At 50.0% G+C, this 57,671-nt stretch carries 48 protein-coding genes (2 of these 48 cut by a window edge); 23 read left to right on the forward strand and 25 right to left on the reverse strand.

The window, feature by feature from the left end:
* Both aroH and aroF read left to right on the forward strand, forming a co-directional pair.
* Nucleotides 1-177, forward strand: partial view of a chorismate mutase gene (gene aroH, locus C5S61_RS01440; protein WP_110513347.1) — the 3' end only. The gene continues 228 nt to the left of window position 1, outside the view; 177 of the gene's 405 nt are visible here — the last part of the coding sequence; the start codon falls outside the window, past its left edge; its stop codon occupies nt 175-177.
* Nucleotides 178-249: 72 nt separating this feature from the next.
* Nucleotides 250-1,275: a 3-deoxy-7-phosphoheptulonate synthase gene (gene aroF, locus C5S61_RS01445; protein ID WP_110513348.1), complete on the forward strand. Its 1,026-nt coding sequence runs from the start codon at nt 250-252 to the stop codon at nt 1,273-1,275.
* Nucleotides 1,276-1,473: 198 nt separating this feature from the next.
* Here aroF and C5S61_RS01450 read toward each other — a convergent pair whose 3' ends face one another.
* Entirely contained in the window at nt 1,474-3,489 is a 2,016-nt protein-coding gene (locus tag C5S61_RS01450) for an RICIN domain-containing protein (RefSeq protein WP_110513349.1), read from the reverse strand.
* Between the two features lie 717 nt (nt 3,490-4,206).
* Here C5S61_RS01450 and C5S61_RS01455 point away from each other — a divergent pair.
* Nucleotides 4,207-4,827: an RNA polymerase sigma factor gene (locus tag C5S61_RS01455; protein ID WP_205701341.1), complete on the forward strand. Its 621-nt coding sequence runs from the start codon at nt 4,207-4,209 to the stop codon at nt 4,825-4,827.
* The gene (locus C5S61_RS01460; protein ID WP_110513351.1) at nt 4,820-5,599 is read left to right on the forward strand and encodes an anti-sigma factor; all 780 of its coding nucleotides are present in this window, start codon (nt 4,820-4,822) and stop codon (nt 5,597-5,599) included. Before C5S61_RS01455 ends, C5S61_RS01460 begins: the two co-directional genes overlap by 8 nt.
* A gap of 50 nt (nt 5,600-5,649) precedes the next feature.
* Here the strand turns inward: C5S61_RS01460 and purF are convergent, their stop codons facing one another.
* The gene (gene purF / locus C5S61_RS01465) at nt 5,650-7,056 is read right to left on the reverse strand and encodes an amidophosphoribosyltransferase (RefSeq protein WP_110513352.1); all 1,407 of its coding nucleotides are present in this window, start codon (nt 7,054-7,056) and stop codon (nt 5,650-5,652) included.
* 136 nt (nt 7,057-7,192) lie between these two features.
* On the opposite strand from purF, the gene C5S61_RS01470 reads away from it, so the two are divergent.
* From C5S61_RS01470 to rnhA, 4 genes are all read left to right on the forward strand, one after another.
* Complete coding sequence (locus tag C5S61_RS01470) at nt 7,193-7,822, forward strand: YqiA/YcfP family alpha/beta fold hydrolase (protein ID WP_110513353.1); 630 nt, start codon at nt 7,193-7,195, stop codon at nt 7,820-7,822.
* Between the two features lie 475 nt (nt 7,823-8,297).
* Nucleotides 8,298-8,762: a thioredoxin-dependent thiol peroxidase gene (gene bcp, locus C5S61_RS01475; protein ID WP_110513354.1), complete on the forward strand. Its 465-nt coding sequence runs from the start codon at nt 8,298-8,300 to the stop codon at nt 8,760-8,762.
* Nucleotides 8,763-8,801: 39 nt separating this feature from the next.
* Entirely contained in the window at nt 8,802-9,614 is an 813-nt protein-coding gene (locus C5S61_RS01480; protein WP_110513355.1) for an ATP-grasp domain-containing protein, read from the forward strand.
* A gap of 7 nt (nt 9,615-9,621) precedes the next feature.
* On the forward strand, nt 9,622-10,332 hold the full coding sequence (rnhA, locus tag C5S61_RS01485) for a ribonuclease HI (protein ID WP_164689155.1): 711 nt from the start codon (nt 9,622-9,624) through the stop codon (nt 10,330-10,332).
* On the opposite strand, the gene C5S61_RS01490 is transcribed toward rnhA, so the two are convergent.
* From C5S61_RS01490 to C5S61_RS01500, 3 genes are all read right to left on the reverse strand, one after another.
* Complete coding sequence (locus C5S61_RS01490; RefSeq protein ID WP_110513409.1) at nt 10,329-11,900, reverse strand: ATP-binding cassette domain-containing protein; 1,572 nt, start codon at nt 11,898-11,900, stop codon at nt 10,329-10,331. The genes rnhA and C5S61_RS01490 overlap by 4 nt on opposite strands.
* 72 nt (nt 11,901-11,972) lie before the next feature.
* A complete protein-coding gene (gene mqnC / locus C5S61_RS01495) occupies nt 11,973-13,172 on the reverse strand; it encodes a cyclic dehypoxanthinyl futalosine synthase (RefSeq protein WP_110513357.1) in 1,200 nt (399 codons plus the stop codon).
* A 168-nt stretch (nt 13,173-13,340) separates the two neighbouring features.
* A complete protein-coding gene (locus tag C5S61_RS01500) occupies nt 13,341-14,045 on the reverse strand; it encodes a class I SAM-dependent methyltransferase (RefSeq protein ID WP_110513358.1) in 705 nt (234 codons plus the stop codon).
* Nucleotides 14,046-14,194: 149 nt separating this feature from the next.
* Between C5S61_RS01500 and C5S61_RS01505 the strand changes: the two genes are divergently transcribed.
* Together C5S61_RS01505 and C5S61_RS01510 are read left to right on the forward strand one after the other, a co-directional pair.
* Entirely contained in the window at nt 14,195-15,109 is a 915-nt protein-coding gene (locus C5S61_RS01505) for an ABC transporter ATP-binding protein (protein WP_110513359.1), read from the forward strand.
* Nucleotides 15,110-15,128: 19 nt separating this feature from the next.
* Nucleotides 15,129-16,256: an ABC transporter permease gene (locus tag C5S61_RS01510; protein WP_110513360.1), complete on the forward strand. Its 1,128-nt coding sequence runs from the start codon at nt 15,129-15,131 to the stop codon at nt 16,254-16,256.
* A 273-nt stretch (nt 16,257-16,529) separates the two neighbouring features.
* Here C5S61_RS01510 and C5S61_RS01515 read toward each other — a convergent pair whose 3' ends face one another.
* From C5S61_RS01515 to C5S61_RS01535, 5 genes are all read right to left on the reverse strand, one after another.
* Nucleotides 16,530-17,783 (reverse strand): phospholipase D-like domain-containing protein, encoded by a 1,254-nt coding sequence (locus C5S61_RS01515; protein ID WP_110513361.1) that lies wholly within the window; start codon nt 17,781-17,783, stop codon nt 16,530-16,532.
* Nucleotides 17,784-17,971: 188 nt separating this feature from the next.
* The gene (locus tag C5S61_RS01520; protein WP_110513362.1) at nt 17,972-19,474 is read right to left on the reverse strand and encodes a sugar transferase; all 1,503 of its coding nucleotides are present in this window, start codon (nt 19,472-19,474) and stop codon (nt 17,972-17,974) included.
* Nucleotides 19,450-20,763 (reverse strand): GTPase ObgE, encoded by a 1,314-nt coding sequence (obgE, locus tag C5S61_RS01525; protein WP_110513363.1) that lies wholly within the window; start codon nt 20,761-20,763, stop codon nt 19,450-19,452. Before obgE ends, C5S61_RS01520 begins: the two co-directional genes overlap by 25 nt.
* 146 nt (nt 20,764-20,909) lie before the next feature.
* On the reverse strand, nt 20,910-21,095 hold the full coding sequence (locus C5S61_RS01530) for a hypothetical protein (RefSeq protein ID WP_110513364.1): 186 nt from the start codon (nt 21,093-21,095) through the stop codon (nt 20,910-20,912).
* A 572-nt stretch (nt 21,096-21,667) separates the two neighbouring features.
* A complete protein-coding gene (locus tag C5S61_RS01535) occupies nt 21,668-23,179 on the reverse strand; it encodes an integrin alpha (RefSeq protein WP_110513365.1) in 1,512 nt (503 codons plus the stop codon).
* Nucleotides 23,180-23,343: 164 nt separating this feature from the next.
* On the opposite strand from C5S61_RS01535, the gene C5S61_RS01540 reads away from it, so the two are divergent.
* A complete protein-coding gene (locus C5S61_RS01540; protein ID WP_110513366.1) occupies nt 23,344-23,808 on the forward strand; it encodes a low molecular weight protein-tyrosine-phosphatase in 465 nt (154 codons plus the stop codon).
* A gap of 64 nt (nt 23,809-23,872) precedes the next feature.
* Here the strand turns inward: C5S61_RS01540 and uvrA are convergent, their stop codons facing one another.
* Nucleotides 23,873-26,908 carry an excinuclease ABC subunit UvrA gene (uvrA, locus tag C5S61_RS01545; RefSeq protein ID WP_110513367.1) on the reverse strand — a complete coding sequence of 1,012 codons (3,036 nt, stop codon included), beginning with the start codon at nt 26,906-26,908 and terminating at the stop codon, nt 23,873-23,875.
* Between the two features lie 427 nt (nt 26,909-27,335).
* Between uvrA and C5S61_RS01550 the strand changes: the two genes are divergently transcribed.
* Nucleotides 27,336-29,822 carry a VWA domain-containing protein gene (locus tag C5S61_RS01550; RefSeq protein WP_110513368.1) on the forward strand — a complete coding sequence of 829 codons (2,487 nt, stop codon included), beginning with the start codon at nt 27,336-27,338 and terminating at the stop codon, nt 29,820-29,822.
* Between the two features lie 62 nt (nt 29,823-29,884).
* Nucleotides 29,885-30,892 (forward strand): hypothetical protein, encoded by a 1,008-nt coding sequence (locus C5S61_RS01555; RefSeq protein ID WP_110513369.1) that lies wholly within the window; start codon nt 29,885-29,887, stop codon nt 30,890-30,892.
* On the opposite strand, the gene C5S61_RS01560 is transcribed toward C5S61_RS01555, so the two are convergent.
* Nucleotides 30,889-31,155, reverse strand: coding sequence for a hypothetical protein (locus C5S61_RS01560; protein ID WP_054535472.1), 267 nt, complete (start codon nt 31,153-31,155; stop codon nt 30,889-30,891). The two genes, C5S61_RS01555 and C5S61_RS01560, sit on opposite strands and share 4 nt — an antisense overlap.
* Nucleotides 31,156-31,197: 42 nt before the next feature.
* Nucleotides 31,198-32,034 carry a ComEC/Rec2 family competence protein gene (locus tag C5S61_RS01565; RefSeq protein WP_110513370.1) on the reverse strand — a complete coding sequence of 279 codons (837 nt, stop codon included), beginning with the start codon at nt 32,032-32,034 and terminating at the stop codon, nt 31,198-31,200.
* Between the two features lie 119 nt (nt 32,035-32,153).
* Between C5S61_RS01565 and C5S61_RS01570 the strand changes: the two genes are divergently transcribed.
* The 4 genes from C5S61_RS01570 (at nt 32,154) to C5S61_RS01585 (ending at nt 39,089) form a co-directional block, all read left to right on the forward strand.
* Nucleotides 32,154-35,891, forward strand: a complete 3,738-nt coding sequence (locus tag C5S61_RS01570) for a CHAT domain-containing protein (protein WP_164689156.1) — start codon at nt 32,154-32,156, stop codon at nt 35,889-35,891.
* Nucleotides 35,892-35,902: 11 nt separating this feature from the next.
* Complete coding sequence (locus tag C5S61_RS01575) at nt 35,903-36,700, forward strand: caspase family protein (protein WP_110513372.1); 798 nt, start codon at nt 35,903-35,905, stop codon at nt 36,698-36,700.
* A 108-nt stretch (nt 36,701-36,808) separates the two neighbouring features.
* Nucleotides 36,809-37,927: an STAS domain-containing protein gene (locus tag C5S61_RS01580; protein ID WP_110513373.1), complete on the forward strand. Its 1,119-nt coding sequence runs from the start codon at nt 36,809-36,811 to the stop codon at nt 37,925-37,927.
* 19 nt (nt 37,928-37,946) lie between these two features.
* Entirely contained in the window at nt 37,947-39,089 is a 1,143-nt protein-coding gene (locus C5S61_RS01585; RefSeq protein ID WP_110513374.1) for an STAS domain-containing protein, read from the forward strand.
* Here C5S61_RS01585 and C5S61_RS01590 read toward each other — a convergent pair.
* Both C5S61_RS01590 and recA read right to left on the reverse strand, forming a co-directional pair.
* Complete coding sequence (locus C5S61_RS01590; protein ID WP_110513375.1) at nt 39,086-39,757, reverse strand: RecX family transcriptional regulator; 672 nt, start codon at nt 39,755-39,757, stop codon at nt 39,086-39,088. The two genes, C5S61_RS01585 and C5S61_RS01590, sit on opposite strands and share 4 nt — an antisense overlap.
* 70 nt (nt 39,758-39,827) lie before the next feature.
* Nucleotides 39,828-40,907: a recombinase RecA gene (gene recA / locus C5S61_RS01595; RefSeq protein WP_110513376.1), complete on the reverse strand. Its 1,080-nt coding sequence runs from the start codon at nt 40,905-40,907 to the stop codon at nt 39,828-39,830.
* Between the two features lie 324 nt (nt 40,908-41,231).
* Here recA and C5S61_RS01600 point away from each other — a divergent pair, with 324 nt between their 5' ends.
* Together C5S61_RS01600 and C5S61_RS01605 are read left to right on the forward strand one after the other, a co-directional pair.
* Nucleotides 41,232-42,014, forward strand: a complete 783-nt coding sequence (locus C5S61_RS01600; protein WP_110513377.1) for a tyrosine-protein phosphatase — start codon at nt 41,232-41,234, stop codon at nt 42,012-42,014.
* Between the two features lie 245 nt (nt 42,015-42,259).
* A complete protein-coding gene (locus C5S61_RS01605) occupies nt 42,260-42,460 on the forward strand; it encodes a hypothetical protein (protein WP_110513378.1) in 201 nt (66 codons plus the stop codon).
* Between the two features lie 49 nt (nt 42,461-42,509).
* Here C5S61_RS01605 and asd read toward each other — a convergent pair whose 3' ends face one another.
* Nucleotides 42,510-43,565, reverse strand: a complete 1,056-nt coding sequence (gene asd / locus C5S61_RS01610) for an aspartate-semialdehyde dehydrogenase (RefSeq protein ID WP_110513379.1) — start codon at nt 43,563-43,565, stop codon at nt 42,510-42,512.
* A gap of 133 nt (nt 43,566-43,698) precedes the next feature.
* Between asd and C5S61_RS01615 the strand changes: the two genes are divergently transcribed.
* The gene (locus C5S61_RS01615) at nt 43,699-44,136 is read left to right on the forward strand and encodes a hypothetical protein (protein ID WP_110513380.1); all 438 of its coding nucleotides are present in this window, start codon (nt 43,699-43,701) and stop codon (nt 44,134-44,136) included.
* On the opposite strand, the gene C5S61_RS01620 is transcribed toward C5S61_RS01615, so the two are convergent.
* The 5 genes from C5S61_RS01620 to C5S61_RS01640 form a co-directional block, all read right to left on the reverse strand.
* Nucleotides 44,133-44,708, reverse strand: coding sequence for a TetR/AcrR family transcriptional regulator (locus C5S61_RS01620; RefSeq protein ID WP_110513381.1), 576 nt, complete (start codon nt 44,706-44,708; stop codon nt 44,133-44,135). The genes C5S61_RS01615 and C5S61_RS01620 overlap by 4 nt on opposite strands.
* 9 nt (nt 44,709-44,717) lie before the next feature.
* Nucleotides 44,718-45,080 (reverse strand): DUF4260 domain-containing protein, encoded by a 363-nt coding sequence (locus tag C5S61_RS01625; RefSeq protein WP_110513382.1) that lies wholly within the window; start codon nt 45,078-45,080, stop codon nt 44,718-44,720.
* 89 nt (nt 45,081-45,169) lie between these two features.
* Complete coding sequence (locus C5S61_RS01630) at nt 45,170-46,180, reverse strand: CobW family GTP-binding protein (protein ID WP_110513383.1); 1,011 nt, start codon at nt 46,178-46,180, stop codon at nt 45,170-45,172.
* 147 nt (nt 46,181-46,327) lie between these two features.
* Nucleotides 46,328-46,774 carry a peptidylprolyl isomerase gene (locus tag C5S61_RS01635; RefSeq protein WP_369128084.1) on the reverse strand — a complete coding sequence of 149 codons (447 nt, stop codon included), beginning with the start codon at nt 46,772-46,774 and terminating at the stop codon, nt 46,328-46,330.
* Nucleotides 46,775-46,923: 149 nt separating this feature from the next.
* Entirely contained in the window at nt 46,924-47,211 is a 288-nt protein-coding gene (locus tag C5S61_RS01640; protein ID WP_054535488.1) for an HU family DNA-binding protein, read from the reverse strand.
* Between the two features lie 198 nt (nt 47,212-47,409).
* Here C5S61_RS01640 and C5S61_RS01645 point away from each other — a divergent pair, with 198 nt between their 5' ends.
* The 3 genes from C5S61_RS01645 (at nt 47,410) to C5S61_RS01655 (ending at nt 49,686) form a co-directional block, all read left to right on the forward strand.
* The gene (locus C5S61_RS01645; protein WP_012191727.1) at nt 47,410-47,997 is read left to right on the forward strand and encodes an ANTAR domain-containing response regulator; all 588 of its coding nucleotides are present in this window, start codon (nt 47,410-47,412) and stop codon (nt 47,995-47,997) included.
* 3 nt (nt 47,998-48,000) lie between these two features.
* Nucleotides 48,001-48,579 carry a hypothetical protein gene (locus tag C5S61_RS01650; protein ID WP_110513385.1) on the forward strand — a complete coding sequence of 193 codons (579 nt, stop codon included), beginning with the start codon at nt 48,001-48,003 and terminating at the stop codon, nt 48,577-48,579.
* Between the two features lie 561 nt (nt 48,580-49,140).
* Nucleotides 49,141-49,686, forward strand: a complete 546-nt coding sequence (locus C5S61_RS01655; RefSeq protein ID WP_110513386.1) for a PadR family transcriptional regulator — start codon at nt 49,141-49,143, stop codon at nt 49,684-49,686.
* A gap of 124 nt (nt 49,687-49,810) precedes the next feature.
* On the opposite strand, the gene C5S61_RS01660 is transcribed toward C5S61_RS01655, so the two are convergent.
* The 4 genes from C5S61_RS01660 to C5S61_RS01675 form a co-directional block, all read right to left on the reverse strand.
* Nucleotides 49,811-51,949 carry a hypothetical protein gene (locus tag C5S61_RS01660; RefSeq protein WP_110513387.1) on the reverse strand — a complete coding sequence of 713 codons (2,139 nt, stop codon included), beginning with the start codon at nt 51,947-51,949 and terminating at the stop codon, nt 49,811-49,813.
* Between the two features lie 157 nt (nt 51,950-52,106).
* On the reverse strand, nt 52,107-54,224 hold the full coding sequence (locus C5S61_RS01665; protein ID WP_110513388.1) for a hypothetical protein: 2,118 nt from the start codon (nt 54,222-54,224) through the stop codon (nt 52,107-52,109).
* 55 nt (nt 54,225-54,279) lie between these two features.
* Nucleotides 54,280-56,412 carry a hypothetical protein gene (locus C5S61_RS01670; RefSeq protein WP_110513389.1) on the reverse strand — a complete coding sequence of 711 codons (2,133 nt, stop codon included), beginning with the start codon at nt 56,410-56,412 and terminating at the stop codon, nt 54,280-54,282.
* A gap of 177 nt (nt 56,413-56,589) precedes the next feature.
* Nucleotides 56,590-57,671, reverse strand: partial view of a DUF8689 domain-containing protein gene (locus tag C5S61_RS01675; RefSeq protein WP_110513390.1) — the 3' portion only. Its footprint extends 529 nt past the window's final position; only the last 1,082 of its 1,611 coding nucleotides appear in the window; the start codon falls outside the window, past its right edge; it ends in the stop codon at nt 56,590-56,592.

The following is a 57,671-nucleotide window of genomic DNA, read 5'->3' on the forward strand; positions in this document are numbered from 1 at the left end:
CACGAAATGGATGTACCTGGCAGTTTATCGATGTGTATTCGGGTGCTGATGTTGTGGAATACCAGCCGCAAACCCAGCGAAATCATACATTGCTATCTTGGCGATGCCGCCAAATTGCGACCTGAGCGCGCTCAATCAACAGCGTTGTTGAACATGCCCACCTGGCAACCAGCCTAAATTTGGCTGCCAGCCGTCCACCTTGGTATTTGGTATTGGTATTTGGGTTTGTCAATTTGGAGGCATTTGACCATGATTGTTGTAATGAAATCGCACGCTGACCTGACCGACCGTGACGCTGTTTTGGCCCGCTTAGCTGAAAATAATCTCAAGGGCCATTTATCCGAAGGCGAAGAGCGGATTGTGATTGGGGTAGTTGGCGCAAAAATTCCAGCTGGCTTAGAAGAACAATTGCAATCAATGAGCGGAGTGCAAACCACGCTGCGCATCACCCGCCCCTACAAATTGGCTGGCCGCGAGTTCCAACAACACAACACGGTGATTCGGGTTGGCGATTTGGAAATTGGCGGCGGCACGCCAATCGTGATGGCTGGGCCTTGTTCGGTTGAAAGTGCTGAGCAATTGTTGAGCACAGCCCACGCCGTCAAAGCAGCCGGAGCCAACATCCTACGCGGTGGCGCATTCAAACCACGCACCTCGCCATACGCCTTCCGTGGTTTGGGCGAAGAAGGCTTGAAGATTTTGGCTCAAGCCCGCGCAGAAACCGGCCTGCCGATTATCACCGAAGCCCTCAATACCCGCGATGTCGAATTGGTTGCCCGCTACACCGATATTATTCAGCTTGGCGCTCGCAACATGCAAAATTTCGCCCTCTTGGAAGAAGCTGGCCAAACTGGCAAGCCAATCATGGTCAAGCGCGGGCCTTCAGCCACCGTCGAAGAATGGTTGCTGGCTGCTGAATACATTCTCGCCACGGGCAATCGTAACGTAATTCTCTGCGAACGTGGCATCCGCACCTATGAAACCGCCACCCGTAATACCCTCGATTTGAACGCTGTGGCCGTCGCCAAGCGCCGCACCCACCTGCCAGTGATTGCCGACCCCAGCCACGGCACGGGCAAATGGTACTTGGTTGCGCCAATGGCCTTGGCAGGCTTGGCCGCTGGTGCAGATGGCTTGATGATCGAAGTCCACCACGACCCCGACCGCGCCTCATCTGACGGCCCTCAATCACTCAACCACGCCAATTTCGCTCAATTGATGCAGCAAGTTCGCCGTTTGATCACCGCCTTGGAGCCAGAATTAGCAATCGCCTAATGAAGGGATGAAGGATGAAGGATGAAGGATGAAGGATGAAGGATGAAGGATGAAGGATGAAGGATGAAGGATGAAGGATGAAATTTAACCACGAAGGACACGAATGTTGGGTTAGTTGAACATTAGGGTTTTGTAAAAAGAACAATAATCCAAGTACTCAATCTTCGTGCTCTTCGTGTTCTTCGTGGTTAACAACTCCTAATTGGTCAGTTTGAAGCGTTGGGCGGCGCTGCTATTCCACGTCCATTGCTGAATATTGGCATTATCGGCGCTGCTGCCATCAGCTACATCAACCACTTTGCCAGTTGCCCGATTAACAAAGCGCAGAAAACCATCGTCGAGCAAATCGATGCGCCATTGTTGGCTTTGGTTGCTGACCGCCGCCCACAGATGAATATTGGCTCCATCAGCATTCGAATCGCCAGCAACCGAGAGCATTTTGCCGCTGCTCGGATGGCGCAATTTGTAGTAGCCATTATCGGTGTGCTGAAATTGCCATTGTTGCGCAGCCCCAGCGTAACAAGGCCATTGCAAAATATTCGTGCCATCGGCGCTCTGGTTATTGGCAACATCAACGCATTTATTGCTATTTTTGTTGGCAATATGCAGCGTGCCAACTGGCTGAAGTCGCCATTGTTGGTCGGGGTTGCCCAGCCAAGGCCATTGATGGGTCGCAGCACCAGCTTCGACCGAGCCATAGACGATTGAGAGATATTTGGCACTATTGCGATTGGCAATTCGTACCCAGCCATCGCTGACGGTTTGCAGATTCCATAGTTGATTAGCTTGGTTGTTGCCACAGGCCCATTGATGAGCGATACCACCATCGGCGGTGCTCCACGCCGCTAGATCTAAACATTTGCCAGTTGCCCGCGAAACCAGTTGATAATAGCCGCTCTCGCCAAGCCGCAGTTGCCATTGTTGGGCATTCGAGTTGTTGCACGTCCATTGCTGCACTTTGCTGCCATCGGCGCTATTCGCATTGTCAACATCCAAACATAGCCCGCTGCTACGATTGATCAGGTTGAAATAGGCGGCGTTGCTTGGTGGCGGTGGTGGCGGCGTTGGCGTTGGCGGATTATCGCCACCAGGCAAGGCGCGATATACCAGCAAGATGCGTTCGTTGCGGTTGCGATAGGCGGTTGCCACCAAGCCAAAGGTGCCATTGCCCCAATTGGTCACGTGGCTGCCATCACCAAACGCGCGCCATTTGCCATCAGCGCCTTGCTGATAACTCAAGCCGCCCCAATATTCCATGCCAGTTGGCCGTTGAATCCATAGCTCAACTTTGTAGAGTTGTTGGGCCGTGACGCTGGGCTGCAAATTAAGATCGACAAATTCGTTGCCATGCGAAATTCCAGCCCAAACTTGGCCATTATCACTTTCGTCGATTTTAAAGCCGCCAGTGTAGATTTTGCGCTTGCTGCCGCCAGGCGCATCTGCTTCCCAATCTTCCACGTCGCGCACATGCTGGCCCTTCAAGCCCCAATAAATGTGGGTATTGCGGTTGTCATAATGTTTGTATTTGGCAGTGAGCACGCCAGCAGAGCGGGGCAGATAGGTGTTGCCAGCGTAATAATCTTCATCGCCTGGAAACATCACATCGGTGACAGCAATGCTTTCGTTGGTGGTATTGATGGCGGTTAGGCTTTGGTTGGCATCCCAGGTTTGTTGGGAGGCGGCTGGAGTTTTGGGCACGCGCACCTTGCCATCTGCTTGGATATAAAAGCCCGTTGTATTGCGCTGCAACGTCCATCCACAACAGGGCGTGCTGGCATTCCAAGGCCCCAACTGATAGCCGGGCATGGTCTGATATGGCGCATACAACCCGCCATTGGCTTGTACCAAAGCCCGAATATCATACTCGCTATTGATTGCCCAACCACGGTTTTTATTGCCAGTCGACCACAATACGCCAGTGGTGATGTTGGGCACGTTGGGCAAGCTGTAATCGCTATTGACCAAATAATAGCTGCCCAGATCGCTGTACGAATGGGTGGTGCTGGGTATATATTCGTTGGCGACATTGCTTTGAACCGGATAACTAATGCCTTCAAAACTAACGCTGCCATAGCTGCTGGTGGTGTAGCCCTCGGCGTTGAGCGCAAGTGGCTCGGCGGCGTAAGATGCTTGGCTCAGCAAGCCCGCCAACAGCATGCTGCCAAGGCAACTGATCAGCAGACCCGAGCGCCAATGACGATACTTCAGATCCATCAGCACAACTCCTGACTAATTAAAATAATTTAATTAATCATAGCTGGGCCACGGAGCTTATTTCAATGACTAAAAGAAGCTAGATTGGAGCAGGTTGGGCAAAGAAGTACAATAATGCTGAAATAGAGGGCAGCGTAGGCGCAAAGTGGCACTTGCAGAATTGGCGCGGAATAGCTAGAATTGCGGCGGATAGATTGGAAATTCATCAAGCCTTAGTGGGCAATCACGCCTGATCACTCCTTGCAACGCCCACCAATTATATCCTTCCTGGTAGCAACATCCAAGTTCAACCAGATTAACGTAGATCCTTGCATATTTGTGGATTTGGTGGCGTAGCTTTTGCTTAACGAACCACTAATCTACAAGCCTATTAATCTGCTCGCTCATTAAGCATTATTACTCATTACTTGCGCTGATTAATCAATGGTTGCTGTGATTAAGCTATTGCTGATTAATCGTTGCATGTGAGCGTTCTCATTTGTAAAAAGATTCATTTAATTACAAATGTTAACATTAAATAATTAAATTAGTGTAATGATTAATAAAATCAGAACTTATTTAATTATTGAAGACAGCTAAAAGGGTTGTGCAAGCACAAACGGTTTGGATGATCGCTATACGTCAAAATCAATTAGTCTGGATGCATACTGATTATCTTTATGACCCATCGCATCCATTTTTTGTTGGATGACGAACATAAGATAAGAAAGGATTTCAGTGGCAAATCAACCAGCTTCTCAGGCGGCACGGGCCGCGGCATCGGGTGATCAGGCTGATTTAGCGTTGGCTGCGCAGTTAGCCGCAGGCAACACCCAAGCCTTAGAAACATTGTATGAGCGCTATGCACGACCAATTTTTTCGTTGGCACTCCGGATTTTAGGCAACGAAGCCGATGCCGAAGAAGTGATGCAAGATGTTCTCGAACGAGTTTGGCGCTATTCAGGTAGCTTCGACGCACAACGAGGTCGTTTTGGCTCATGGGTTTTAGGCATGACCCATCACGTCGCGATTGATGCAGTTCGCAAACGCAGCCGGCGGCCTCAAGCTGTTGATGCTGAAGCCAGCGAACTCATGCTTGGCCTCATTTCCGACCCAAACCAACCTGATATGACCGATCAAGCCATCCAGCATGAACAAGCTGGGCAGGTTCGTGATGCCTTGCGTAGTTTGCCCGAATCCCAGCAACAAGCTATTGAATTGGCATTTTTCCGTGGCTTGAGCCACTTGGAGATTGCCGCAACAACAGGTGAACCTTTAGGGACGGTCAAAACCCGCATTCGTCGGGGCATGGAGCGGCTGCGTGCCGTTCTCTCCAAAACAGGGGTATTCAATGACTGACCATCGTGATGAACTTATCGAATTGTATGCACTTGGTGCTTTGCCTGCTGATGAAGCAGCGGAGGTTGAGGATTATTTGGCCTCAAATAGCCAAGCGCAACAACGTTATTCTCAATATCAACAGGTTGCCCAAGCTTTGCGCTGGAGCGTCGAGCAGCGTGAGCCGCCTGAAGGGGCCTATGAGCGTTTTCGCGATCGTTTAGCCAAGCCCTCAAATGTGGTGGCAAGCAAGCCAACGCCCAAGCCTGCCAAGCGTCAATCGTGGTTGGCTAGCCTATTTGGCCGCCGCTACTATCTGATTGCAACCGCTCTCACTATTTTTCTAGTACTCTTAGCAGGGTTGGGTGGGCGTATTTGGCAATTGCAAAACGAAGTTGCAACCTTGCAGCCATTGATTGCCCAAAATCAACAATTAACTGAGCTGCTCGCTAAATCGGGCACGCAATTAGTGCCTTTGGCCGATACTGGTACGGGCATGGCTGGCGGCTCAATCAATATTATTGTCAATCCGCAAACTGGCCAAAGCTATCTTAGTGCTAGCCATCTGCCGCCCTTGGCTGCCAACCAAAGTTACCAACTCTGGCTGATTGCCGATGGCACGCCGCAAAGTATGGAAGTGTTTGGTGTTAATACCAGTGGCGATGCCTTGATTTGGATTGATCGTTTGCCATCGACTGGCGCTGAAAATTTGCTGGGGATTACGGTCGAGCCTGCTGGCGGTAGTCAACAGCCAACCTCAAATCCGCTTGCGGTCGGCACAATCGATGCCTAAAATAGCCAGTAGCCAGCCATGAACCATGGCTGGCTGCTTTTTTGTTTAAGCTAAACGCTGGTCAGTTCGAAAATTTCTTTGCCTGATTCGAGAATTGGGAAGGGATACTTACCTGTAAAGCAGGCCCCGCAAAAGCCATTGGCATCGCGGCGCGTGGCGCGGAGCAAGCCTTCCATTGAAAGGTAGGCCAACGAATCAGCGCCGATGCTCTCGCAAATTTCGGCCTCGGTTTTGTTGAAGGCAATCAATTCTGGCTGAGTCGCCATATCAACACCCATAAAACATGGGTGGCGAATCGGCGGCGCCGAGACTCGCATATGCACTTCGGTAGCCCCAGCTTTGCGCAACAGCTTGATAATTGGCCCGCTGGTTGTGCCGCGCACAATCGTATCGTCAATTAAAATCACCCGTTTGCCTGCAAGTACGTTCGGCAATGGATTGAGCTTGAGCGCAACCCCTTGCTGGCGCAGCCGTTGATCGGGCTGAATAAAGGTACGGCCAATATAGCGATTTTTGATCAAGCCATCGCCGTAGGGAATGCCGCTTGCTTGCGAAAAGCCCAGCGCGGCGGGCAATGCCGAGTCGGGCACACCAATCACCACATCTGCATCGGCGGGAGCTTCACGAGCCAATTCGTGGCCCAAGCGCATGCGCACTTCGTGAATCAATTGGCCTTGCAAATTGCTATCGGGGCGCGAGAAATAGATATATTCAAATAAACAGAACGCTTGCTGCGGCGCAGGATGTTTGGCAATCGTGCGTGGGCCGTCGCGATCGATCTGCACGACTTCACCTGGATCAATCTCGCGGATAAATTCAGCGCCAATCGTATCGAAGGCGCACGACTCAGAGGCGACAACCCAGCCTGCATCGCCAAAACGACCAAGGCACAAAGGCCGCAAGCCCCATGGGTCGCGCACAGCGTAGAGCGCATCGCGGGTCAAGACAGTCAGACAATACGCACCTTCAACGCAATTGGTAAAGGCATCGATGCGTTGCGACCAGGTATTGCCTTCAAGGCCAGCAAGCAGCATCGTTGCAACTTCACTATCGGAAGATGTCATAAGCCCGACACCACGTTCCATCAGTTGACGGCGCAGCGAACCGGCATTGGTCAGGTTGCCATTGTGGCCAACTGCCAGTGGGCCAAGCAACGTATGCATCGTAAATGGTTGGGCATTAATTACTTGTGATGAACCAGTGGTTGAGTAACGGGTATGGCCAATCGCAATATGACCTTTGAGGTGGCGCAGCGAACGCTCATCGAAAATCTGCGATACCAAGCCCATTTCTTTGTGGGTATTGATGGTCTTGCCATCGGAAACCGCAATCCCTGCGCTTTCCTGACCACGGTGCTGCAAAGCGTATAGACTGAAAAATGTGATACGTGCTACATCTTCGTCGGGAGCGTAAATCCCAAAAACGCCGCATTCCTCGTGGGGCGAATCACTGAACATGGTTAGCCCTTCCTTGATTCCAAGCTACGGTTGTCGCCGCGTCGTGCGACGGATCGTGTAATCATTATACAACTGTTCGGGGCTATTCCCCACATGATTTACAATGCCAATGAGCTGAAGCTTCAAAGGATTGAGCATGCGCTATTTGTATTGTCATGGCTTTGCGTCGGGGCCAAATTCGCAAAAAGCCCGTTGGTTTACCCAACAATTTGCCGCCCAAGGCCATGAATTAGTGATTCCTGATTTGAACCAACCTTCGTTTGAACGCTTAACCATCAGTGCCCAAATTGATTATCTGCATCCAATAATTGGCACTTCTGCTGAGCCATGGTGCTTGCTTGGATCAAGTTTAGGTGGCTTGGTGGCCTTGCAGGCCGCTGCGCGAATGCAGCAAATCGAACGTTTGATTTTGCTGGCTCCAGCGCTCTATTTTGCCCAAAATCGCCGTGCAATGCTGGGCGAAGCAACGATCCAACAATGGCAAACGAGTGGCTGGCTTGAATATTACAATTATCGTGATCAGGGGATGCGCTCTGTTCATTATGGCTTGCTGGAAGATGCAGCAGCCTACGACAGCGATGATTTTCAGCGCAGCATGCCAATTTTGATTGTGCATGGCACGCAGGATGAGAGCGTAAGCCACGAACAAAGCCAGCGCTTTGCCCAAGCGCGCAGCTATGTAACCCTGCACACGCCAGCCTGGGACCACGGCATGGTCGAGCATGTGGCTGCATTGTGGGCTTTGATAGAGCAGTATAGAACATAGAGCATAGAACATAGAACATAGAGCTTTTTAACCACGAAGCGCACGAAGGAACACAAAGAGAAGGCTATTGGCTGATGGCTATAGGCTATTGGCTGGCAGAACATAATCAAATCAATCTGTGGAATCTGTAGCAAAAAACAATCATCATTCGTGTAATTCGTGCAATTCGTGGCTAAAAACTAAGCCTATCGCCATTTATCCTTCTGTGCCTCTGCGTTAAAGGACGGTAACCACGAAGCGCACGAAGGGACACGAAGAGGAGGCTATTGGCTGATGGCTATGCCAAGCTATGTCCGATAGCCAATAGCCTATAGCCACAACGTCTCTGCGCCTCTGCGTTAAATTTCAATCCCGATTTTGCCTTTGACTTTTGACTTCTGATTTTCGGTATTCATCCCTCATAATTCATAATTCATCCTTGCTTAAAACGGGCTACAATACAAGCATGAACTCTTTTTGTGTGAGGCTTTAGCTGATGACAACCTTGAACGTTGGCGATCTTGCGCCAGAATTTGAACTACCCGCCGATAACGGCGAAACTATTCGTTTGAGCGATTTTCGCGGCAAGCGGGTGGTGCTTTATTTTTATCCCAAAGATGATACGCCTGGCTGCACAACCCAAGCCTGTGGTTTTCGCGATGCTTATCCGCAAATCGAAGAGAAAAACGCGGTGGTAATTGGGGTCAGCCCTGATTCAGTGGCCTCGCACCAAAAATTCAAAACCAAATTTGATCTGCCATTTTTGTTGGTTGCCGACGAACAGCATAGTTTGGCCGAAGCCTATGGCGTTTGGGGCGAAAAATCGATGTATGGCAAAAAATATATGGGCGTAACGCGCTCGCACTTCATCATCGACGAAAACGGCTATTTGCTCGATGTGCAAGGCAAAATCAGCCCCGCCGATAGTGTCAGCGGCGCGTTGAAGTTGCTCAACAAATAGCTTGCGCATGTTGAAGAGAAGAGAGTAGGAGCATATTTTATGGCAATTGTGGTGATTCACGGCGAAAGCGATTGGTCAGATTATTTGGCTGGCTACGATGTTGTTCAGTGTCGCTTAAACCAAACTAAATGGCTGGTTCAGGATAATCAGGTTTGGGCATTCAGCGAAAATCGGCGGATTCAGGTTGAGGCTGTATTGTGGCGGTTAGGCGCAGTTCGCCCAGAACCACAGCAGCAAAGGCTGTTAGCGCTGCTCGATTTTGCTGCGATTCCATGTGTCAACCCAACCAATGTTCTGCTAGCGTGTTATGATCGTTTGGCGATGCTCGCCATGCTCAAACGCTTGGGCTTGCCAGTGTTGCCCCAAACCATTAGCTTAGGCGATGGCATGATTGAGCGAATTCAGCCAGATTTGCCTGTCGTCGCCAAAATTGGCAGTTATCATGCTGGCTATGGCAAAATGCGGATTCAAACTGCTGAGCAATGGGCCGAATTTTGCGATTTAAGTTTTGTTAGCGCCGATTATTGCAGTAGCGAACCCTACATTGAGTATGTGCATGATATTCGCTGCTTGTTGGTTGGCGACCAGTATTGGGCTATGCAACGGCGGAGCAATGGTTGGCGGGCCAATGTTGCCACCAATACCTATCAACTGATCGAGCCACCAGCCGAAATTTTGGCATATAGCCAACGTGTGATGCAGCAACTCAAGGCCGACATCCTTGGCATTGATTTCATTGAAGATCAACAGGGCAGGTTTTGGGTGTTAGAATGCAATGAAATCCCCGGCTTGGCTGGGTTTCCCGAGGCTGCTCGTGCATTGTTGGCAGCTCGTTTGCTCAATAAACTATGAGGATTGTGTGGCAAAACGTAAATTTTATGCAGTCGTAAAGGGTCGCCAACCAGGCATTTATACCGAGTGGTTTGGCAATGATGGGGCCGAAGCCCAAGTCAAAGGTATCGATCAGGCAGTGTTTAAGGGTTTTGCCAGCTTTGCTGATGCAGAAGCGTGGTATCGCGAGCGGGCTGGGCGCGCGCCGCAACACATTCCCCAAAACGTTGATCTCACGCCTGTGAGCTTGGCGATTGATCCGCAAAAGGCCTTGGCCGAGGGCAAAGTGGTGCTATTCAGCGATGGCGGCAGTAATGGTAATCCTGGGCCTGGTGGCTATGGCGTGGTGCTGCGTTCTGGCGCAACAGTCCGCGAATTAACTGGCGGTTTTGCGCGCACAACTAACAATCGCATGGAATTGATGGGCGTGATTACTGGCTTGCAAGACCTGAAACAGCCTAGCAAGGTCGTGGTTTTTAGCGATTCGTCGTATGTGATAAATGGCATGCAAAAGGGTTGGGCCGAGCGCTGGAGCAAAAATGGCTGGCGCACAACCACTGGCGCAGTCAAAAACCCTGATCTTTGGCAAACATTGCTTGAGCTAGCCCAAGGCCATACGATTGAATGGGTGCAAGTGCCCGGCCACGCAGGCATCAAGGATAACGAGCGCTGCGATCGCTTGGCGGTACAGGCTTCGCGTCAGCCCAATTTGCCGATCGATCACGGCTACCAGGATTAAAGTGGCTGATAGGGAATTTCGATTTCGAGGATGAGGCCACCGCTCGCCCGATTATGCACCCGAAACCGCCCACCAACCAGCGCCACCCGTTCGCTCATTCCTAACAAGCCATAGTGGCCTGCATTGGCAAGCGCCGCCAAATTGATTTCTGCTTGCAAGCCGCGCCCATTGTCGGCAATCGTCAGCAAGAGGGTGCGGCGGGCGGTTGAGCGCAGGCTGATGCCAACTTTGCTGGCTTGGGCATGTTTGCGCACATTGCTCAAGCCCTCTTGAATCATGCGAAAAGCCGAAATTTCGAGCATTTCAGGCAAGCGCTCCAAATCATCATCAAGATCAAGTTGCACGTCGATGCCGCTGCGACTGCTCCAATCGCGCACAAACGATTGAATCGCTGCGTTTACTCCAAGGCTATCGATGGTTGGCGGGCGCAAGTTGCCACAAATTGCCCGCACGGTACTGACTAGTTGGCGAATGTTATCGCGCAAATCATCAAGCCCAAGGCTGGCTTGCTCAGGGTCGTCAATTTGGCTGCGCAAATTATCAATATCGTAATTAAGGCTCACCAAATCTTGAATCACTTGGTCGTGCAGCTCGCGGGCTAACACTTTGCGCTCGCCTTCGCGCTCGGAAAGCAAACGCCGTTGGGCCTCTTGCAAGGCTGCGTTGGCGCGGTCGAGATTGCTCACTTGTTGATCAAGTTGGCCAATCAATTGGCGATTAAGCTGATTCTGGCTGGCTAAATCGTGCTCTAGGCTGGATTGGCTTTGGCGCAAGGCCTCTGCTTGTTGGCTGGCACGATGATAATTTTCTAAAGCCCAAATAATTGGCGTAAGATGCTGCTGATCGCGAGCGCCGATTTGGGCGCGCACAACTTCTTCGCGGCTGGTTTTTTCAGTTGCCGCCTCAAAGACAAAGCGTCCACGGCGCAACACCAAAATACGATTGCTGACCGCAAACAGGTGGTCGAGGTTTTGGCTACTAAACAGCACCGCCACGCCTTGCGCCTGCCATTCGCGAATCAATTCGAGCAATTTTTGTTGATATTCGTAGCGCAGCAGCGCGGTTGGTTCATCGATAATCACCACTTGCGGCTTGCGAATCAGCACTTGGGCGATTGCCACCATTTGGCGTTGCTCGCTGGATAAATTGCCAACATGGGTGCGCAACGACGGCAATTCCATGCCAAGTTGGGCGAGAATTTGGCGTGCCATGTGGGTGTGTTGGCGTTGATTGGGTAATGATAACCAGCCGAGCCAACTGCGCCCAACCTCGTGGCCCAAAAAAATCGCACTCGCCACATCCAAATGATCAACCAACACTGGCTGTTGATGAATCACTGCAAGGCCAGCCCGAAACGCCGTTTGGGTTGAGTTGATCAAGTGGCCACGGGTGGAAATCACGCCAGTATCGGGTTTTTCCAAGCCCGCCAACAAGCGTACCAGCACCGATTTACCAGCGCCGCTTTGGCCAGTCAGGCCCACCACCTCGCCGGGCGCAAGATCAAAGCTCACCTCATCGATGACGGGCAGCGTACCAAATTGCTTGGAAACATGGCGACAGGTAAGCATACGATTCAGCCAATCATTGCTTAAATACAAACGCCATGAATGCCCAAACATCCATGGCGTTGAAGTTAAACGTTATTTCACCGCTAAGGGAATTTCGACCTGTTTGGCTTGACGTGGCTGTTTGATGCCCATTGATGGTACGCTTTCGCTATCTTTGGGGTCTTCATAGGCTTTAATCAAGTTGTAGTGGGTATCGCGTTTGGCCGGAATAAAGCCAGCATCGCGAATAAAGCCATGGATTTCGCGCTCGCCCATACATTGGTAGGTATCGTGAGCGGCGTTTGAAACCACATTTTCTTCGAGCATGGTCGAGCCAAAATCGTCGATGCCAAATTTCAGCGACACTTGGCCAATTTTCGGCCCTTGGGTGACCCACGAAGCCTGAATGTGGTTGAAGTTGTCGAGCATAATCCGCGCCATAGCGGTATGGCGCAAATATTCGGCAGCGGTTGCCCCGTAGTTATCCGAGAATTTTGAGCGCCCAAGCGAGGTCAACTCCGATTTCTGGACAGTCCACGAGATAAAGGCAATAAAGCCATTGTTGTATTCGCGCAGCGAAACATCCTGCAAATCGCGCAATTTCATAAAGTGATTCATGCGTTGTTCGAGGGTTTCGCCAAAGCCAATCACCATCGTGGCGGTTGTGGCCATGCCCAGTGATTGCGCCGTGCCTTCGACTTCGAGCCAGCCAGCAGCGCTTTGCTTGAGCGGGCTAACCCTTTGGCGCACTTCATCGTCGAGAATTTCTGCGCCACCGCCAGGGACTCCGGCCAAACCGGCTTCCTTGAGCGTAATCAGCACATCGCGAATGCTCATATTTTCAACTTGGGCCAGATTATCGATCTCTGAAGGCGAGAAACAATCAAGCTCGATGCTGGGATAGTGTTCGCGCAAATAGCGCAGCAGGCCGGTATACCACGAAAGCCGTAACTCAGGATGGTGGCCACCCTGCATCAAAACCCGCGTACCGCCGTATTCGACAAGCTCGGCTAAGCGAGCACCAATTTGTTCGTAGGTTTGCACATACGCTTCTGGGTGGCCCAATGGGCGATAAAAACCACAGAATTGGCAATTGGTCGTACAAACATTACTATAATTTACGTTGCGATCAACGAGATACGTAACTACGTTGCCGGGCACAAGCCGTTGGCGAATCGCATCAGCAGCCATGCCTAAATCCAGCAGGTCAGCTTCACGATACAAAAACAGCCCTTCCTCAGCCGAAAGACGCTCACCATTGACTGCTTTTTCAAGAAGCACTTGTACATTCATAATTAAAAAAGCCCCCCGTTGGTTTTGCTGGCGGGCTGACTCATGCAGTCCGTCACGTCAATTGTATCATATTTCACACGGCGATTTCAGGGCTGTTCGCGATTGCGCTTTGTGGACTATCCTAGGCCCCGTTGCGCTTCATCCTTCATCCCTCATCCTTCATCCTTATCAACGGCGTACCCCAGCAATTGTGCCAGCCCAAAACCACTGCTGCACATCATCGAGGCTGAAGCCATGCTGGCGTAGCGCCGTATTGAGGATCGTTTGGCGCTCAGCGGAGAGCGTGTCAAGCCACATTTCTTCCTTATCGATGCGCAGGCGGCTCAAGCCACATTCGCGTAGCAACTCGGTTAGATTGCGTTCGCTATAAAAGCGAATTGAATAGTCGATCCATTGGCGGACAACCTGCTCGACAAACGAGCGGCCAGGCTCTTCCTCGGGCAACAAAACGCTGCGTAATAGCAATTGGCCATCGAGGGCTAGCGCATCGGCCAAATATTCCACGAAGGCATGTTCATCGGGCATAAATTGAATAACTTGGGTTGCCAAAATAATATCGATGCCGCTGCGTGGCAACTCGAAATCGCGCCAATTGGCCACGCCAAATTGAATCGAGGTGATGCCTGCTTGGGCTGCGGCCTGGCGCGCTTTGGCAATTTGCTCAGGCGAAAGATCAATCGCAATAATTTCTGCATCGGGCCAAGCTTGGGCTAAGGCGATGACCAATTGGCCTTGGCCGCAGCCAACATCAAAAATACGCGGCTTGGCAGCAATTGGCTGGCTTTGAAGCACGTGTAATACATCAACGGGGCGCACAAAACTAGTTCCAACCGGAATAGTGGCATAATGGCGAACGAGATCCTGTTCATGCATTGCTGCTGCTCCTTCTAATGCTTAAGGGCGATGTGCAACGAACTGTTATCATATATCGTATTAGCACCTAGAATTATCACATGAAGATGCTGAATGCAATGCCAACTTGCAAAGAGTTGGTTCGCTAGGTGTGTGTGGAGCAACTGTTTATGACCGCAATTCAGGTTGAGAACCTCGTTAAAATCTATGGCCCGTTGCGAGCCGTCGATGGAATTAGCTTCGAAGTAGCTAAGGGCGAGGTCTTTGGGATGCTTGGGCCAAACGGCGCTGGCAAAAGTACAACGACCGAGATGATCGAAGGCCTACGCAAGCCCGATGGTGGTAACATCCATGTTTTGGGCCACGATGTTTTAAAAAATGTTGAGCCAATCAAGCAACGGATTGGGATTCAACTGCAAACAACCTCGTTATTTCAAAAACTCACCACCCGCGAATTAGTTAAATTGTTTGCCTCGTTTTATAAAAATACCCTGCCGGTTGACGAAGTGATTGGCTTGGTGAACTTAGAAGAAAAAGTTAATACTGCCTCGAAAGACCTCTCTGGTGGCCAACGCCAGCGCTTGGCAGTGGCAATTGCCTTGATCAACGACCCCGATATTATCTTTCTTGATGAGCCAACAACCGGGCTTGACCCACAGGCGCGGCGCTCGATGTGGGATGTTGTGTCCAACTTGCAAAAACGCGGCAAAACCGTCTTTTTGACCACCCACTATATGGAAGAAGCTGAGCGGTTGTGCGATCGGGTGGCGGTGGTTGACCATGGCAAGATTATCGCTTTGGGCAAACCGCAAGCGCTCATCCACGATAACTTCGACGAAACCGCCTTGGAATTCTCCAACGACGAGCAATTGCCTGAGAATTTGCTGGCGAGTTTACCGGGCGTGGAGCGGGTGCAAAACGAAAATGGTATCACCACGATCTACTCAAAAAGTGTTGCCCGCACGACGAATGCCTTGATGGCCTTGGTTGAGCAACAACAAACCGAGCTTCGCGGCTTTACGATTCGCGCCGCAACCTTGGAAGATGTGTTTTTGAAATTGACTGGTCGACGGATTCGCGACTAAGTGTGGGAGCAATTACCTCATGTTTGTGCAATTATATCTATCACAATGGCGCGAATTTGCCCGCGACCGCATGGCGCTGTTCTTCACCATCTTGTTTCCGCTCATTTTTATTAGCATTTTCGGCTTGCTCTATGGTGGCGGCAGCAAATTTGACGAAAAAGTCGGGATTGTTTTGGAAGATCAAGGCCCAATCGGCCCGCAACTTGCAAGCGCAATCGAAGGCTTGACCCAAACGCCAGCAGGCCAAGACGCTGATAAAAATGTCTTTTCGGACATGAAATTTAGCCGTGGTAACGCCAGTGATTTGGAAAGCCAATTGCAAAAAGGCGATCTCCAAGCCTTGGTGATTATTCCAGCTGGCCTGAGCGATAGCATCATCAGCGGGAAACCTATGAGTGTCACGGTTAAGGTCGATCAATCGAGCCAAGTGTTTGCGCCCTTCTTCCAAGGCGTGGTTGGTAATATCGTGCAATCGGTTGACCAAGGCATTACCCAATCCAAGCCAATGTTGACCATGCAAGTGCAATCGGTACTTTCAAGCCAAATTCGTGGGATCGATCTCTTGATTCCTGGGATTTTGGCCATGTCGATTATGCAACTTGGCTTGTTTGCCACCGCGCAACCAATGATCGCCATGCGTACCCAAGGCGTGTTGAAGCGCTTCAATGCAACGCCATTGCCACGCTGGATGTTGTTGGTAAGTTATGTGGCGATGCGGTTGACGATTGGTTTGCTGCAGACGATCATCATCATTGCGGTTGGCAAGCTGATGTTTGACGTAGCAATTTTGGGTAGTATCGTGGCCTTGCTGGGCTGGCTGTTGCTGAGCATTTTGATGTTTATTGCAATTGGCTTCTTCGTAGCGGCGATTGCCAAAACCGAAGAAAGCGGCAACGCTATCACCCAATTGATCAACTTCCCAATGTTGTTTCTCTCAGGGGTGTTCTTCCCCGTGACGGGTTTGCCCGATTGGTTGCAAGTGGTGGTTAAGGCCTTCCCATTGACCTATACCGTCGATTCGCTGAAGCAAGTGATGATCAACGCGCCGCCAATCAATACACCGTTGGTCAATCTCGTGGTGCAACTTGGTTGGCTGGTGGTGATGACGGTGCTCTCAATCCGCTTCTTCAAGTGGGAAGCCAGATAGGGATGAGGGATGAGGGATGAGGGATGAGGGATGAGGGATGAGGGATGAGGGATGAGGGATGAGGGATGAGGGATGAGGGATGAGGGATGAAATCCCATCCTTCGTGCCCTTTGCGATATTTGTATACTTCGTGGATCAGATATTCAACGCAGAGGCGCAGAGAACCAATATTTTGGCTCTTGGCTCGATAAATTCAGCCAAGAGCCTTTGTTTAGCTACAGCCATGAATTTTCTGCGTTAACGTTCATCCCTCATAATTCATCCTTCATACTTTTAAAACAGGCCCCGCGCTGGTTGCAGCACTTGCTCGCCGATGTGGACGAAGATTGAGCGGCTGCGCCACGTTTGATAATTGACCTCGGTTGATTGAGCGCGATCGTTCAAAAACATGGCTTCCATTTGGCGCGCAAAGGCTGGATGTTTGATCGTGGCGTTGATTTCGTAATTGGCTGCCAAGCTGCGGGTATCTAAGTTGGCGCTGCCGACGGTAGACCAAACACCATCAACGGTCATGGTTTTGGCGTGAATCATGGTACCGCGATAGAGCAACACGCGTGCGCCATGCTCCATCAATTCCCCCAACAAGCCACGACAAATCCAATCAACCACGATATTATCGGAGATTTCGGGCACCATAATTTGAATATCGACCCCCCGTTTGGCCGCATCAATCAAGGTTGCGCGAATGAGAGGGTCGGGCAAGAAGTAGGCGTTCGAAATATAAATGTAGTGCTTGGCATCATTAATTGCATCAAGATAGGTTTGGCGAATTGGCAATTGATATTCGATTGGATCATTAGCACAAATGCCAACGTGCTCATTGCTGGTGGTTGGATAGCTTAATTTAATCTTGTGCTTTTTATTATATTTATTCCAAAGCGCGATAAATTCTTCGGCGATATTGGCGGCCATTGGACCTTCGATTTTTAAATGGGTGTCGCGCCAAGTGCGGGCATAGTTGCGGCCAATATTCATGCCGCCCAAATAGCCAATTTTGCCATCGATGACCAAAATTTTGCGATGGGTGCGAATCCACATATTGGTATCAAAGAATGAGCGAATCGATTTGAGCCGCCCAAATTCAAAAACGCGAATGTTGCGGCGTTTGCCAAACAACTTAAAGCGCTCGGGAACGTGCAACGTGCCAATGCCATCGAAGGTAACATACACTTTAACCCCTTCGCGGGCTTTGCGAATCAAGGCCCGTTTGAAGGCAAAACCAACCTCATCGCGCTCGAAAATATAGCTTTCGAGAAAGATTGATTCTTTGGCAAGAGCAATATCAAACAGCATTTGGCGAAACACCGAGCCACCATCATCAAACAGTTGCACGGTATGCTCGCCCAAATCGATTGGTGGCAAATCAAGCTGCGGAAAGGTATTTTCTACACTTCGATTGCGCAACTTGGCATAGGCCATCAGCGCTCCCATCAAGCCCAATTGAGCCACAATGCTGGCAAGCAGCAAGCGTGGCAACGAAACTACCCACTCGGTCAAAAACCACAACCCAACCTTGAGCCAACGCATAGCGATCCTTTCGCAGCTTCGACCTCGGATCAATGAGGCCAAGCTTGCTTGTCGCAATTCCAATGCCACCACTATAGCACGGCCACGCTTAACCAAAACAGGCCATCAATTACTGATAGCCTGTGAATTACTGATAGCCTGTGATTGCTGTTTTCCAGCCCCCGATCCCCAACAACCAATCCCCAGCTTTAGTATGCGCCGCGACCGAACAGCACCGCCGGAATCGTCATAATCATAATTCGCAGATCAAGCCAGAGCGACCAATGCTCGGTGTAGTAAATATCCAAGCGCACCATATCGTCGAAGGTCGTGTTGGAGCGGCCTGAGGCTTGCCACAAGCCAGTCAAGCCGGGCGTAACTTCCAAGCGGCGGTAGTGCCACTCTTGATATTGCGCCACTTCATCGGGCACTTGCGGGCGTGGGCCAACGAGGCTCATCTCGCCACGCAGCACATTGTAGAGTTGCGGCAATTCGTCGATGCTCAGTTTGCGCAACACGCGGCCAATTTTGGTGACCCGTGGATCATCTTTGATTTTGAAGAGTGCGCCTTCGGCCTCATTTTGCGCCATCAAGGTCTTTTTGAGGGCTTCTGCATTGGGAACCATCGTGCGCAATTTGTAGACCATAAACGGCTTGCCATGCTTGCCGATGCGTGGTTGGCGAAACACAACTGGCGCTTGGGGCGCAGAAAGCTTGATCATCAAGGCGGCAATGCCCCAAATCGTGGCCCAAATTGGCGCGGTTAGGCCGATGAGCAGCAGATCGGTGGTGCGTTTGAAAACATAATTCCAGCCGCGAATGACATTTTTCTTCAAGCGCAACAATGGAATTGTGCTCAAGCGCTGAATGCTGACCCGATCAAAACTCAGCTCATACAAATCGGGCGCAACCCGAAATTCAACATTGAACTTGCGACAAATGCGCACAACTTCGGGCAAGCTGGTATGTGCCCAAAATGGCAGGGCAATAATCACCTGATCGACGTGGCGCTGACGCATAATTTGTTCAAATTGGCCGAGTGCACCCAGCCAACGGAATTGCTCGCCTGGCGCGGCTACATCGTCGCGATCATCGGGTGGGCCTTCGACATAGCCCAACAAATGATGGCCATGGTCGAGGGTATATTGCAGCTCTTCCATCACTTGTTTGGCGAGGCCGCGATTGCCGACGACGACAACTTGCTCTAAGCCAACGCCGCGTCGCCAAGCCCAACGCCGCAGCATGCGCAAACCAACGCGGCCCAAGGTTAAGGCCACAATCACACAAAACCAGACGAAGACCATAATCAAGCGCGACCATAAATCGGCGCGGTTGATAAATAGCCACATGACGGTGAGGGCGAGCGCAATCGTGGTGCTGGTAACGATAATGCTGAACGAATCGAAGGCCGAGGCAGAACGGGGTAAGCGATAAAATCCCCGCCAATGCAGGGTTGTGCTGAGGGTCAGCATAAACACCAGCATCATCGGGTAGAAGGCCGATAACTGGCGATACGAAGCTGGGTCGTAAATATCGCGGCCTAAGCGCACATCATAACGCAGCCAATGCGCAAGGGCAAAGGCTGCGAGAATCAAACATCCATCGAGCATGGTCAGAGCCAGCCGCGATGTGGTTTGACGCACATCGCGACGCGAAAAGATCGGTTGGCTGGTCGACCAATCGCTCATCATCCAATCGACTCGTCTTGCCATAACAACTCAGCTTTTTCAATCCGCACAGGATCGCCATGGCGTACACCAGCGGCAAACAAGGCTGCTGAAACTCCCATCGCTTCCAACACCCGTTGGAGCCGATCAAGAGATTCGCTTTGGGCAAAGTTCGTCATTGAAACAAGCCGTTCAATTTTCTCGCCGTGGACACGCAACACGCCATCTTCTTCAGTTTCGAGCCAGAAGTCATTCGGGTCGATATTGCTGAAGCGGAAGGTCAGAATTTCCTCGCTGTACGGGAGGCGGGTGATCCGTTCGGGCATTTCGAGCAGAATATCAACAATGCGGCGTTGCAACGGCTGAAGGCCTTGGTTGGTTGCTGCCGAAATTGGGAAGATATTTTCTGGCTCGATGCCCCAAGCGATAATTTGTGGACGCATCAATTCGTCAAAGGCTTGAGCATCGGGTAAGTCGGTTTTGTTCAAGGCCACGAGTTGTGGGCGCTGGGCCAACTCGCTCGAATAGGCTTTGAGTTCGGCGTTGATCGTTTGGAAATCTTCAAATGGATCGCGGCCTTCGGTGCCAGCTGCATCGACTACGTGCACCAAAATGCGCGTGCGCTCGATGTGGCGCAAGAAATCGTGACCCAAGCCAACGCCACGGCTTGCACCTTCGATCAGCCCAGGAATATCGGCCACGACGAAGGTAAAATCGTTGTATTCGGCTACGCCCAAATTGGGCGAAAGGGTTGTAAACGGATAGTTAGCAATTTTTGGGCGCGCAGCGCTAACCATTGAAAGTAAGGTCGATTTGCCAGCATTTGGAAAACCAACCAAGCCAACATCAGCAATAACTTTTAATTCAAGCTGAAGTTCGCGCTCTTCGCCTGGCTGGCCAAGCTCGGCAAGCCGTGGCACTTGGTTTGAGGCGGTGGCAAAGTGGGTATTGCCCAAGCCACCCTTGCCGCCACGAGCCACCAACAACTTTTGGCCAGGAAACAACAAGTCGACCGTTTGCACTTCGCCTTCAATTTCGGCGCTGACGGTGGTTCCTGGTGGAACCCGAATAAACATATCTTCGCCAGTGCGGCCACGTTTGCGCTGTCGGCCAGCGTTCAAGCCCTTATCGGCTTCGTAATTGGTTTCAAAGCGAAATGGCAATAACGTATTTAAATGGGGGCTTACTTCAAGATAAATACTACCGCCACGGCCACCATCGCCACCATCGGGGCCGCCACGCGGAACATACTTTTCACGGCGAAAGGTAGCCATCCCATCGCCACCATCACCAGCTTTTACTGTAATTAGCGCACGATCTATAAAATCTGACATATACATTCACCCATTTCGTGTGGTTAATTATTCAATTGCTATCGTCACGCAGGATACATGAAGAATCGCATGCTGTCCAATGCGTTTAGACACAAAAACGACGCTCTCGCGAGCGCCGAATAGCTATAACTATACCATAATTTGGCCTAGCCTGGGGTGATTTCATCGGCTGGTTCGATGCCGAGATCATCAGTCCCATCGCTTGAGTTCGGGTCCGACATTGGGCCATCGACTGGCACATATTTATCTTCGGTTGCGCCATGCGTGCTATCAACATCGTTTTCATCAGGGCGAATCGTATTATCTTCACCAGTGATTTGTGGGTCTGTCATTGCAGTAACTCCAGCTATCCAAAAGAATTTCTACCCCAGCCTAATGCAACCTTTATGCCACGAAATCGAGGGATGAAGGATGAGGAATGAAGAACATAGAACATAGACCATAGAACATAGGGAAAGTCAAAAGTTAGAAGTCAAAAATCAGAAGGCAGAAAGCAAAAGTCAATAGCCCATAGCCCATAGCCTATATGTGCTGGTACATCACGTTAACCACCGCCTGATCCCCTCGCCCGTGGCGCGGGCGAGGGGCTTAAATCCCGTGGTTCTCCCCCAATTCCTTGGTACAAAAGAGGCTGCTCCCCCTCGCCCGCGTTCAGTGGGAGAGGGGGTTGGGGGGTGAGGGACCATGATTGCCAATCCAATGAACCATTACACCCATAACCTATAACCCAATCTGTGGCTAAAAAATCAACTTCGCGTTCTTTGCGCTCTTCGCGGTTTCCAGCCTTCGTGTTCAAAAAAGCCCGATCCCCAACCCCAGCAGCCAGTCCCCAGCTTCTAAAACACCAACAGCAGCGACACCGGAGAACCAGTGATGTCGCTGCTGTTGATGAAACAACCGCCGATTACTTGGTGATCATCGGCAGATAAACTGTTGTTGGCAGGCGACCAACGATATAAGCTTGGCCTTCGGTCTGGCTGCCAGCAAGGTCGGCCCCCAGAAGCAAATCGCCATGCCCATCGCCAGTAGCATCGCCTAAGCCCGCTACCGCCCGCCCAAGGCGGCCACCGCCAACAACGCCATCAAGGCTATAGCCCTGTTCAGCTGTCAATTGAGCCAAGTTAATCGTGTTGCTGACTGGTGGCGTATTGATCACATACACTCGACCAGTATCGGTGCCATGCGTGCTATCAACCCCATACGCCCCGATAATCAGCTGTTGATCGCTGTAGCCCACCGAAAAACCTGCCTCATCACCTGGTTGCTCTCCCACAAAGCGCACCGTGTTGCTCAATGGCTGAGCCAAATCGAGCGTGCCGCTCAAGGCAGCACCATAGACCAAATCGACGCGGCCAGCGCCACCAGCAGGAAATTGATCGCTGCCAACTGCTAAATCGCCACGTTGGTCGCCATTGACATCGCCAGTGCCAACAACGCTAATTCCAGCGCGATTGCTTGCGCCAGCGCCTGCAATGACAAAGCCATTATGGGCCAATGCGCCAATGTGGAATGATGTATTGGTGTTTGCACCCCAAACCACGGCGACGCTGCCAGCAGCGCTACGGCCCAATGGATCGGCAACATACGAGCCAACCAAAATCTCAGGCTTGCCATCGCCGTTCATATCGCTGGTGCTGCCCACGGCGCTGCCAGCCCGATCGGCAGCGGCTGCCCCGTCGATGCGATAGCCATAGTTGCTGGCGGTTGCCAAATCGATGGTGCTGGTGGTGGCTTTGCCCCAAACCACATAGGCTGCGCCAGCGTTATCAGCGCTTGCATCAACGCCAATCGCGCCAATTACAACTTCGTTCAAACCATCGCCGTTGAGATCGTCGACCCCAGCCAGCGAGTAGCCTACGCGATCGCCGCCAACTGCGCCATCGATGCGATAGCCATGATTGCCAAGCGCCGCCAAATCGAGAGTTGTGGTCAGCGATCCGCCCCAAACCACAAATACGCTGCCAGCGGTCGAGCGATCATTGGGCGATTCGCCCCACGCGCCAATTGCAAAGTCGTCAATTTGGTCGCCGTTGACATCGCCAAGGCCAGTCACGCTCCAGCCAGATGAAGCACCCTGACTGGCCCCATAAATTGCCACGCCCCGCTCTGCCAGATCAGGGGCTTGCAAGGTTGCAGTCATTGCTTGGCCCCAAATTAAGTAGGTGGTGCCAGCACTTGCTCGGCCTAAAGGTGCGGCGACCCACGCGCCGACCAAGCTATCGCTCAGGCCATCATTATTAATATCGCCAGCGTCGGCAACCGCATAGCCAGCATGCTCGCTCGCGCCGCCAGTAAACGCCACAATCGTCTCGTTAGTAAGATTTGCAGTGGTGTGCTGGGATTCAGCATATGCCCAGCCACCGAAACCCAGGGCAATGCCACAGCCGCATAACCCCACCATTTGGCGTAATTTCAAAACCAGACCCTCCAAGAATGTGTGCTACGATGTTTAATTTAGACAGTTATTTCCGACTAAATTGTTTTTACATCGCGAGACTATACTCGATCTTCAAATTCACGTCAAACTGGTATACTAGAGACTGTTTTTGGCTTGCTTAGCGGTATTCTGAAGGAGCGCGCATGGTTCGGGTATTATTCGTCTGTTTAGGCAATATTTGTCGTTCGCCGATGGCCGAGGGGATTATGCGTCACTTGGTCGAGCAACGAAAGCTAAGTCATGCGATTGAAGTCGATTCTGCTGGCACGAGCCATTATCATATTGGCGATGAACCGCATCATGGCACGATGCGCATTCTACGCCACAATGGCATTAGCCTTAGCCACCGTGGCCGTCAATTTAGCAAAATCGATCAACAAAACTTTGAATATTTGATTGCCATGGATACTCAAAATCGCCGCGATATGCAAACAGTTTTGGGTGCAAACGAAGCAGAGGTGCGCCTGATTCTCGATTATATTCCCAACGGAGTTAAAGGCCGCGACGTGCCCGACCCTTGGTACACTGGCAATTTCGAAGAGGTGTATTCAATGCTGTACGCTGCCTGCAATGCCTTGCTCGATGAAATTGTGGCTACCAAACTCTAACCTTAAATTCAAATGCCCGCTAGCTGTTCAAATCGAGCAGCTAGCGGGCACTTTTTAGTTAATTTCAGCCAACGTTCAGCAAATCGCGCAAGAAGACCGCAGTATGCGAGGTTGGGTGCTGCGCAACTTCTTCGGGCGTACCTTGAGCAATAATATACCCGCCGCCAGTGCCACCCTCAGGCCCAAGATCGATAATCCAATCGGCAGTTTTAATCACATCAAGGCTGTGTTCAATCACCAAAACGGTGTTGCCAGCTTTGACCAAGCGCTGAATCACGCGCAAGAGATTTTGCACGTCGGCGAAGTGCAAGCCGGTGGTTGGCTCATCGAGAATGTAGATCGTGCGGCCTGTGGCCACCCGCGCTAATTCTTTGGCCAACTTGACCCGTTGGGCTTCGCCACCAGAGAGCGTCGTCGCCGATTGACCAAGTTTGATGTAATCCAAGCCGACATCGTGCAAGGTCTGTAGCACCCGTTTGAGCTTGGGATGGTTCTCGAAGAACTCAAGCGCTGCATGCACATCCATATCCAGCACATCAGAGATCGTTTTGCCTTTGTAGCGCACTTGCAAGGTTTCGCGATTGTAGCGCTTGCCTTTGCACTCGTCGCAGCGCACCCACACATCGGCCAAGAAGTGCATTTCGATCTTTTGCTCGCCATTGCCTTGGCAGGCTTCGCAACGCCCACCTTTGACGTTGAACGAGAAACGGCCTGGTTCATAGCCGCGGAGCTTAGCATCAGGCGTGTTCGAAAACACCTCACGAATCTGATCAAACAACTTAACATAGGTTGCTGGATTCGAGCGTGGCGTGCGGCCAATCGGCTGCTGATCGATGTCGATCACTTTATCAAGCTGCTCTAAACCTTCGAGAGTATCGTATTTGCCAACCCGCAATTGGGCGCGATTGAGCAAATTTGCCAAAGCTGGATAGAGCGTTTCGGTGATCAGCGACGATTTACCCGAGCCAGAAACCCCAGTCACTGCAATCAACGTGCCCAACGGAATCGTGATGTCGAGGTTGTTGAGGTTGTTGTGGGTCGCGCCGCGCAAAGTGATATGGCCCTTGGCTGGGCGGCGGGTTTCTGGCACTTCAATTTTCAAGCGCCCAGACAAATAGCTGCCAGTCAACGAGCCATTGCTGCTGATATATTCTGGTTTCCCTTCGGCCACAACTTTACCACCGTTGACCCCAGCACCAGGCCCGAAGTCAACCAGCCAATCGGCGGCCTTCATGGTATCTTCGTCGTGCTCAACCACAATTACGGTGTTGCCAAGGTCGCGCAATTTGGTCAATGTGTCAATCAATTTACGATTATCACGTTGGTGCAAACCAATTGATGGCTCGTCGAGAATATACATCACGCCCATCAAGCCTGCGCCAATTTGCGAAGCCAAGCGGATGCGCTGGGCCTCGCCGCCAGAGAGCGATGGTGCTGAGCGATCAAGCGTCAGATAGTGCAAACCAACGTTGAGCAAAAAGCCCAAGCGCTCGCGAATTTCTTTGAGCACTTCGCCAGCAATTTCCAGTTGGCGACCATCAAGCTTGACGGGTGTTGGCGCTGAAGCCAGCAATGGCAACACCGTGGTATCGAGGCCATCGCGGCTGACCCAATGGGCATCGCTGCCGGTGAGGCCACAGGCCCATGCATAGCCTTGGGCCACAGTTTTGGCACAAATTTGTTGCACATTTTCGCCGCCAACCGTAACTGCCAAACTTTCTGGCCGCAACTTCGCGCCATGACATGCATGACAAGGCTGATCGCTCATCCATTGTTGATAATGCTCGCGCATATTTTCCACGCCAGTTTGCTGGAAGCGGCGCATAATTTCGGCTCCCAAGCCCTCCCAACGACGAAAATATTCGCCCTTGGATTGACCTTCGCTCCAGACGTGCTTAACTTTTTCGCTGCCAGAACCTTTAGTCAAAACCTCGCGCACCTGTGGCGAGAGATCTTTCCACGGCGTATCAAGGTCGAACTTGTAATGGGCGGCGATTGCTTGCAACGCGCGATAGCCCCAGCTGCCAACTTTTTTGCGCAACTCGCCCCAATACGTCACCGCGCCATCGTGCAACGATAAATTGGGGTTTGGCACTAGCAGTTCTGGGTCAACTTCCAAGCGCGTGCCTAAGCCAGCACATGAAGGACACGCACCCTGTGGCGCATTGAAGGAAAACATTTGTGGGTTGAGTTCAAGGAACGAAATGCCACAATCAACACAGGCATAATCTTCGCTCATCACAATATCGCCAGCGGCGTTCAAACCAGTAATGCTGGTTTCTTCTTCTGGCAACAATTCTTCTTCAACCTCGGCTACCGCTTTGGCCTTGGCTTTTTTGGTTTTTGATTTTTCAGTTTGTTGGGCAAACTCAGGCAGGGCGATGATGATCGTGCCATTTGCTGTACGCAGCGCGGTTTCAACGCTATCGTTGAGTCGCGAACTGAAGGTTTCATCATCTTCGGTTGGCACAACTAAGCGATCAACCACAATATCAATCGTATGTTTAACTTTTTTATTGAGTTTAATGTCGTCTTGCAGGTCGCGAATTTCGCCATCGACCCGTACCCGCGAAAACCCTTGCGAGCGGGCATCGTCGAAAATATCTTTGTATTCGCCTTTGCGGGCAGCAACCATCGGCGCTAAAATCATAAAGCGCGTGCCCTTGGGCAGTTCATTGACCCGATTAACCATCTGTTCAGCGGTTTGCGAGCCGATTGGCTTCCCACAATTATGGCAATGTGGCACGCCAATCCGCGCAAACAAGACCCGCAGATAATCATAAATTTCGGTGACCGTGCCAACGGTTGAGCGCGGGTTTTTCGAGGCAGATTTTTGTTCGATTGCAATTGCTGGTGATAGCCCGCCGATAAAATCGACCTTGGGCTTTTCGAGTTGGCCCAAAAACTGGCGCGCATACGATGAGAGCGATTCAACATAGCGGCGCTGGCCTTCAGCATATAACGTATCAAAGGCTAACGATGATTTACCTGAACCAGAAACACCGGTCAGCACAACTAATTGATCGCGTGGAAGTTCGATGTCGATGTTTTTAAGATTGTGCTCACGAGCGCCCTTGATCACAATTTTATCCTGCGCCATACACCCGCCTTTATCGTAAAATCTATGTCTTTAAGCACTTTTTTGGTGCTTGAACAGGAAAAAGCCCCGCGCGTTACTCCAGCGGCAGCGCTTGGGGAGCTGAATAATCGAACAGACGTGTTCATTATAACAGAGTTTGCCCGCCATGATCCGCGACTTTTGAATGAAATCCGTTAATGGTAAGGATGAATTATGAGGGATGAAGAATGAAATTTAACCCCGAAGAACGCGAAGATTATGAAGTGTGGCGGTTGATCATTTTCATAGCCTAGAGCCTTATTGCATGCAAATAGTGGTTCATAATTCATCCTTCATCCTTCATCCTTTTTGAAATAGTGGTTCATAATTCATCCCTCATAATTCATCCTTCTATTTATGGTATGCTTCAAACGATGATTTGTTGTGACGACCTCACGATGGCGCTTGCATGATATTTTTGGGCTTGTTCCTCATTATAGTTTTAGTTGGCTGGTGGATTGCGCGGCGAGCAACGCTCGATTGGCGCGTGATTGGGCTGCGTTTAACTATCCTCGGCTGTATTGTGCTGTCGCTGGCCTTACCGCGCAGCCAAACCAATCAACAAGCTAGCCCATTAATTTTGCTTGTCGATCAATCGGCCAATTTGCCAAGCGATGTGCGTGATGCCGCTTGGAATGAGGCGCTTGCTTTTTACGAGCAACAAATTGAGCAACGCCCAGTGCGTTTGTTGGCCTTTGGGGCCGATGTGCAGGTGAGCCAAACCAACCAACGCCCAGCAATCGATCCCAGTGGCAGCGATTTGGCTGGAGCCTTGCAATTTGCTGGTGGTTTATTGCCGCAAGGCGGCGATATTATTTTGCTCAGTGATGGAGCCAGCACAACGACCAACGGGCAGAATCAGGTTAGTAGTTTTGCTCAGCGCTCAATTCGTTTGCATAGCGTGCCAATGAGCTATCTCGAAACCGATATTCGGGTTGAATCGCTGATTGTGCCACCTGCCTTGCGCGAAGGCGAACGATTTAGCGCCGATGTTGTGCTTTATTCGAGCGTCAGCGGCCAAGTGCGGCTTGAATTAAGCAGCGATGGCGTTGGCCTGGCTGCGCGAACGATCGATATTAGCGAAGGCCGCAATCTGGTTTCATTTCAATCAACCGCTGGCGCACGCGGGTTTCATCGTTTTCAAGCCAGCTTGCTTGCCACCAACGATCAACAACCAGATAACAATCAACTTGCTGCTTGGACTGTGGTTGGCCCGCCGCCACGCGTGCTGATTATTGAGCGGTCGCCGGATAGCTCGGCCAATTTGCGCGATGCTTTAGAAGCTGCCAATTTGGTGACTGAAGCCTTGCGGCCAGCAGCCTTGCCCACCAGTTTAAGCCAACTGCGGGTGTATGATTCAATCGTTTTGCAAGATATTTCGGCCAACGATTTAAGCCTTGATCAGCAATTGGCTTTGCGTGAATTTGTGCGCAGCCTTGGCCATGGCGTGGTCGTGCTTGGTGGGACGAACAGCTATAACTTGGGCAGCTATGCAGGAACCCCGCTCGAAGAATTATTGCCAGTTTCGATGGAGCCGCCGCCGCGCCGCGAGCGCCCAACTGTCACGCTGCTGCTAATTCTCGATCGCTCGGCAAGTATGCTCGGCGAGTATGGCAAAGATAAATTTAGCCTTGCCAAGGCCGCTGCGATTGCTGCCACCGATTCCTTGGGAGCCGACGATACGATTGGCGTGTTGGCCTTTGACGATACCAACGATTGGACAGTCAATTTCACCAAGGTTGGCCAAGGCTTGCAACTGAGCGAAATTCAAAATAGCATTGCTGGCTTGAGTGCTGGCGGCGGCACCAATATTTATGCAGCCTTAGATGTTGGTTTAGGTGGTTTAGCCCAACAAACTGGCAAAGTTCGCCACGCTGTGCTGTTGACTGACGGTCGTTCTGGCGGCGAAAGCTCGTATGAATCGCTGATTGCGCCATTGCGCGCGCAAGGCATCACGCTTTCGACGATTGCGATTGGTGGCGATGCTGATACTGTTTTGCTCGAATCATTGGCCAAATTAGGTGCTGGGCGTTATCACTTTGCCTCAAGGCCCGATGATATTCCACGCCTGACGCTGCAAGAAGCAGAAATTGCCCGCGAAAATCCATTAACTGAAGGCCAATTTCAGGCAAATCTTGCCACGCCGCACCCAGCGATTCGTGGCCTTAACCTTGGCGAAATGCCACCGTTTGGCGGCTATGTAGCGGTTACTCCGAAGCCTGAGGCTGAGCAATTGCTCACCACCAGCGAGGGCGATATTCTCCTCGCCACGTGGCAATATGGGCTTGGGCGGGCTAGCGCGTTTACCTCAGATGGCGGCGAACGCTGGACTTCACCATGGCGGCAGTGGCCAAATTGGGGCAATACGATGGCCCAAATCATTGCTGCTACCTACCCCAATCCCGCCCGTGGCGATTTGCGAATCAGCAGCGAGCTACAACAAAATCAAGCAATTATTACCCTCGATGCGCAAGCAGAAACTGGCGAACTCTACGATTTAGCCGATGTGGGCTTGCGGGTGCTGGCTCCTGATGGCAGCGAACAGGTCTTGCGTGCTCCGCAAATTGCCCCAGGCCGCTATCAAGCTGTGGCCGAGGTTCCGCAAACGGGGGCTTACCATATTTTGGCGGCCTTAGAGCAAAGCCAAAATCGGCTCGAAAGCCAGGCGGGCGTAATTCAGCCCTACAATCGCGAATGGGCGGTTTCAGCCAATCCAGTGCTGTTGCAACAATTGACCATCCTTGGTCGCGGCCAGCTTGGCACGTTGCAGCAAATTGCCCCAAGTATTCAAGTTGCCAACCAAGCAAACACAATTCAATGGTGGCCGTGGCTCATTGTGTTGGCTTTAGGTTTGTGGTTGGTTGAAATTGCAATCCGGCGGGGCGTGATTCGTTAATTATTTAAACCATGGTACTCTTGGACAAGCTTTTGGCTTGATTGCATATCCAAGGAGTGACCATGGCGCAGCCCGTAGCTACTGCCCGCCCGCGCAACCATAGCATCGATGTGATGAAGGGCTTGCTCGTTTGGGGCATGATTCTGGCCCATGTGATTAAATTTAGTGCTGATCGCCAATGGAAACAAGTTCAATTAGGCGAATTTATTGGCGATGCTAGCTCGTTTGCTGGCTTTGTCTTTTGTTTTGGCTACACTGCACGCTTTGCCTACCTCAATGATCAACCACGTTATCGCCAAATGATCAGCACGATTATTAAATTAGTTGTTGCCTATTATATTTCTGGCTTGATGTCGATGTTGCTGATTGAAAACCAACCGCTGACATGGCCCCGCTTCGTTGATCTGATCATATTTCAAAAATTGCCGATGTATTGCGAGTTTTTGATTAGCTTCGCAATTTTGCTTAGCGTTGCAATGCTGGCCCGCACGCCGTTACGTTGGCTGCTCCAACGTCCATGGTTAATGTTGGGCTTGATTGGGCTTTTACTTGGCACGACGTTTTTCCCCTATGCCAAGGTCACTTCGGTGCCATTAAGTTTATTGGTTGGCACAAATCCACCGTTGGCCTATCCTTTTCCGGCCTTGCAATATAGCCCAATTTTCTTCTTAGGGATGCTCTTCGCTCAGCAACAATGGCGTGGCTCATGGCCCACCTGGCTTTTAGGCGGGCTTGGCTTTGCTTGGCTGGTTTGGCGCTCGCTTGAACAACAACCGTTTAATCGCTTTCCGCCAAGTTGGCATTGGATTGTTGGCGGTTTGGCGGCGGCCTTGCTCTGGTTTAGCGTTGCCAGTTTGCTAGCTCGCAGCTCGTGGTTTGTGCGCATCTTGCAACCAATTGGAGCCAATACCTTGGTGTATTTGCTGCTTAGCAATTTGATTATCTTCAAATCGATTCCATTTGCCCAACCGTTGGGCTTAGTTTATTCAATTGTCTACACCGCAATCATTATTGGCGTGATTTGGTTTGTGCTCAGCATAAGTCGGCCAACGCCCGCAGCGCAACGTTAGAGCGGCAAAATCTCATCATCACGAATTTGGGTCAAAATTCCGTTGATATAGGTGGGATCAAGCCCAAAGCGATGGCCGCAGAGAATGCCAAGCCCTTTGCTGCCACGCCGATACTCGCAGCCCAAGCATTGCTCGAATTTGGCGGGAGCATCATACAAACTGCATTGATCGCTTTGCGTGCTGCCAAAACGAATTAGTTTGGGTGGGCTTGCTGGCTCATCTTGCTGATCGTTGAATAAAGCACGGGCAACTTTTTTGCGCATACTGGCCTCCTTGGCTGTGGGGATGCGTTCTATTTTAGCATGTTAAGGTTGGGCATGGGTTTGCAACCACATCCGTTGGCCATCGCTGCGAATGTGAACTGAGCCATCGAGTTTTTCGTGCAGCAAGCGCCGTTCTTGGCTGCCACGGGCAAAATAGCTACGCGGATCTTGTTGTTCTGGCTGGCCTTGGCTATAAATCAGGGCTTGCGCACCGCAGCTATTGGCTAGCGAACGATCATCGCCCCGCGACCATGGCCAGATCAATAATTGACATTGCAGCTGGGCAACAGGCAATTGCTTGGCAACCCGATCACTTGGATTGAGGCCAATGAGACTGTGCCATGAGCCAAAACTGAGTTTGATAATTGCTTGCGATTGAGCTTGGGGAGCAGCCAAAACCGTTACCTGCACCTGATCGACGCTGAGCGTTTGGCCCGCCTCGATAAAGACCACGCGACTGCGTTGTTGCTTCAAGGCTTGGGCTAGCTCAGCAGCCACAGGATCGTGCTCGAAGGCTGGGGCCAGCAAGATGCCAATCTGATAACTGCGCGCTAAGGCCAAAGCACCACTTAATTGCTCTGGCTCGCTGCTGGTTAACACTAAAAGATCAATTTGGCGTTGCCAAAAAGGCAAGCGCTCGCCCATAAGCGCCATAATTGCAACTGGATCGGTGCTGCCATCGATCACAATTTGCTTGGCATTGGGCGTTTGAACCAAAACGCTATTGCCAGCAATGGCGGGCACAAACAGATGCAGATTGCCATCGCCACGATAGTGCCATGCTTGCCAAGCCACAACGATGCCACTAAGACCAATGATTCGCGCCAACCAGCGCTGCCAGCTTGCCAATTGCTGCCAACGTTGCCACAATTGTTGCATAGATTGCTCCTTGGAACGTTGAACAGCTAGAGCCACAAAAAGCCAAAATTTGGCATGGTTGCTCGTATTTTGGGTCGCAATTTGCTAAAATGCTGCCAACATCGCGCTTGGAGGCTGGGATGACCACAGTCTGGTTGACCGAATGGCTGGCAAAACAACGCTTAACTGATCAATACCAACAAGGCGTGGCGCTGCAACAAGCGTTGCAACTGGTGGTATTCGATTGGATTCCTGCTGTATTTGCTGGTTTGCAGCAGCAAGCTGCGGCCAATTGCTGGCCTGATCAAGGATTTAACCAACACATTAACGCCAGCGCCAAGCAGCTCGCGTTGTGGCATGGCAATGTTCAGCAGTATTGCGAATTAAATCAGCAGCAAACCAACCTGCCTCTGCAACTCCCCAACCTTTGGCAAGCCAACCAACCAATCCTCAGCGCCAAACAAATCCAAGCAATTCGCTCGTTTTGTAGCAGCGTCAGCAACGATTCGCGCTCTGCAAGCTGGACGATTTGCGTGGCCGATGAGGCTGAGTTGTATGCCTGCGAGCTGCATGCGCACGCACTTTTTGGCGACATCGCAGCGCTTTGGCAGCCAATTATGCAAGCCTTGGCAAGCAATAACGAACTTGAGGCCGCGATTAGCTTAATCTTGCTGCAACGCCAAGTAGCCGATTACGCTGGCATCATTGAAACCTTCAATCGGGCACGGGCAGCGCATCCCCAAGCTGCGCACGAGCTTGTGCCATGGCTCGACAATCAATTAAAACCAGGGTTAATTGATGATTTACGCGCAATGCTTGAAGCGGTTTTGTTGGCCTACCAACTGCACAATACGACCGATCAAGCCTTGCTCCAAGCGCTGCAACAGGCAATTATGGCCTTAACTCCTGCCGAAGTTGGGCCTGATGATGACGAGGATGACGGATTAGCACCCAGCCCACAGCGCGGCTTACCCTTGCCAGCAGTCAATCTGCCAATGCCAAATATCTTGCGCTTTGCTACCCCTAAAACTCAGATCCTTAATGAGCTTAAACCTGTTTGGCAGGCCTTGTTGGCAGGGCTTGTGGTTGATGCTCAGCTTGGCAAGCGCCAGCAATTGGTGCTGCAATGGTGGCTCACCTGGACAGAACAGCAATTATTTCAGCCAATTCAAGCCCACCATTTGCTAAGCCAAATGCCTGATTGCAAAGCTCCGTTGGGTTTGTTGCTTGAAGCCTTGCGCGGCGAATTGGCCTTTGTGCTAGGCCAGCCTGAATTAGCCCAACAATGCTTTGGCTCAACTATTGCCGCTAGCCAAGCCTTGCTCGATAATCACCACTTTGCCAGCCATACGCACCAAAATCGGGCTTTTGTTGGCTTGTTGGCGCAATGGCAAGGCAATAGTTTGATTATGCTTGGCGATTATGCTGCTGCTGAGCGTTGCTATGCTAGCATGGCCAATTTTTTGGCTGCCGACGACCGCGAAGGCCAATGTTTGGCGGCGATCAATCGCGGCAATATTGCTTTTGTGCGCAATAATTTGCTCGATCATCGTGGCTACATGAGCTACGACAAAACTGAGCAAGTGCTGTTGCGCGGCGATCAACCGCCAGAAGCGTGGTTGGGGCTGAAATATAGCAAGCATCGTCAAGCCTTGACCCAAGCAGAACAAGCCTATGCAGAAGCCTTGGCCTTGGCTGCACAAGCATCAAATTTGGCTTCATATCGCAGTTTGATTCTTGCCAATCAGGCTAATATCGCTTGGTTGCAAGCCAATCTCGTGCATGAGGCTGGTTGGTTCTCGCCCGATTTAGCGGCCAGTTTGCACGATTTGGGCACAGCAGATCAGCTCTATCAACAAGCCCTGCACTTATTGCAACAGGCGCTCGCTGCACTCAACCAAACCTCGGCTGATCGGGTGTTACAAGCACTGTTATTTGCTAATATCGGCGAAGTGCAATTGTTGCTGGGCCAGCCAGCCGCTGCTTTGAGTACAGCCCAAAATTGCTTGCAAGCGCTCGGTTTGAGCGAACTTAAGCCGCAAGCTGCGCTCAAACAAGCCCAAATGCGCGGAATCTTGATTCCTGAGGCTGGCTGGCGGGTGTGGTTGACGATTGCCCGCGCCCACGAAGCGCTCAACGACCTACCCAAAGCCCAGCAAGCCTATGCTAACGCTTGCGAATTGGTGCAATTGCTGCGCGAAAATGTGCAGCAAAGCGATTGGCAAATGGCGGCATTGCAAGATAAATTTCAGGTCTTCGAATGCGCCATGCATTTCCATTTCAAGCATTCGACCGACCACCACCCATTGCTCGAATTGAGCGAAAGCTTGCGCGCCCATGGCTTTGAACAGTTGCTTGAGGCTAGCCAAATTGAGCGTGAGCGTGGGCTTAGCCCTGAGTTGAAGCAGCAACGAGCAGCCCTTGCCGCAGCAATTGCCGCCCGCAGCATCGCAATTCGTTTGTCTTTGCAACAGCCAGCAAGCGCTGATTTAGCCACATTATTGGCTGATCAACGCAACGCTTTTGGCGCTTGGCAAGCCTTGCAAAGCACAATTGCCCAAGCCGTGGCAAGCCAAGATCAAGCACTCCAGCCCCAATTGATAACTTGGCCTGGTTTGCAAGCGGCCTTGGCCCAACGCCCAAATACGGTCATTCTGAGCTTTACAATTGGCAGCGAATGGAGCTATGTGCTGTATGCAGATAGCCAACAATTACATGCCTTTGAGCTAGCCTGCCGCGCCAAAATCGAATATGCCGTGGCGCGTTTGATTTGGTATGTTCAACGTGGCGCGGCGCGTTGGCAGGAGTTTGTGCGCGCCAATCGCGAGGTGGTTCAATTGTTGTTTGCGCCACTTTGGGCGGCGGGGTTGAAGGAGCAATTGCGGGGCAAGCAGTTAATTATCATTCCCGATGGAATTTTATATTATTTGCCCTTTGATTTGTTGTTTTTCGATGATCCGCTTGATGCAAACCAGCAGCCGCTTGATCCGGCGACTTATCGCCAAACTGCTCCCGATCAGGCTACAGCAGAGCAAATTTGCCATGATTTAGTGCCATTTTATTGGCTGAATCATGCCAGCATTTCCAGCGCTCAATCGATTAGCCTTTGGCTACAACTTCAGCATCAAGCAACAACTGAAGCGGCAAATCTGGCCTTGGGAATTTACAACATCAATTATCAAACGAATGTGCCGAGCGTTTATCCTGGCCATATCTATGCCCAAGAATTAATGATCAGCTACAACGATTTGAGCCAAACCAGCGTGCTCAGCAAGGTTTTGGCTGAATTAGCTGAGCATGGAAATATTGTACAACTCACTGCCTGGCAAGCAGATCGCACGCCAGCCAAGGCCGAATTGCAATCGAACGAAGCTAATTTCAAACGTATCTTGAGCGAGCAGGCTATGCGCTACATTATTTTTGCAGGCCATGGCGTGTTCAACGATAAATATCCACAATTTTCGGGCTTGGTTTTTAATTTGGCCGCCCCTGATGGTAGCAGCGATCACAGCGGCCAAGATGGATTTTTGGGCATTCATGATCTATTTGAGTTGCAGTTGCCACAAACTGAATTGATTTTTTTGGCAGCCTGCCAAGCTGGCTTGGGCTTAATTTCACGTGGCGAGGGCATCAATAGCCTCACGCGGGCGCTGATGTATCGTGGCAGTCCAACGATTATTGCAAGCTTGTGGTCGGTCGATGTTTTGGCCACGATGGATTTGGTTACAGCCTATTTTGGCTTGCTCAGCCAACAACCAAGCGCCGATAAAGCAGCAATCTTGACCAAAGCCAAGCAACAATTGATTGCCCAGCAGGACAAGCCGCATTTGGCTCATCCATTTTATTGGGCAGCCTTTATTCCAATTGGAAAACGTTGAAGGAGCAAAGTATGCCAAAGCGTTTGCTGGTGGTAGCGGTTGGGGTCAGTGTCTATGCCAATCCGGCGATTCCGCCCTTGCCGACATGTTGTGATGATGCCAAAGCGTTTTTGAATGCGCTACGTTCCTTGAGCAACCAGCCTCTGCTTGAGCAGGTATTGTTTGATGAGCAGGCAACCAAAGCGAACCTTCAGGCCGCCCTGCAATGGCTGGCGGAAACAGTAACAGCTGATGATCTGGCGATTTTCTATTATTCAGGCCATGGCGCGAGCTTCGACGACGATAATGGCGACGAGAACGATGGCAAAGAGGAATTTTTGTGTCCCTATGAATGTGGCTTGGAGCAAGGCATAGGCAGTTTCGTGCGCGATGATGAGTTGCGGGCATGGCTCACGCCAATTCGTGAAAAAGCGCCCTTGTTGGTTGTGCTCGATGCCTGTCATAGCGGCTCTGCGGCGATGGCTCCTGCTGGCTTGATCGCCAAAGAATTACCAAATGGCTTGGTTAAGCAGATTATTGGATCGGCTGCGCTGCCGCCGCGCACTGCTACCGATCCAATTCCTAGCAATCAAATGCTTTTGGCTGGCTGTAACGATAACGAACAATCCTACATTTTGCCTGGCGAAGCCAATTCGTTGTTTACTGCCAAATTTCTCGAACAGCTTGCCGCTGGTCAAAGCTATGATGTTCAAACATTGTTCAAAGCCGCCTATCACGCGGTGCTTGATGCCTGCGATCTGGCCGGAATTCAGCAAAGCCCCAAGCTGACGAATGGCATGAATTCCTCACTGCTGCTGCGAGTTGATTAACCAGAATATCCCCTCTACGGGGTAGGTTAAAACAGGACGATCAACAAGGCAAATAGTTGACATTGGGGGGATAATAAAGCGAATCTAGATAGCTAAGGAATCCCCCTTATGGTTATGCGATTGCGGGCATGGCTTGAGCGCTTGCCACAACAACATGTGGTCGAACGTCGCCAAGCGATGTTGCTTCAACATATGGTGCTGACGCTCATGCTCGTTTCAGCGATTGGGGTTGTCACTGCACCGCTGACCAGTGGCTCTGCGAATCAAATGCTGCTGGCAGTTGTGTGTTATGGCGTGATGGGCTTGAGTTCATTGTTGGTACTTTGGCGCATTCGATTCAATGCCTTGCAACAAGCTATTTTGATTTTATTGAGTAATTTCCTGATTCAGCTATTGATTTCGTTTTGGGCGATTGGCGTGTATACCCAAGCGGTGGGCTTTACGCTGGTTTCATTTTCGATGCCGATCGTTTTAGCTGGCCTGTTGAGCAATCGGCGCGTGGTTTTTGGCATGACTGGCCTGACGCTGGCGATTTTTGGCCTCATTGGCTGGGCGGAATCACAGGGTTGGGCTGGCAAATTGCTGCTCCCAATCAATCTGCAAGCAATTATTGGTACGTTTACCTTGCTCACGATTTTGCAGGCAGTGATTGTTGATCGTTTTGGCAGCAACCTGCGCACGACCTTGCACGAAGCCTTAGATCGCGAGGCTAGCCTGAGCCAATTGCGCGATTCGCTGGAAGCCACCGTCAACGAGCGTACTACCAGCCTGCGCCAAGCACTAAGCGAGCTTGAACAGCGCGAACTTGCTTTACAACATACTCTCGATACCTTGCAGCATAGCAAACAGATTTTTACTCAACTTAGTGCGCCAGCCTTGCCAATCTTGCCGCGCATTTTGGTGATTCCCTTGGTTGGCGAGGTTTCTGGCGAACGGGCCGAGGCCTTTGCCGAAAATATTTTCAACGCAATTGAAGCCAACAAAGCCCACACAATTATTCTTGATGTAACTGGCGTGACCACGATCGATACCTTTATCGGCAAAGCGCTGTTGCATATTGCTAGCACCGTGCGTTTTCTTGAGGTACGAACAATTTTGGTTGGTTTGCGGCCTGAGGTCGCCGAAACCCTAATTGCATTGCACATTAAATTTCCATCGATTCAGACCTTCGCCAACCTTGAACAAGCAGTTTTATCGTTAACCAATCAACGGCTCGTGTTGAATTAGCAGTAAGAGGGAATGGCTTATGCTCAAGCGCTGGCGTGTATGGGTTGATCAATTACCACAACAGAAGCTGATCGAACGCCGTCAAGCCCGAGCATTCCAAGCAATTGTGCTTGGCTTGTTTGTAATTGCAGTCTTTGGCGTAATCAGCTCAGTATTTATTTTTCTTGCGTTTCCTGCAACCGCTGATAGCTTTAAGCAACTATTGATGGCGATGGCAGCCTATTCAATTATGGGCATTGGTTCGGCAATTGCGCTGCATCAAGTGCGCCATGATGCTTTGCAACGGGCAGCAATCATTGTGAGCGCCAGCATTCAATTAATGTTGTTAATTGGCTATGCAGTCGTTGGAATTTTGCGCGAAAATAGCACCTATGGCTTTGTTTTCTTTACAATTCCGTTAATTATCAGCGCCTTGCTCAATAATCGTAAAGTATTGATTATTAATGCTGCTATTTCAATTGCAATTGTTGTTACAGTTGGCGTACTCGAATCAGCTGGTATTTTACAACCAATCGACATGATCGAAAGTTTTTGGGTTATTTTTGTAACCCTAACAATTGGAATTATTAGCCAAGCCTTATTAGTTGAGCGTTTTGGCAGCAGTTTGCATATGGAGATTTATAATTTATTGCAACGTGAGGATGAGGCGCAGCAGCTGCATAATTTATTGGAACAAAAAGTTGTCGAGCGCAATCAAAGTTTACAGCAAGCCCTCGATGAGATTGCTCAACGTGAACATGTATTGCAACAAGCCCTCGATGAACTGCAAGTTAGCCAAACAATTGTTAGCCAACTCAATATTCCGGTTATTCCTGTGCTCCCACGGGTATTAATTGCCCCATTAATTGGCGAAATGGCTGCTGCGCATGCCCAAAGCTTGAAAAACGATATTTTTGCAGCGATTGAACGTGTGTATGCCCATACCATTATTTTGGATATTACCGGGGTTTCACTGATTGATCAGGTTGTTGCTGAGACAATTATTCAAATTGCTAAAGCTTCGCACTTGCTAGGCACGCAAACCATTTTGGTTGGTTTGCGCCCAGAAGTTGCCACCGCATTAGTTAACTTGAATCTGCAAGCCAATATGGTTAAGAATTATCTGACCCTCGAAAAAGCCATGCAGCCGCTGCTGCAACCGCATGTGCGCCGAGCAGCTTAATCAAGTTCTTCTGGTTCGATGTCGTTTTGAAGCTCCTGCCAAAGCTGGTCAAGCACTGGTTTGATCGTATCGAAGCCAAAGCCACGGCGCTGCAATAGGCCTGCCATTTTGCGGCTAAACGCCATTTTGGTTGGCTCGTTGGCATAGCGCCGCAAAGCCGAGCGAGCGACGCTAAATGCTCGTTCTTGCTCTTCATCTTGGTCAGTTAGCTCATTCAGAACTTCGCTAATCAATTCGCGCTTTACGCCTTTTTGACTAAGCTCAGCCTGAATTGCCCGCGCACCACGGGGCCGATGTTGTTGGCGATTTTCGACCCAAAAGCGGGCAAAGGCTGCATCGTTGACGAGGCCAATTTGCGCGAGTTTCTCAATTGCCAGATCAATATGCTCATCGGGAAACTCGCGTTTGCGCAAGCGCGTGCGAATTTCTTGGCTTGAGCGTGGGCGAGCCGCTAGAAACACCAAGGCTGCGTTATAGGTTTTATCGACCTCTTCTGCTTGGGCAATTGCTTGCCAATCGCTTTCGCTCAGCACTTTGCCTTTGTATAGCCCTTGTTGTTCGAGCGTGCGCAGGCTAATGCCCAAGGCAAAAACCGAATCAATATAGAGATTAACGCGTTCACGATCGTGCTGTTGCAGTTCTAGTTGGGTAATTGTTCCAGTTGGCATGGCAATTCCTCAAACAAAAAGGCGTAGCAAACCAATGCTACGCCCTCTGGATATTAATTAGCTGAGCCGATTATTCGTCGTCGAAAATGCCATCGCCATCGTCGGCTGGGGCAGCACCGCCATTGGCAGCAGCAGCACCGACAATTACTTTAGCGGTTGGCGCACCTGGTGAGGCGGCCCGAATCATCTTCTCAACTTCATCGGCTAAGGCTGGATTATCTTTGAGAAACTGCTTGGCATTTTCGCGGCCTTGACCCAAGCGATCGTCGCCAAGGTAGAACCAAGCCCCGCTTTTGCGCAGGATTTCCATGGTTACGCCAACGTCGACAATATTGCCTTCGCGCGAGATGCCTTCGTTGTACATAATATCGAATTCAGCTTGGCGGAATGGTGGTGCAACTTTATTTTTGACCACTTTGACCCGAGCGCGAGCGCCGGTCACATCTTGGCCTTGCTTGATGCTCTCAATTTTGCGAATATCTAAGCGTACTGAGGCATAGAATTTCAAGGCATTACCGCCGGTTGTCGTTTCTGGGTTGCCGAACATCACACCAATTTTCATCCGCAATTGGTTGATAAAGATCAATGCGGTGCGTGATTTGGCAACTGCGCCAGAGAGCTTGCGTAACGCTTGCGACATCAAACGGGCTTGCAAACCAACGTGTGAATCGCCCATGTCGCCTTCAATTTCGGCGCGTGGCACGAGTGCTGCAACTGAGTCAACCACAATCACGTCGATTGCGCCTGAGCGCACCAAAGTTTCACAAATTTCGAGTGCTTGTTCGCCAGTGTCAGGTTGTGAGACCAACAGATCTTCAACGTTGACACCACAATTGGCTGCATAAACGGGGTCAAAGGCGTGTTCAGCATCGATAAAGGCGGCAACGCCACCCATTTTTTGGGTTTCGGCAACAATATGTTGGGTCAGGGTTGTTTTACCTGAGCTTTCTGGACCATAGATTTCAATCACCCGACCCCGTGGAATCCCACCAACCCCAAGTGCTAAGTCGAGGGCGATCGAACCAGTTGGAATGGCTTCGATTGACAAGCGTTGATCGCTCATGCGCATAATTGCGCCTTTACCAAATTGACGGTCGATCTGACTGAGGGCGGCGGCGAGGGCCTTTTCTTTTTCGGGTGAGATTGCCATTACTCTGACTCCTTGTAGATACTCTTGCTTACGAAAAAGTGCGGCAGACTTTGCGTCGCCACTGCAAGGCAGTATAGCACACTTGTTCGTCAAGTACAAGGCTTTTTTTCCTGTCTTGGCTAGTACTTTCTGTTAAAGTAGCCGTAGTTACCAAACATAATCCTTTGACTTTTAGGTCTATGGCGGTATAATCCATCACCTATAGAGATTAGTTAAATTTGTTAATTACTACTCCGTATCGTCCCCCCTAATTCACTCGTATGGGGCGATGGCATAGTGGTATACTTGCTTGGTCTAGTTTGAAACTAAAACAAGGCGCACTCTATGTACGATTTACACTGTCATATTCTGCCTGGAATTGATGATGGCCCCACCGATTGGAGTGGTTCGTTAGCAATTGCCCGCGCCTTAGTTGCCGAAGGTGTGACATGTGTGGCCGCTACGCCACACGGGCCTGGCTCGGCTCAATCGCGGCTTTATCTGCCTTCGCGCTTACGCGATTTGGTGGTGCAGTTGCGCGAATATTTGCAACGAGCAAAATTAGGCTTGCAAGTTGTTTTAGGCACTGAAATTGTGGTTGCCAGCGATTTAAGCGAGCGTTTGCGCCAAGGCGATTTGCTGGGCTATGGCACCAGTCGCGCAGTACTGTTGGAAACGCCAGCGCACATTGTGATTGAACATTTGCAGCGCTCAATTTTTGATTTACAACTTGCAGGGCATCGGGTGATTTTAGCCCATCCCGAGCGCACTCGCGTCTTCCAAGATAATCCTAATCTCTTGATTCCATTAATTGAGCGTGGCGTGGTAGTGCAAATTACCGCTGCCAGTTTGGTTGGTTGGCATGGCCAACGTTTGCAAGATATTACAACGCAAATGGTTTATCACAATTTGGCCCAAATTATTGCCAGCGATGCCCATGCCCCAACTGGCGCACGCGCTCCGGCAATGCAGGAGGCGTTTAACGTTGCCAGCAAATTAATTGGCGAGCAGCGTGCCCGCCGCATGGTCGAAGAATTACCGCATTTGTTGCTTTCTGATGCGCAAATTCCCCAAGCTGAGCCATATTTTATTCAGCCGCAAAAGCAAAGTTGGTGGCGACGACGTTAAGCTAAACCATCAGCTATGCTTGCTAAGGTCACCTACGGGTGGCTTTTTTGTATTTTAGCTCTTGGAACGAATGCTGCTAGGCTGCAATCCTAGTTAGGCTTTGACTGTGGTACTAGCGGCTTGATGACTAATGAGCTATAGATATTAATCAAATTCTTATCTTTTTAGCCTGAATACATCAATGATTAACCAAGCTTGATATGATACGATACAGCTAGATATCCAGTTTTATGAGGGGTGTGTTGATGGTTCTGTTTGCAGTGTTATTAATTCTCTTTGGTGGAATTTTATTGGTTTCGCGCCAATTTCGTGAGCAATGGTTCTATAGCGATGCGCGGCGTGGCACTGATATGGTGTTTACCCAGCGGCTGCACCAGACTTTTCGCTCAGTTGGCGGCGTATTTATGCTAATCGGGTTGATCATCGTGGTGATCACTACTATTTAACCAAATCGCGCACAGCATCACTCACCATCGATGCCGTGCGCGGTTTATTTTAGGCTTTGATTAAGCCTTTGGCGACCATTAATTCTGCATTGAGCAACGAACCTCCAGCGGCTCCGCGCAAGGTATTGTGCCCCAACAAGACTAATTTATAATCGAGAATTGGGCAGCGGCGCACACGCCCAACGGTTGTCGCCATGCCGCGTTCTGCATCGCGATCACGTCGAGGCTGTGGGCCATCGGCCAACTCGGTGACCAAAATGGGGTGGGTGGGAGCACTTGGCAAATTAAGGGTTTGTGGCTCGGCCTTAAATTCACGCAAGGCAGCAATCAATTCTGCTTCGTCTGCTGGTGGGCGCTCGAACGCCAAGGATAAACATTCGGTGTGGCCATCGATAACGGCCACCCGATTACAGTGGGCGCTGATAGTGATTTGGGCTTCTGCGATGCCCTGCGCGCCAAGCGTGCCCAGCAATTTGCGTGGCTCCCACTCGACTTTCTCTTCTTCACCTTTAATCAGCGGAACAACATTATCAATAATATCGAGGCTTGGCACACCAGGGTAGCCAGCACCTGAGATGGCTTGCATGCTAACCAACAAGACTTTGGTTAGGCCAAAGGCATCGTGCAAAGCCCGCATTGGCAAGACAGCGTGAGTGGTTGTACAGTTGGGGTTGGTCAAAATGCCGCCACTCCAGCCATAGTGTTGGCGTTGCAGCTCCAACAAATTAACATGGTCAGGATTGACTTCAGGGACTAACAGCGGCACGAGTGGATCGCGGCGATGAGCGCCAGCGTTTGAGAACACCAAAGCCCCAGCCTTGGCCCAAGCAATTTCGGTCGGGCCAGCAGCATCACTGGGCAAAGCACTAAACACTAAGCCAACATCACCAACCTGATCAACGGGCTGGACGGTCATCTTGGCAAATTGGCTAGGCATTTCGCCACCGATCATCCAGCGGCCAGCTTCGGCCAAGGTCTTACCAGCCGAACGCTCCGAAGCTGCAACGACCGTTACTTCAAAATAGGGGTGATCGATCAACAAGCTCAAAAAGCGTTGTCCAACCATCCCTGTTGCGCCTAGCACACCAACAGGAATCTTCTTCATACCAAAAGCCTCCGCAGTGGGAATCTTAAATAGCACCATTGCTCATCAGCTTCGTTGCTGCGCGCATTATAGCAACTCCACGCCGCCATGCAACGTACCGTGGTCTGATGGTATATAGATTAGGAGGTCTTGGATGCTCGATGTTGATGCCCATAATCGAATTACGAATTTAGAAAAAGAAGTTCAGGCTTTACGCAGTGAAATTCGTTCGCTGCGCGCTGACTTGAATCCAATGGTTAATCCGCGCTCAAATCGTAATCGTCAACCAACATTTGAGCGTAATTTAGCCCCTGAACGTGAGCCAGAAGCCTTGACTGATGTGGCGCAACAACTTTCTGAGCAGGTTTCGATGGATGAAATCGGGGCCTATTTGAAACGTGATCGCGTCAAGGCCAGCGATATTCAATTAACCGAGCAGGATTTGGAGCGCAATAGGCCGCGCAATCGCATGGCGCATGAGGACTACCCTAGTACGCGATTCAATCTCGACCTTCTGCATAATAATCAAAGTATCTTTGTGCTACTATTTTGTTTACTTGGTATGTTAATATTCTTATTGATGATGCTTTAATCGGTATTTAGCTGGGCAGCACCAGCCAAATAGCTGCGCACTGCCAAATCGAAGTCGGCACTTAAATCGCCGCCACGCTGGAGCTGTTGATTGAGTTCGAGCAAGACAAAGCCATGAATCAGCCCCAGCATGCCGCGCAAAGCAGCTAGCGAATGGTCTTGGCCACTAATTTGAGCCATAATTGCCTGCACTGGCAAGACCATTGCGACCAAACTTGCAGGATCGGCGCGTTGTTCGTCGCTGGCAGCGGTTAGGGCCAAGCTATAATTTTTGGGTTGGGCATGGGCAAATTGGCGATGCCCATGGCAAATTGCGAGCATTTGGCTTTGTGCATCAGCTGCGCTATTGGTTAAAGCGTGATCATACGCCACAAACAGTTGGCGAATGGTGACGGTTACTACACCTCTGAGCAAAGCGGTTTTATTGGCAACATAGCGATATAACGATGGTGCTTTGATGCCCAACTCGCTTGCCAAGCTGGCTAAAGCTAATTGCTCCACCCCATCACGCTCAATTAACCGTTGAGCAGTCGCAATAATCGTTGGATAATCGGTCTGAGCTGGATAGGCCATAATGCTCCTCTAAACGCGCCCCAAATGGGTATCTTTAAACTGAGTTGGGTATTTTAGCCCATAGCCAAGCATGCGATCAAGCCCAATATGCGACAGCCAGATTAGGCCAATTTGCAGCCCCAAACGCCAATCGTTGACCACACCAAGCGCCAAAAAGCTCAACGGTAACAGCGTAACATGGCCAAGATTGTAGCAAATGCTGCCGACTTTTGGCCCCCACAGATAGCCCAACATCAGCAAATCGGGCGCAAATAAGGCTAACGCAAATTGCCACCAAGCAAAGCCCTGCCAAGCATAGCCCAAAATCGCAATCAATAATAATCCCAAGCCTTCAGCATGTAATAATTGCTTCGCCAAACTCGCTGTTTTCATAACTCACCTCAAGACTAATTTAATTAGTTTACAAGACTAATGATAGTAGTCTTTGCGTTGTTTGTCAAGACTAAATTGATTAGTTTTGGTTATTGGTTTTGATATTTGCGTCGCCATTCGGCTACAGTCAGAATTTCTTCGCGCAGTTCGTGGGCGGGCTGCGCCAAGCAGGCATCAAATTGGGCAGTTAATTGAGCGGGATCAAAGCTCTGGCTGCGACCGATGACCACAATTTTACTGTGCGGCGGGGTTGCTCCCCATGGCTCGCTGAGCTGCAAACTTGCCCGTTTGCCAGCTAATTGGACAATTGCTTGGCGCTCAGGCGCTTCGGCCAAATAGACAATGCCTTTGGCGCGAAAAATTGAGCTTGGCAATTGCTGGAAGGCTTGCTGGAGGTTGCTCATTGTCAATGGCTGGTCGGTTTGGTAATGCCAGGTTTGCCAATCTTGGTCGTGGTGATAATGGGCAAATTCATGGCGATCAGCGAGCAGATCAATGCGATATTGGCCAATGCCCAGCAGCAAATCGATTGGCACAACGCCATATTCAGCAGTCAAAATACGGGCGCGCGGCACGATTGCCTGAATCCACTTGATCACTCGTTGCTGTTGGCTTGGATCAATCAAATCGATTTTATTGACCACCACAATATCAGCGGCGGCAATTTGATCGCCGACTTGGACGATTTGCTGGCGCTGTTCCTGAATGCGCTCAGCATCGACGACCGCCACGATTGCATCGAGGCTAATTAATGAGCGCAAGGCTGGCAAACGAAAGGTCAATGCGACTGAAACTGGGTCGGAAACCCCGCTCGCCTCGACGATAATATAGTCTGGGCGATCGGCGCGTTTGAGCAATTCGAGGGTGGTGGTCAGCAAATCCTCGCGAATCGTGCAGCAAATACAGCCATTGGCCAAATTCACAATCTCGTTAGCTTCAACCCCAACGACCAACTGGGCATCGATATTGATTGCGCCAAAATCGTTGACCAGCACCGCGATTTTGAGGCCATGCTGAGCAGTGAGCAAACGGTTGAGCACGCTAGTTTTACCTGCGCCCAAAAAGCCAGTCAAAATCGTCATCGGAATCGGTGTGGTCATCAGAACACTCCTTTATTATTAACCGCGAAGGACACTAAGGCTATAGGTTGAATTTTCTAATAGCCAAAAGCCTATAGCCAATAGCCAACCGTTAAAAATAAAAGCCCCTCGTTCCGCTGAGAACAAGGGGCTGAGCCAAAGCCCAATTTAGCTAACGGTTACTTTGGTCATGCTATCGCCTTGGCGAATGGCGTTGACCACATCTTGGCCTTCGGTGACCTTGCCAAACACGGTATGGCGGCCATCGAGGTGTGGTTGTGGGCTGTGGGTGATGAAGAATTGTGAGCCATTGGTTCCTGCGCCTGCATTGGCCATTGAAAGCACACCGGTTTCGTGCTTCAGAGGGTTGCCTTTGAACTCATCTTCGAAGCGATAGCCTGGGCCACCGGTGCCGGTGCCGGTTGGATCGCCACCTTGAACCATAAAGTTTGAGATCACGCGGTGAAAGACCACGCCATCATAGAACCCTTCGTTGATCAAAAACACAAAGTTATTGACCGTTTTGGGTGCATATTCTGGATACAACTCGATGGTGATGTTCCCTTTGGTTGTTTCCATAGTGACGACATAGTGTTTTGTGGTGTCAATCGACATCGCTGGCGCTGACTTCCATTGTTTTGCGGCCACGTGAGACCCCTTTCGACTAAAGAATCGTGAAAACATTATCACCCTAGGGTTATAACACAAGAAAGCGACCGCAAGCAATTGGCGGTCGCTCAAAGCAACATCGGCTACGCTGTGAGCTACTCAGACTTGCCTTGGCGAACCAACAGTTTCAAGCTATTACTGGCCGAGAAGCCAGGAGTTTTTGTAGCTTCGATTGTCATCCGTTCGCGCGTTTTTGGGTTGACCCCTTGGCGAGCTTGGCGCTCGCGGACTTCAAAGGTACCAAACCCAGTCAGGACAACTTTTTCGCCAGCTTGCAAGCGCTCGCTGACCACATCCAACATAGCATCGACAACGCGGCGTGCCTCTTTTTTAGAAATGCCGGTGCGTTCAGCGACCTCAGCAATGAACTCGATTTTTTGCATTGCACGCTCCTTAATCCTAGCGAAGCTACAATCGTTACCCCCGATTATACCATAAGCAGTATGCGCTGTGGAACATTTTAGCCCATTAGATAGGCCAATTTACTCATTATGGTTGCTTGCCGCGAATACCGCAGCATGCTATACTTGCGTACATTCATCGAAGCTACGATGACCGATTATGCACCCGGAGGAAACCGTATGCCACAGACACGCATTGTCATCGCCGATGACGAATCGCTGATTCGCATGAATCTGCGTGAAACGTTAGTTGGCCTCGGCTATCTTGTCGTTGGGGAAGCTGGTGATGGCGTGAGCGTTATCAACCTTGCCCGCGAACTACGCCCAGACGTAGTGGTGATGGACATCAAAATGCCCAAACTGGATGGTATCCAGGCAGCCAAAGTGCTGACTGAAGAGAAAATTGCCCCGGTCTTGCTCTTGACTGCCCACAGCGACAAAGAGTTGGTCGAGCGCGCCCGCGACGCTGGTGTTGTGGGGTATCTCAGCAAGCCCTTTCGCGATAGCGATTTGATGCCAGCACTCGAAATTGCCCGCGCCCGTTTTGAAGAGTTCCTGACCCTCGAACAACAAGTCGGCGACCTGAAGGAAACGCTCGAAACTCGCAAGATTATCGAACGTGCCAAGGGCATGTTGATGGATTCTCAAGGGCTGAAAGAATCTGAGGCTTTCCGCAAGATTCAGCAATTGAGCATGAATACCCGCAAGTCGATGCGCGAAGTTGCCTCGGCCTTGCTGTTGGCCAACCAGATGGAGCAACAAAAGTAAGTTATGCTACGCCGCCCCTCTCAGCAACAACTTGTCGCTGTGTTGCGGGCGACGTTGCCTTTGCTGCTGGCCGCCTTCCTAGGCGGCTTAGTTGCCCTTGCGCTCCAACCAGATCCTCCCGCCCAACAACCAGTCATCCAGGTTGTTACCCCAACCGTGCTCAAGGCCGCTGCCACCGAGGTGCTGCCCGCCCCCGCGCCATCCCCAATGCCCGCTACGCCAACGATTATCGTCTTTCCTGAGGATACAATTTCCTTGGAGTTGGTAACCTTGCGCCGCGATTTGGAGTTTACTGCTGGGAGTTTGCATTTGCTGCGCGCCACCATCCGCATTCAAAATGCTCGTATCGCCCATAGCAACCTGCAAACTGGTAATGTTGAAGCGCAACTCGATTTGGCCCAATCTGATTTAGATGCGGCGTTTCCGCTGGTGAGCGATGAAGTTCGCGCTGCCATCCAAGGCCTCAACGATCAAATTAATTATTTGCGCGACGATCTCAGCATTCGACCAGAAACGATCGACTCGCGCCTTGCCGATTTGACCGAGCAGGTGTTGGTGCTGGCCAATCGCGATTTACCCTAAATAAGAACAAAGAACATAGAGCATAGAGCATAGATGTACTGGTACATCAGGTTAACCATTGTCTGATCCCCTCACCCCAACCCCGCTCCCGTGCGCGGGCGAGGGGCTTAATCGTGCGGTTCGGTCGCGATGCGTGATAGAAAACGGTCGGCTCCCCCTCGCCCGCGTTCAGTGGGAGAGGGGCTGGGGGTGAGGGCATGCTCCTCGTTGCCAATCCAATGAACCATGACACATAGCCAAAAACCATCTTTTCTCTGCGCCGCTGCGTTAAGCATATTGATCCACGAAGATTTTTCGCCACGAATTGCACGAATGATGATTATTTTTAGCCACGAATTGCACGAATTGCACGAATGATGATTATTTTTAGCCACAGATTAGCTCAGATTAATTATTTCTATTGCCCAAAGCCAATAGCCAAAAGCCTGATCCTTTTTTGGCTTCATCCTTCATCCCTCATCCCTCATCCTTTCAACGCTTCCCCCATGAATTCACCTTGACAAGACCATGATAGTTTAATACTCTAGAAGTAGATTATTCTACTACTAGGATATATGTGCTATGAAAAAGTTGACTCAGGCTGAAGCGGCGATTTTAAGCTTGTTGGCAGAGCAGCCACGCTATGGCTATGAGCTCGAACAAATTATTCAGGCGCGGGGCATGCGCTTATGGACGGAAATAGCATTTTCGTCGATTTATTATTTGCTCAAAAAGCTTGAGCAAGCCCAACTGGTGGCTGGTGAAACCTCGCAAGGCGATGGGCGGCCTTCACGCATGGTTTATAACATTCTACCAAGTGGTAGGGCTGCATTGCAAGAGAGTTTGCAGGCAATGTTGAGTATGCCCCAACAACGCTATTCATCGTTGCTCTTGGCCATGGCCAATTTTCCATTGCTTGATCTCAACGATATCATCAGCGCGCTAGAGCACTATTGCGCTGAATTGCGAGCGCAAATTGAGCGTGTTCAGCAACGTCGCGCCGAAGCGCCAACTGAAGTTTGGCATATTCAAGGCCTGTTTGATTATACCGAAACCATGATTCAGGCTGAGCACGATTGGCTAACCAAGTATTTGGTTCAGATTCGCCAACAGCTTAACGAGGCTTGATCAAGCAAGTCGGTGGAGTAGGCTTTAGATTAGTTTGTTGTATACAGCAGGTTGGTAGCGCTGCTTGGACCTACAAACCACGCACCTGACCATATTCAGATGCGTGGTTTGCGCTTAAGCAGGCTTATTTGCTTGCTTGGGGAATAAATTGGCGATAGCTTGGGCTAGCAGGAACATCATTAATTGCGAAGCTGGCGATGCCCAATGATGGCGTTGTGCCAACGTGGGTAAAGCTGCCTGCAATATGAATATGCTCAGCGGTTACTGCCAGTTTATAGATTGAGCCATTCGGTGTATTGGCCGTCCCTTGCCATGTTGTACCATCCCAACGTGCTAGCGGGCCAATAGCTTGGTTATTGACTTGATTGAACTTGCCAGCAACATACAGATAATCAGCGGTACTCCGTAATGCTAACGGCACATCATCAAAACTGGCAACTGTGATTAATGAGGCGCTATCAAAATCAAGGCGGCGCAGTTCATTGTTGTAGAGCAAGTAGAGTTCGTTATTCCACACCGTAATTTGTACATTTGGTCGCTGATCAAATTGTTGCCATGCGGTTAGATATTGCCAACTTGTGCCATTCCAAAACGAAATTTCAATCAACCACGATCCACGATCCCCATCGATCCGCAATGAATAGATGTGCTCACCAGCACGATACACATTGCCATTGGTATAGCTGGGGATGAATGGTCGCCATTGATCGTGGTTGATTGCGACTGTTCCGCTTATAGCTTGGTTATTGATGGTGCCAGAATACAAACTTGCTAATACGTCTGTCCCAGAAATTGCCCAAGTAAGATTAAAGCCATCCAACATAACCGGTGCGTTTAGGCTGCCTGTTGGCTCAAACTGCCAGATCGCGCTGGCTAAATTTGAGGTCGTGGTAAATGGGCTACTGCCAACTAAATAAGTTTGGGCATCCTGGGTCGTTAATAATTTTGCAAAATAGGGAACTTTGCGAAGATCATGCCAATTTGAACCATTCCAATGCGCAGCCTGCCAACTACTATCAATAATTAAAGGCTGGTTTTGAAGATCAGCAAGATCGCTAACCCAACGATGGGTCGTAGCTGTGGCCAAATTAGTCAGATTGTTGCCATCCCAAAAGACCAATTGGCTTGCTTGGCCATTGAGTGTGAAACTGCCAGCGAGGTAGATGCCGTTGCTGCTGGCTTCAATCGCGCTAATCGAGGCAATCTCCATTGGTAGATTGACACTATTCCAGCCTGCATTGCTGCGTTGCCAAAGTTGAGTATTGGTTGCTGCATACAATTGCTGATCGAATTCCACCAAATCACGGGCCGAACCAGTGATCAATGATGGATCGGCGACCCAAGTATTGGCAGCCCAATGGTAGATTTTGGTTTTGGCTCCTTGATCGTAGATCGGCTGGCGAATATAGAAGGTATTGCTCAAGACATGGGTTTCTTGTGCAGGATAAACATACTCAGGCACTGGCAGGTTGTTCCAAACGCCCTGTTGCCAGCGGGCAAAATAGTCAATTGCCGTCTGGTCAATTGATAGCACTTCACCAGAAACTACAACTGCCTCATCGGTCGCCGCAAATTGATAGAGTGAGCTATCAATATTGGCAACTTTGCGATAGCCAGTTGGTTGCCATGCCAACAACGAATTAACCACTAAATCATTGAATTGCGAGAAATTGCCGCTGACATACAAGGTATCGCTCACAACATCGAGATCATGCACTTTGGGGATATTCGAATAATCATAAAAATCGCTTGTGCCCCGAAAGCCGGTGCCAAATGACTCAAAGGCTGTGCCATTCCAGCGGGCAATGCCGTTCATCGTCTGGCCAGCAAATTGGCGAAAAGCACCACCAACAATCAATTGATCATGGTAGCTGGTAAGCGTATAAATCGCGCCAGAATCATTTGGTTGTAAGCCATAGCCTTGCCATGCAGTGCCATTCCACGAGGCCAAGCCATTAACTTCTTGACCATTCAGATAATTGAAACCACCAGTTACATACAGTCGATCGTTTTCATCGACATATAATTTGCTGATCGTACCTGGAATTTGCAGATTGTTCTGGAGCGTGGTATTCCAAGTGCCAGTAATCACGCTGCTGGTGGTTAATGGGGCAATCTGGCTTAATGAATGTGCAACTAGCTGCTGTTCATAACTACTATCATCAGCAAGCGTTGTTGATTGTCGGGCTTGGGTAGGTAAATTGCCAGTGTAGAGGCCAAGGATCGCAACAATCAAACCTAAACGAATCCGTAGTTTTCCCATTGTAAATCCATCTCCATACTACATAATAGAACCATAAACCTAGACCTACCGTTAGTGTAGTGTGAAGATAGTTGGTAGGATTAATTCAACTATAGTACAGCATAATTAACAACTGCTTTACTTGATAGCTAAGCAATTGTTAATTATGCTGATAGGTTTATTTACCGACTTGCGGAATATATTGGCGATAGATCGCAAGGTCTAAGCTGGCTATGCCAAGCGATGGAATATTGCCAACACGAGTAAAGTTGCCTCCAATATGGATATAGCGAGACGTAACAACCATCGTCTCAACGGTGCCATTAGGCGCATCAGCAAATCCTTGCCAGGTTGAGCCATTCCAACGAGCCATGTGCCCGATGCTTTGATTATTAATCTTGCTAAAGCGTCCGGCAACATATATATGCTCAGGGGTAGCACGTAATGCGAGCGGTACATCATCGAAACTTGCAACCGTGATCAATGTGTTGCTCGCCTTATCAAAACGGCGTAGCTCATTTTCATATAGAAAATATAAATTACCCCGCCATGGTACGACCAATGATGATATTCTATAGGGACTGGGTTGTAGCCAGCTTTTGAGTTCCTGCCAATCAACCCCATTCCAAAACGCAATACTAATATCTAGAGGATCACTAAAACCATATATCAAGTCCTTCACGCGGACTGCATATAAGGTTTGACCAGCAACAAATATAGAACTTTCAGGATAACTCGATCGGTTGGTAAGTTGCCGCCATTGCCCGTTTTTAAGCGACCATGCCCCAACAATTGGCTGATTATTAATCGTCCCTGAGGGTATATTCGCTATTAATTCACTTCCTGAGGCCGACCACTTAATCCATGGGAGTTGGAATATAAAAGGTGGAACACGGTCGCCATTTGGCTCAAAGCGCTCAATTGATAATCCTGCTAGGTAGGTATTATCGTTATCAATTGTTATCAGTTCCTGTGTGTTTACAAACTGAGCAAGGCGTTGCCACGCTGTGCTAGTCCAACGCTGGAGGTTATAATGAACTCCAGAAATGATGATTGGCTGACCCTGAAGATTCCCAATACTCCGAATCGTTTCGTGTTTGAAGGTGCTGGCTACATCGTGAACCGTTGTGCCATCCCAAAAAACCAATTGGCTCCGTTGATTGTTGATCTCGAATTCGCCCGCCAGATAGATGCCAGTACTACTTGCTACCATATCGGCAATTTCATAGATAGTGATTGGGAGATTGATTGCGCTCCAGTCGAAACTAGTTCGTTGCCACAACTTGGCATTGGAAACACTAAACAGCTGCCCATTCCATTGCACTAAATCGATGGCTGAGCCTTGACTGATCTTGCTATCATTAATCCACGTATTATTCTTCCAACGATAGATATTAGTAAAAAAAGGATAATAATACTCATAACCACGGGTATAGAAGGTATCGCTAAAGACAAAGGTTTCTGATCCCAGCGGAGCCCACGATGGCACCCATGGATTCATCCAAGCTCCATCTTGCCAAAGCGCAAAATCGGCAGCACCCATGTTCCCAATCGAGCGGAAGGAACCAGTTACCAGCATTTTGGAATTGGTTGCTGAAAATTGATACAGCCCTCCCTCAATCTCGGCAACTTTACGATAGCCGGTTGGCTGCCAAGCCAGCAATGAGTTAACCGCTAATTGATTAAAACTGGTGAAACTGCCAGTGATATACAAGGTATCGCTGACGACATCAAGATCATAGACTTTTGGCCGCTCTGAATAATCGTAGGGTGCGCTGACTCCCTGAAAACCACTACCAAAGCCCTCAAAGGCCGTGTCATTCCAGCGAGCAATCCCATTGTGTGGCTGACCTGCCAAGTTTTTAAATTCACCGCCAACAATCAGTTGATCATGGTAGGTGGTCATGGCATAAATTGTGTCACGATCATCAGGCTGTAAGCCATAGCCTTGCCAGGTATTGCCATCCCACGACGCAAGGCCATTGAATTCTTGATTATTCAGGTAATTGAATGATCCCGTCACATATAGCCGGTCATGGTCATCAACATAGAGTTTTTTGATCGTGCCTGGAACCTGTAGCTGATTGTTAAGGCTGGTATTCCATGTGCCAGTAATCAGATTGCTGGTGGTTAATGGGGCCATCGAATCAACTGCTACGCTGGGTTGTGTTTGTTCAGCAACAGGCTGAACAAGCAGCCTTGGTTGTTGGGCTTGGGTTGCCAAACTGCTCGACCAAACGATAATGAGCAGCAGCGCTAACCTGACACTGCTTGCGCCAATGCGGTGGATATTCATCTTAAACTCCTCTTTCTAGGTTGATGAACTAGCCCTATTCCGAGTAGGGCATGGTTTATTTATTGATCGATGGTAGATAGATCATATAGGGCGTAAGATCAACGCTGGCAATGCCAAACGAACTGATCGGCCCAACATGAGTGAACTTGCCGCTGACATGGATAACATCGTTAGTAACGACCATTGTTTCAATATCGCCATTTGGCACCGTTGTAAAACCTTGCCAGTCGTTACCATCCCAGCGCGCAATCCGCTCAATTGATTGATTATTGATCTGCGTGAAGCGCCCAGTAATGTACAAATAGGGAGTGCCAATAGCTCGTAGCAGATGAAGTTTTCCATCAAACGTCGCAACCACCGTTGTTGGGCCATCATCATAACGGCGTAATTCATTGCCATGGGTAAAATAGAGATGATCGCGCCAAGCAATTGCTTGAAGCGGCCTTTCAGAATCAATCGTGTAATGGCTACTGAGAAACTGCCAGAATTGACCATTCCAATAGTAAATATCATTGTGGGTGCTTGGGTAGTACGACACAATACAATAGAGCCGGCGGTTAGTGGGATAGACCATGCCTCGACACGAGATAGGGGTAATTTTTTGCAAGCCTGAGTCATTAACCTTAAATACGCCGCTAATTTCTTGATTATTGGCAAGCGCTTTTTGGGTATTTAACCAAACCTGTCCCATTGATGCATTTAAATGAATGAAATTAAGCTGATTCGGAGCGTCCGTGAGGACTAACGAGGTAGTTAGGGTTCCGTTTGGCAGAAAGTGCCAAATCGCACTATGAATAGGCGGGACTGGCGCGATTGAGTAGCCCTCAACTAAATAGGTTCTTGTTGGGGTTGTTATCAGACCCGAATTGGTTGAATAGAGGGTTTTCCAGTGATTTTCAGTCCATAGCTGAAGTTTATAATCTTGAATAATCGGCTTGCCTGCAAGATCGCCAATCTGATTTATCGGAGTGTGGCGCATAATCTGGGGTATATTTGTCACATTCTGGCCATCCCAATGAAATAAGTTACTTGGTTGACCATTAATGATGAAACTTCCCGCCGCATACACTCCAGTGCTATTGCCTGCGATTGAGTTTAGTCTTCTAATAGTAACTGGAAGGTTAAGTTTATGCCAACCATCGTTGCTGCGTTGCCAGATCGATTTGGAATCCACATAATTAGCGGCATACAGGGTTCCATTGCCTACCGTCCATCCAGCCATTGAATCAGTTATGACTGATGTGTCGCTAATCCATGTATTGTTGGCCCACTGGTGAACCATGGTATGGCTTGATTGATTGGGCGCAGGGGTTATCAGATACATTGTATTGTTCAGCACCTCAAGGCCCTTCACGGTGGTTATACCGGCAGGCATTGGCAGTTGGCTCCAAGTTTGGTTTTGCAAAAGGGCAAATTGGTTGATTGGCATGTCGTTGATACTAGTTATAAGGCCAGCCACGATCGTAGCATTGGTTGTTGAGGCAATATCGTAAACCCGATCGATCACCTTCGCTATTTGACCATAGCTCGTGGGATTCCAATAGGCAAACGCTTCTGCTGGAACGTTATCAAAGGAAGCAAAATTGCCCCCAATCTGTAGACTATCGCTGATCACAGCTAAATCGTGTACTTCGCCAATTAACGTTGGATTGTGGATGAGGCCGTTACCAAAGGGTTGAAACTGTGTACCATCCCAGCGTGCTAGGCTATTCATCGTCCTGCCGCCAATTTGGCGAAAGAAACCGCCAATAACTAATTCACCATGATAGAGTTTAAGTGTATTGATAGCGAGCTTATCATCATCGGTAAGACCATAATCTTGCCACGTTGCGCCATCCCATGAGGCAAATTGCTTAATTGTTTCACCTTCAATCCAGTCAAATTCTCCATGAATATATAACCGATCTTGTTCATCAACAAAGATTCGCCAAATATCGCCAGGAAGCTCTAGACTTCGTTCGTAGCCTGTATACCATGTGCCAGTAATCAGATTAGTTGCTGTTAAACTGCTAGTTTGGTTAAGTGGTGATATTAATGGGGGCAATTCGCTTCCAGCTGAGGAATTGATTGGGATGATATTGAGCGAAGCTACGCTTGATTGTGCTTGCGCTAATCGTAGCTGAAGCAGGATAACAATAAGTAGAAAACTAATGCCAATTTGCCGCTTACCAAACCATGTTGCTGCCATGATAACGCTCCCAACGTTAGTAGATGTTATTTATGGGCTGGTAGGGGATTTTGCATTAAAACTCCACTACTCTGCCTCAGTTATAAGTATAAGCCGCATGTCAATCTAAAAAATAGTATTAAATACAAACAGCTTGGTGTGTTACCAAGCTGTTTGATGCTTATTTGGCGAATCTGATTAATCCAAACGCACTTTAGCACCGAAGTTTTTGGCTTCTTTGCTGACAAAGTAGGTTCCACAGGCAGCATCAATTAAATCGGGATTGAAGGTCACTTGTTCCATATTATATTTGGCGATGCTAATCATCTGATCGAGAATATCGCGCGGTTGGCACATGCGGAACGGGCGATCATCAGGCTTGTACCATTTTTCCACCAAATAATCTAAGCCCTTGGGATCAAGGTTGATCTTACGGCCTTTACAGACCAACGACCAAATTTGCCGCCATTGGGATTCATCGGGGTCGCGCACCTCGATTTTAAATTTAATCCGGCGCAAGAAGGCTTCGTCAGCAACTTGGCTGGGGTCGAGGTTGGTCGAGAAGATCAGCAACTGATCAAAAGGAACTTCGATTTTTTGGCCAGTGATCGTGGTCAAATAATCGTAGCGTTTTTCGAGTGGCACAATCCAGCGGTTGAGCAAGTCCATCGGGCGACATTGTTGGCGACCAAAGTCGTCGATCAAGAAAATGCCGCCGTTGGCCTTCATTTGGAATGGTGCTTCGTAAAAGCGCCCAGTTTCGTTGAAGGTCAAATCGAGCGCTTCGAGGGTCAATTCGCCCCCGACCACCACCACCGGGCGTTTGATTTTGGCCCAGCGCAAATCATACTCCGATGTGCCGACGTTGACCTCTTTATCGACCAAGGTATGCACGATACTATCGTAGACCTTGATAATTTGGCCATCGGCATCAATCGCATAGGGCACGAAAATATCATCGCCCATCAGGCGGGTAATGCGCTCGGCGATACTGGTTTTGCCATTGCCTGGGTAGCCAAACAAGAAGATCGACGCGCCAGAGTTGACCGCAGGCCCAACTTCATTCAACACTTGGTCGGTGATAATCAAATCGCTGAAGGCTTTGCGAATATTGCGCCGCGTGATGACCATATTTTTGATCGTTTGGGCTTTGACTGATTCGAGAAACTGCTCAAATGGCACAGGAGCAGGGCCGCTATAATTACTTTTCTTCATGGCATCTTCAGCGGCCTGCGAGCCACGCGGAGTCAAAATATATTCATAGTTGGTATCACCGAAGC

The sequence above is a fragment of the Herpetosiphon llansteffanensis genome, assembly GCF_003205875.1.
Taxonomy (GTDB): domain Bacteria; phylum Chloroflexota; class Chloroflexia; order Chloroflexales; family Herpetosiphonaceae; genus Herpetosiphon; species Herpetosiphon llansteffanensis.

What these genes read in the sequence shown, in the direction of transcription:
- obgE (WP_110513363.1), bottom strand. Translation starts at nt 20,763, where the DNA reads ATGTCAGATTTTATAGATCGTGCGCTAATTACAGTAAAAGCTGGTGAT.
- C5S61_RS01645 (WP_012191727.1), top strand. Translation starts at nt 47,410, where the DNA reads ATGCCACAGACACGCATTGTCATCGCCGATGACGAATCGCTGATTCGC.
- recA (WP_110513376.1), bottom strand. Translation starts at nt 40,907, where the DNA reads ATGGCAATCTCACCCGAAAAAGAAAAGGCCCTCGCCGCCGCCCTCAGT.
- C5S61_RS01625 (WP_110513382.1), bottom strand. Translation starts at nt 45,080, where the DNA reads ATGAAAACAGCGAGTTTGGCGAAGCAATTATTACATGCTGAAGGCTTG.
- C5S61_RS01490 (WP_110513409.1), bottom strand. Translation starts at nt 11,900, where the DNA reads ATGCTTACCTGTCGCCATGTTTCCAAGCAATTTGGTACGCTGCCCGTC.
- C5S61_RS01620 (WP_110513381.1), bottom strand. Translation starts at nt 44,708, where the DNA reads ATGGCCTATCCAGCTCAGACCGATTATCCAACGATTATTGCGACTGCT.
- C5S61_RS01590 (WP_110513375.1), bottom strand. Translation starts at nt 39,757, where the DNA reads ATGCCAACTGGAACAATTACCCAACTAGAACTGCAACAGCACGATCGT.
- asd (WP_110513379.1), bottom strand. Translation starts at nt 43,565, where the DNA reads ATGAAGAAGATTCCTGTTGGTGTGCTAGGCGCAACAGGGATGGTTGGA.
- C5S61_RS01670 (WP_110513389.1), bottom strand. Translation starts at nt 56,412, where the DNA reads ATGGCAGCAACATGGTTTGGTAAGCGGCAAATTGGCATTAGTTTTCTA.
- C5S61_RS01500 (WP_110513358.1), bottom strand. Translation starts at nt 14,045, where the DNA reads ATGCATGAACAGGATCTCGTTCGCCATTATGCCACTATTCCGGTTGGA.
- C5S61_RS01650 (WP_110513385.1), top strand. Translation starts at nt 48,001, where the DNA reads ATGCTACGCCGCCCCTCTCAGCAACAACTTGTCGCTGTGTTGCGGGCG.
- C5S61_RS01570 (WP_164689156.1), top strand. Translation starts at nt 32,154, where the DNA reads ATGACCACAGTCTGGTTGACCGAATGGCTGGCAAAACAACGCTTAACT.
- C5S61_RS01615 (WP_110513380.1), top strand. Translation starts at nt 43,699, where the DNA reads ATGCTCGATGTTGATGCCCATAATCGAATTACGAATTTAGAAAAAGAA.
- C5S61_RS01530 (WP_110513364.1), bottom strand. Translation starts at nt 21,095, where the DNA reads ATGACAGACCCACAAATCACTGGTGAAGATAATACGATTCGCCCTGAT.
- C5S61_RS01585 (WP_110513374.1), top strand. Translation starts at nt 37,947, where the DNA reads ATGCTCAAGCGCTGGCGTGTATGGGTTGATCAATTACCACAACAGAAG.
- mqnC (WP_110513357.1), bottom strand. Translation starts at nt 13,172, where the DNA reads ATGAATGTACAAGTGCTTCTTGAAAAAGCAGTCAATGGTGAGCGTCTT.
- C5S61_RS01565 (WP_110513370.1), bottom strand. Translation starts at nt 32,034, where the DNA reads ATGCAACAATTGTGGCAACGTTGGCAGCAATTGGCAAGCTGGCAGCGC.
- C5S61_RS01640 (WP_054535488.1), bottom strand. Translation starts at nt 47,211, where the DNA reads ATGCAAAAAATCGAGTTCATTGCTGAGGTCGCTGAACGCACCGGCATT.
- purF (WP_110513352.1), bottom strand. Translation starts at nt 7,056, where the DNA reads ATGTTCAGTGATTCGCCCCACGAGGAATGCGGCGTTTTTGGGATTTAC.
- C5S61_RS01515 (WP_110513361.1), bottom strand. Translation starts at nt 17,783, where the DNA reads ATGCGTTGGCTCAAGGTTGGGTTGTGGTTTTTGACCGAGTGGGTAGTT.
- C5S61_RS01605 (WP_110513378.1), top strand. Translation starts at nt 42,260, where the DNA reads ATGGTTCTGTTTGCAGTGTTATTAATTCTCTTTGGTGGAATTTTATTG.
- C5S61_RS01665 (WP_110513388.1), bottom strand. Translation starts at nt 54,224, where the DNA reads ATGAATATCCACCGCATTGGCGCAAGCAGTGTCAGGTTAGCGCTGCTG.
- C5S61_RS01550 (WP_110513368.1), top strand. Translation starts at nt 27,336, where the DNA reads ATGATATTTTTGGGCTTGTTCCTCATTATAGTTTTAGTTGGCTGGTGG.
- C5S61_RS01460 (WP_110513351.1), top strand. Translation starts at nt 4,820, where the DNA reads ATGACTGACCATCGTGATGAACTTATCGAATTGTATGCACTTGGTGCT.
- C5S61_RS01540 (WP_110513366.1), top strand. Translation starts at nt 23,344, where the DNA reads ATGGTTCGGGTATTATTCGTCTGTTTAGGCAATATTTGTCGTTCGCCG.
- C5S61_RS01630 (WP_110513383.1), bottom strand. Translation starts at nt 46,180, where the DNA reads ATGACCACACCGATTCCGATGACGATTTTGACTGGCTTTTTGGGCGCA.
- bcp (WP_110513354.1), top strand. Translation starts at nt 8,298, where the DNA reads ATGACAACCTTGAACGTTGGCGATCTTGCGCCAGAATTTGAACTACCC.
- C5S61_RS01510 (WP_110513360.1), top strand. Translation starts at nt 15,129, where the DNA reads ATGTTTGTGCAATTATATCTATCACAATGGCGCGAATTTGCCCGCGAC.
- C5S61_RS01480 (WP_110513355.1), top strand. Translation starts at nt 8,802, where the DNA reads ATGGCAATTGTGGTGATTCACGGCGAAAGCGATTGGTCAGATTATTTG.
- C5S61_RS01505 (WP_110513359.1), top strand. Translation starts at nt 14,195, where the DNA reads ATGACCGCAATTCAGGTTGAGAACCTCGTTAAAATCTATGGCCCGTTG.
- C5S61_RS01450 (WP_110513349.1), bottom strand. Translation starts at nt 3,489, where the DNA reads ATGGATCTGAAGTATCGTCATTGGCGCTCGGGTCTGCTGATCAGTTGC.
- C5S61_RS01660 (WP_110513387.1), bottom strand. Translation starts at nt 51,949, where the DNA reads ATGGGAAAACTACGGATTCGTTTAGGTTTGATTGTTGCGATCCTTGGC.
- C5S61_RS01655 (WP_110513386.1), top strand. Translation starts at nt 49,141, where the DNA reads ATGAAAAAGTTGACTCAGGCTGAAGCGGCGATTTTAAGCTTGTTGGCA.
- C5S61_RS01560 (WP_054535472.1), bottom strand. Translation starts at nt 31,155, where the DNA reads ATGCGCAAAAAAGTTGCCCGTGCTTTATTCAACGATCAGCAAGATGAG.
- C5S61_RS01470 (WP_110513353.1), top strand. Translation starts at nt 7,193, where the DNA reads ATGCGCTATTTGTATTGTCATGGCTTTGCGTCGGGGCCAAATTCGCAA.
- aroF (WP_110513348.1), top strand. Translation starts at nt 250, where the DNA reads ATGATTGTTGTAATGAAATCGCACGCTGACCTGACCGACCGTGACGCT.
- C5S61_RS01555 (WP_110513369.1), top strand. Translation starts at nt 29,885, where the DNA reads ATGGCGCAGCCCGTAGCTACTGCCCGCCCGCGCAACCATAGCATCGAT.
- C5S61_RS01575 (WP_110513372.1), top strand. Translation starts at nt 35,903, where the DNA reads ATGCCAAAGCGTTTGCTGGTGGTAGCGGTTGGGGTCAGTGTCTATGCC.
- C5S61_RS01635 (WP_369128084.1), bottom strand. Translation starts at nt 46,774, where the DNA reads ATGTCGATTGACACCACAAAACACTATGTCGTCACTATGGAAACAACC.
- C5S61_RS01580 (WP_110513373.1), top strand. Translation starts at nt 36,809, where the DNA reads ATGGTTATGCGATTGCGGGCATGGCTTGAGCGCTTGCCACAACAACAT.
- C5S61_RS01600 (WP_110513377.1), top strand. Translation starts at nt 41,232, where the DNA reads ATGTACGATTTACACTGTCATATTCTGCCTGGAATTGATGATGGCCCC.
- uvrA (WP_110513367.1), bottom strand. Translation starts at nt 26,908, where the DNA reads ATGGCGCAGGATAAAATTGTGATCAAGGGCGCTCGTGAGCACAATCTT.
- C5S61_RS01520 (WP_110513362.1), bottom strand. Translation starts at nt 19,474, where the DNA reads ATGGCAAGACGAGTCGATTGGATGATGAGCGATTGGTCGACCAGCCAA.